The organism is Prevotella sp. P2-180 (assembly GCF_002251435.1).
Classification (GTDB): Bacteria; Bacteroidota; Bacteroidia; order Bacteroidales; family Bacteroidaceae; genus Prevotella.
Genome location: NZ_NPJI01000067.1, coordinates 57,672 through 115,342 on the forward strand (window position 1 = coordinate 57,672; position 57,671 = coordinate 115,342).

49 protein-coding genes, 2 tRNA genes, 1 other RNA gene, 1 pseudogene and 1 riboswitch (2 of these 54 cut by a window edge) are annotated in these 57,671 nt (G+C 46.4%); of the genes and pseudogenes, 21 read left to right on the plus strand and 32 right to left on the minus strand.

Translation table 11 applies throughout. The features are described from left to right. Together CIK98_RS09395 and CIK98_RS09400 are read right to left on the minus strand one after the other, a co-directional pair. Positions 1-503, minus strand: partial view of a BT4734/BF3469 family protein gene (locus CIK98_RS09395; RefSeq protein WP_172409891.1) — the 5' portion only. 157 nt of this gene lie to the left of the window's left edge; the window shows 503 of its 660 coding nt (coding positions 1-503); the start codon lies at positions 501-503; its stop codon lies off the left edge, out of view. A 435-nt stretch (positions 504-938) separates the two neighbouring features. Continuing rightward, positions 939-2,114, minus strand: coding sequence for a hypothetical protein (locus CIK98_RS09400; protein WP_094383981.1), 1,176 nt, complete (start codon positions 2,112-2,114; stop codon positions 939-941). 324 nt (positions 2,115-2,438) lie between these two features. Next, a riboswitch (SAM-I-IV-variant riboswitch) is annotated at positions 2,439-2,556 on the plus strand. Between CIK98_RS09400 and CIK98_RS09405 the strand changes: the two genes are divergently transcribed. After that, complete coding sequence (locus CIK98_RS09405) at positions 2,555-2,809, plus strand: hypothetical protein (protein WP_141210493.1); 255 nt, start codon at positions 2,555-2,557, stop codon at positions 2,807-2,809. It overlaps the preceding riboswitch by 2 nt. A gap of 344 nt (positions 2,810-3,153) precedes the next feature. Here the strand turns inward: CIK98_RS09405 and CIK98_RS18710 are convergent, their stop codons facing one another. From CIK98_RS18710 to CIK98_RS09430, 7 genes are all read right to left on the minus strand, one after another. Beyond that, positions 3,154-3,609 (minus strand): hypothetical protein, encoded by a 456-nt coding sequence (locus CIK98_RS18710; protein ID WP_253249685.1) that lies wholly within the window; start codon positions 3,607-3,609, stop codon positions 3,154-3,156. Continuing rightward, the gene (locus CIK98_RS18715) at positions 3,596-3,931 is read right to left on the minus strand and encodes a hypothetical protein (protein ID WP_253249686.1); all 336 of its coding nucleotides are present in this window, start codon (positions 3,929-3,931) and stop codon (positions 3,596-3,598) included. Before CIK98_RS18715 ends, CIK98_RS18710 begins: the two co-directional genes overlap by 14 nt. Continuing rightward, a complete protein-coding gene (locus CIK98_RS18720; protein WP_253249687.1) occupies positions 3,928-4,137 on the minus strand; it encodes a helix-turn-helix domain-containing protein in 210 nt (69 codons plus the stop codon). The genes CIK98_RS18715 and CIK98_RS18720 overlap by 4 nt, the downstream gene beginning before the upstream one ends. Positions 4,138-4,149: 12 nt before the next feature. Then, positions 4,150-7,782, minus strand: a complete 3,633-nt coding sequence (locus CIK98_RS09415) for an Eco57I restriction-modification methylase domain-containing protein (RefSeq protein ID WP_094383983.1) — start codon at positions 7,780-7,782, stop codon at positions 4,150-4,152. Positions 7,783-7,859: 77 nt separating this feature from the next. Further along, positions 7,860-8,126: a DUF2442 domain-containing protein gene (locus CIK98_RS09420; protein ID WP_094383984.1), complete on the minus strand. Its 267-nt coding sequence runs from the start codon at positions 8,124-8,126 to the stop codon at positions 7,860-7,862. A gap of 16 nt (positions 8,127-8,142) precedes the next feature. Further along, on the minus strand, positions 8,143-8,430 hold the full coding sequence (locus tag CIK98_RS09425) for a DUF4160 domain-containing protein (RefSeq protein WP_253249688.1): 288 nt from the start codon (positions 8,428-8,430) through the stop codon (positions 8,143-8,145). A gap of 447 nt (positions 8,431-8,877) precedes the next feature. Further along, positions 8,878-11,253, minus strand: a complete 2,376-nt coding sequence (locus CIK98_RS09430) for a TonB-dependent receptor (protein WP_094383985.1) — start codon at positions 11,251-11,253, stop codon at positions 8,878-8,880. A 197-nt stretch (positions 11,254-11,450) separates the two neighbouring features. On the opposite strand from CIK98_RS09430, the gene CIK98_RS09435 reads away from it, so the two are divergent. After that, on the plus strand, positions 11,451-12,041 hold the full coding sequence (locus CIK98_RS09435; RefSeq protein ID WP_094383986.1) for a DapH/DapD/GlmU-related protein: 591 nt from the start codon (positions 11,451-11,453) through the stop codon (positions 12,039-12,041). Positions 12,042-12,078: 37 nt separating this feature from the next. Continuing rightward, on the plus strand, positions 12,079-13,191 hold the full coding sequence (locus tag CIK98_RS09440; RefSeq protein WP_094383987.1) for a glycosyltransferase family 1 protein: 1,113 nt from the start codon (positions 12,079-12,081) through the stop codon (positions 13,189-13,191). Positions 13,192-13,216: 25 nt separating this feature from the next. On the opposite strand, the gene CIK98_RS09445 is transcribed toward CIK98_RS09440, so the two are convergent. The 7 genes from CIK98_RS09445 to CIK98_RS09475 all read right to left on the minus strand — a co-directional run bounded on the left by CIK98_RS09445 (position 13,217) and on the right by CIK98_RS09475 (position 21,150). Continuing rightward, positions 13,217-13,507, minus strand: coding sequence for a hypothetical protein (locus tag CIK98_RS09445; protein WP_094383988.1), 291 nt, complete (start codon positions 13,505-13,507; stop codon positions 13,217-13,219). A gap of 65 nt (positions 13,508-13,572) precedes the next feature. Beyond that, on the minus strand, positions 13,573-13,872 hold the full coding sequence (locus CIK98_RS09450; protein ID WP_094383989.1) for a winged helix-turn-helix domain-containing protein: 300 nt from the start codon (positions 13,870-13,872) through the stop codon (positions 13,573-13,575). A gap of 167 nt (positions 13,873-14,039) precedes the next feature. Then, positions 14,040-15,800 carry an aspartate--tRNA ligase gene (aspS, locus tag CIK98_RS09455; protein ID WP_094383990.1) on the minus strand — a complete coding sequence of 587 codons (1,761 nt, stop codon included), beginning with the start codon at positions 15,798-15,800 and terminating at the stop codon, positions 14,040-14,042. 56 nt (positions 15,801-15,856) lie between these two features. After that, positions 15,857-17,098 carry a YihY/virulence factor BrkB family protein gene (locus CIK98_RS09460; protein WP_172409892.1) on the minus strand — a complete coding sequence of 414 codons (1,242 nt, stop codon included), beginning with the start codon at positions 17,096-17,098 and terminating at the stop codon, positions 15,857-15,859. A gap of 41 nt (positions 17,099-17,139) precedes the next feature. Continuing rightward, an RNA gene (gene rnpB / locus CIK98_RS09465) (RNase P RNA component class A) lies at positions 17,140-17,535 on the minus strand. Positions 17,536-17,702: 167 nt separating this feature from the next. Next, positions 17,703-20,159, minus strand: coding sequence for a prolyl oligopeptidase family serine peptidase (locus CIK98_RS09470; RefSeq protein WP_094383992.1), 2,457 nt, complete (start codon positions 20,157-20,159; stop codon positions 17,703-17,705). Position 20,160: 1 nt separating this feature from the next. After that, entirely contained in the window at positions 20,161-21,150 is a 990-nt protein-coding gene (locus CIK98_RS09475) for a glycosyltransferase family 2 protein (protein WP_094383993.1), read from the minus strand. A gap of 125 nt (positions 21,151-21,275) precedes the next feature. Between CIK98_RS09475 and CIK98_RS09480 the strand changes: the two genes are divergently transcribed. The 3 genes from CIK98_RS09480 (at position 21,276) to CIK98_RS18165 (ending at position 24,596) form a co-directional block, all read left to right on the plus strand. Next, positions 21,276-22,730, plus strand: coding sequence for an oligosaccharide flippase family protein (locus CIK98_RS09480; RefSeq protein ID WP_094383994.1), 1,455 nt, complete (start codon positions 21,276-21,278; stop codon positions 22,728-22,730). Positions 22,731-22,827: 97 nt separating this feature from the next. Beyond that, the gene (locus tag CIK98_RS09485) at positions 22,828-24,267 is read left to right on the plus strand and encodes a tagaturonate reductase (RefSeq protein ID WP_094384126.1); all 1,440 of its coding nucleotides are present in this window, start codon (positions 22,828-22,830) and stop codon (positions 24,265-24,267) included. A 191-nt stretch (positions 24,268-24,458) separates the two neighbouring features. After that, entirely contained in the window at positions 24,459-24,596 is a 138-nt protein-coding gene (locus tag CIK98_RS18165; protein WP_172409893.1) for a hypothetical protein, read from the plus strand. A gap of 205 nt (positions 24,597-24,801) precedes the next feature. Here CIK98_RS18165 and CIK98_RS09490 read toward each other — a convergent pair whose 3' ends face one another. The 7 genes from CIK98_RS09490 to CIK98_RS09520 all read right to left on the minus strand — a co-directional run bounded on the left by CIK98_RS09490 (position 24,802) and on the right by CIK98_RS09520 (position 34,826). Next, positions 24,802-26,967, minus strand: coding sequence for a fimbrillin family protein (locus tag CIK98_RS09490; protein WP_094383995.1), 2,166 nt, complete (start codon positions 26,965-26,967; stop codon positions 24,802-24,804). Next, the gene (locus CIK98_RS09495) at positions 26,967-28,847 is read right to left on the minus strand and encodes a fimbrillin family protein (protein WP_141210494.1); all 1,881 of its coding nucleotides are present in this window, start codon (positions 28,845-28,847) and stop codon (positions 26,967-26,969) included. The genes CIK98_RS09490 and CIK98_RS09495 overlap by 1 nt, the downstream gene beginning before the upstream one ends. Before the next feature lie 24 nt (positions 28,848-28,871). Continuing rightward, positions 28,872-30,680: a fimbrillin family protein gene (locus CIK98_RS09500; protein ID WP_141210495.1), complete on the minus strand. Its 1,809-nt coding sequence runs from the start codon at positions 30,678-30,680 to the stop codon at positions 28,872-28,874. A 20-nt stretch (positions 30,681-30,700) separates the two neighbouring features. Continuing rightward, positions 30,701-31,714, minus strand: a complete 1,014-nt coding sequence (locus CIK98_RS09505; protein WP_141210496.1) for a fimbrillin family protein — start codon at positions 31,712-31,714, stop codon at positions 30,701-30,703. A 185-nt stretch (positions 31,715-31,899) separates the two neighbouring features. Continuing rightward, a complete protein-coding gene (locus CIK98_RS09510; protein ID WP_094383999.1) occupies positions 31,900-33,051 on the minus strand; it encodes a fimbrillin family protein in 1,152 nt (383 codons plus the stop codon). Between the two features lie 49 nt (positions 33,052-33,100). Next, on the minus strand, positions 33,101-34,144 hold the full coding sequence (locus tag CIK98_RS09515; protein ID WP_094384000.1) for a DUF5119 domain-containing protein: 1,044 nt from the start codon (positions 34,142-34,144) through the stop codon (positions 33,101-33,103). Then, the gene (locus CIK98_RS09520; protein WP_094384001.1) at positions 34,137-34,826 is read right to left on the minus strand and encodes a DUF3575 domain-containing protein; all 690 of its coding nucleotides are present in this window, start codon (positions 34,824-34,826) and stop codon (positions 34,137-34,139) included. Before CIK98_RS09520 ends, CIK98_RS09515 begins: the two co-directional genes overlap by 8 nt. A gap of 306 nt (positions 34,827-35,132) precedes the next feature. On the opposite strand from CIK98_RS09520, the gene CIK98_RS09525 reads away from it, so the two are divergent. The 4 genes from CIK98_RS09525 (at position 35,133) to CIK98_RS09540 (ending at position 38,958) form a co-directional block, all read left to right on the plus strand. After that, the gene (locus tag CIK98_RS09525) at positions 35,133-36,455 is read left to right on the plus strand and encodes a UDP binding domain-containing protein (RefSeq protein ID WP_094384002.1); all 1,323 of its coding nucleotides are present in this window, start codon (positions 35,133-35,135) and stop codon (positions 36,453-36,455) included. 136 nt (positions 36,456-36,591) lie between these two features. Next, a complete protein-coding gene (htpG, locus tag CIK98_RS09530; protein ID WP_094384003.1) occupies positions 36,592-38,646 on the plus strand; it encodes a molecular chaperone HtpG in 2,055 nt (684 codons plus the stop codon). Positions 38,647-38,777: 131 nt separating this feature from the next. Then, positions 38,778-38,851, plus strand: a tRNA-Arg gene (locus CIK98_RS09535). A 33-nt stretch (positions 38,852-38,884) separates the two neighbouring features. After that, a tRNA-Arg gene (locus CIK98_RS09540) sits at positions 38,885-38,958 on the plus strand. 66 nt (positions 38,959-39,024) lie between these two features. Here the strand turns inward: CIK98_RS09540 and queF are convergent. From queF to CIK98_RS09575, 7 genes are read right to left on the minus strand one after another with little or no spacing between them, the layout of a single operon-like run. Beyond that, positions 39,025-39,483 carry a preQ(1) synthase gene (queF, locus tag CIK98_RS09545; protein WP_094384004.1) on the minus strand — a complete coding sequence of 153 codons (459 nt, stop codon included), beginning with the start codon at positions 39,481-39,483 and terminating at the stop codon, positions 39,025-39,027. Between the two features lie 7 nt (positions 39,484-39,490). Continuing rightward, positions 39,491-40,186 carry a queuosine precursor transporter gene (locus CIK98_RS09550; RefSeq protein ID WP_094384005.1) on the minus strand — a complete coding sequence of 232 codons (696 nt, stop codon included), beginning with the start codon at positions 40,184-40,186 and terminating at the stop codon, positions 39,491-39,493. Between the two features lie 49 nt (positions 40,187-40,235). Then, positions 40,236-41,207: a calcium/sodium antiporter gene (locus CIK98_RS09555; protein ID WP_094384006.1), complete on the minus strand. Its 972-nt coding sequence runs from the start codon at positions 41,205-41,207 to the stop codon at positions 40,236-40,238. A 9-nt stretch (positions 41,208-41,216) separates the two neighbouring features. Next, entirely contained in the window at positions 41,217-41,789 is a 573-nt protein-coding gene (gene purN, locus CIK98_RS09560) for a phosphoribosylglycinamide formyltransferase (RefSeq protein ID WP_094384007.1), read from the minus strand. A 5-nt stretch (positions 41,790-41,794) separates the two neighbouring features. Beyond that, positions 41,795-42,211 (minus strand): RNA-binding S4 domain-containing protein, encoded by a 417-nt coding sequence (locus CIK98_RS09565; RefSeq protein WP_172409894.1) that lies wholly within the window; start codon positions 42,209-42,211, stop codon positions 41,795-41,797. A 15-nt stretch (positions 42,212-42,226) separates the two neighbouring features. Further along, on the minus strand, positions 42,227-42,796 hold the full coding sequence (pth, locus tag CIK98_RS09570; RefSeq protein WP_094384009.1) for an aminoacyl-tRNA hydrolase: 570 nt from the start codon (positions 42,794-42,796) through the stop codon (positions 42,227-42,229). Continuing rightward, positions 42,796-43,392, minus strand: coding sequence for a 50S ribosomal protein L25/general stress protein Ctc (locus tag CIK98_RS09575; RefSeq protein ID WP_094384010.1), 597 nt, complete (start codon positions 43,390-43,392; stop codon positions 42,796-42,798). Before CIK98_RS09575 ends, pth begins: the two co-directional genes overlap by 1 nt. Positions 43,393-43,615: 223 nt before the next feature. Here CIK98_RS09575 and nusB point away from each other — a divergent pair, with 223 nt between their 5' ends. From nusB to CIK98_RS09610, 6 genes are all read left to right on the plus strand, one after another. After that, positions 43,616-44,587: a transcription antitermination factor NusB gene (gene nusB / locus CIK98_RS09585; protein ID WP_094384012.1), complete on the plus strand. Its 972-nt coding sequence runs from the start codon at positions 43,616-43,618 to the stop codon at positions 44,585-44,587. Between the two features lie 37 nt (positions 44,588-44,624). Next, positions 44,625-44,945, plus strand: coding sequence for a preprotein translocase subunit YajC (yajC, locus tag CIK98_RS09590; RefSeq protein WP_094384013.1), 321 nt, complete (start codon positions 44,625-44,627; stop codon positions 44,943-44,945). Between the two features lie 127 nt (positions 44,946-45,072). Further along, positions 45,073-45,939 carry a CdaR family protein gene (locus tag CIK98_RS09595; RefSeq protein ID WP_253249689.1) on the plus strand — a complete coding sequence of 289 codons (867 nt, stop codon included), beginning with the start codon at positions 45,073-45,075 and terminating at the stop codon, positions 45,937-45,939. After that, positions 45,936-46,499 carry a dephospho-CoA kinase gene (coaE, locus tag CIK98_RS09600; protein WP_094384015.1) on the plus strand — a complete coding sequence of 188 codons (564 nt, stop codon included), beginning with the start codon at positions 45,936-45,938 and terminating at the stop codon, positions 46,497-46,499. Before CIK98_RS09595 ends, coaE begins: the two co-directional genes overlap by 4 nt. A gap of 3 nt (positions 46,500-46,502) precedes the next feature. After that, positions 46,503-46,943, plus strand: a complete 441-nt coding sequence (locus tag CIK98_RS09605; protein ID WP_094384016.1) for a DUF5606 domain-containing protein — start codon at positions 46,503-46,505, stop codon at positions 46,941-46,943. After that, entirely contained in the window at positions 46,940-50,329 is a 3,390-nt protein-coding gene (locus CIK98_RS09610) for an ATP-dependent helicase (RefSeq protein WP_141210497.1), read from the plus strand. The genes CIK98_RS09605 and CIK98_RS09610 overlap by 4 nt, the downstream gene beginning before the upstream one ends. Before the next feature lie 67 nt (positions 50,330-50,396). Here the strand turns inward: CIK98_RS09610 and mscL are convergent, their stop codons facing one another. Continuing rightward, complete coding sequence (gene mscL, locus CIK98_RS09615) at positions 50,397-50,825, minus strand: large-conductance mechanosensitive channel protein MscL (protein ID WP_094384018.1); 429 nt, start codon at positions 50,823-50,825, stop codon at positions 50,397-50,399. Between the two features lie 198 nt (positions 50,826-51,023). On the opposite strand from mscL, the gene gap reads away from it, so the two are divergent. The 3 genes from gap (at position 51,024) to CIK98_RS09630 (ending at position 53,969) form a co-directional block, all read left to right on the plus strand. Further along, positions 51,024-52,034, plus strand: coding sequence for a type I glyceraldehyde-3-phosphate dehydrogenase (gene gap, locus CIK98_RS09620; RefSeq protein WP_094384019.1), 1,011 nt, complete (start codon positions 51,024-51,026; stop codon positions 52,032-52,034). Positions 52,035-52,119: 85 nt separating this feature from the next. Continuing rightward, positions 52,120-53,043, plus strand: a complete 924-nt coding sequence (gene miaA / locus CIK98_RS09625) for a tRNA (adenosine(37)-N6)-dimethylallyltransferase MiaA (RefSeq protein ID WP_094384020.1) — start codon at positions 52,120-52,122, stop codon at positions 53,041-53,043. Next, positions 53,034-53,969, plus strand: coding sequence for a diacylglycerol kinase family protein (locus tag CIK98_RS09630; RefSeq protein ID WP_094384021.1), 936 nt, complete (start codon positions 53,034-53,036; stop codon positions 53,967-53,969). Before miaA ends, CIK98_RS09630 begins: the two co-directional genes overlap by 10 nt. Before the next feature lie 37 nt (positions 53,970-54,006). Here CIK98_RS09630 and CIK98_RS09635 read toward each other — a convergent pair. Further along, positions 54,007-54,712, minus strand: a pseudogene (locus tag CIK98_RS09635) (Crp/Fnr family transcriptional regulator). Between the two features lie 251 nt (positions 54,713-54,963). Between CIK98_RS09635 and CIK98_RS09640 the strand changes: the two are divergent. Both CIK98_RS09640 and CIK98_RS09645 read left to right on the plus strand, forming a co-directional pair. Then, positions 54,964-56,916 (plus strand): glycogen debranching enzyme N-terminal domain-containing protein, encoded by a 1,953-nt coding sequence (locus tag CIK98_RS09640; RefSeq protein ID WP_094384022.1) that lies wholly within the window; start codon positions 54,964-54,966, stop codon positions 56,914-56,916. 18 nt (positions 56,917-56,934) lie between these two features. Next, positions 56,935-57,671 carry the 5' portion of a glycosyltransferase family 4 protein gene (locus CIK98_RS09645; RefSeq protein ID WP_094384023.1) on the plus strand. The gene runs 532 nt beyond the window's last position, so the window shows 737 of its 1,269 coding nt (coding positions 1-737); its start codon is at positions 56,935-56,937; the stop codon falls past the right edge of the window.

Here is a 57,671-nt window from a genome sequence, read left to right on the forward strand (position 1 = left end):
CAGATGTCTATTCTCACATAGTCTTTAAGGCCGTTGCCTCGGGGAGAGACATGAATCAAATCATGTATAAGATCTTGGTCGTCAAGCAGATGCTGCTTCAGACCTTCCAAATCGCGTGTGGCATCAGGATTTTCCTTTGCATCGATGTCGATGCACAAGAGGCCTGAATGTCGCACCAATTTCTCTTCACGGCGGTATTTGAACACACCGCTAGGAGTCACGAAGTCAAGTTTTTCGAGTTTAAACTCCTTTTGTTTTTCAACGTCCTCAATCGCCCTAAGCTGCTCGGTCAATTTCCCATAATGCTGATGCATCATGACTTGGCAATAGACCTCTCCCAAATTCACACGATTAAGCAAGGGCACGCAGTTTGTAACAGGAGCTCTAAATTCGGACATCCAAACATTGTTGGCGTCGCGTTCGTCACCTGGAAGCAACGCATTCAGCTGAATGCGCTCCTCCGATAGTATTGTATCAGCCAGAGCATGATTTGTTCTATCCATACTCGTTAACCTTTCCGGAGTGCCCTCCGTTTGCATGAGAGGGGTCCTACCGCACAACATCGGTGCAAACTGGCCTACGGTCCAACGCCTGACCCAATTCCGATGTCGTTTTGGTAGTGCAAAGATACTGATTTTTAGCGACTTATCAAAATTTACGCTTGATTTGACCTCTTCGCTGTTTTTTATCGGATTCACCTTTTTTTGATTGTTGTTCATTGTTTTTCTTTATTGTTTATCACACCAAAATCAAATTTGGTAGTCTAAACTTGATTACATATTGGATAATAATCAAGTAAAGAATCAAAAATATGTCAAGCAATCAAAATCGGAATAAGAATATGATTATGACGAATCAATGAATAAAAAAAGTGTATCAACCATGATAGTTTGATACACTTTTGAAATCAAGTTAAAAAAATATAAATCAAGAGTGTTTTAGAAGTTGCTCGCCTTTTCTAAAAGTTGAATAGTGCAACAACGTGTTTTGAGTTTTTCTACAAACGCTTTGAACTCTCCTTTTCTATCGTTCTTAACTTCTTTATTGTAACTGATTACCGCCTCATATGACACGCTTTCGTACTTCGCTGAAGGATTCTCCATATACTTTTCAAAGAAGTATTTTACGGCTTCCTTTAACAAGCCCTTTCCAAAACCAAAGTAATGTAGAAACATTAGAACAGTTTTTGCAGGCAGTTTCTTTTTGTTATATCCATCAGGCAGTAGGTCGTCAAATATGCTTATTAAATGTTTTACCCTTTCAACCTTCTCTTTATCATTTCCAAACAAGAGTATCTCTGTTTTGCTTAATCCTGTTGCAGATTCTACATCAATCACTTGTTTTATCACAAGCAACTTAACATCATTTTTGTCAAAATTATGAAAGCCGAATGGCGACCATGCCTCGTCGTTGTCATATTTATTTCTGCTTGCGATAGCCGAATTAGCTTTTTCACTTAAATCTTCACTGTCTTTATTAAACAAGGAAATCATTCCAGCAATCTCTTTTATGACTTTGTCTTTGAAATTTTTAAATAGAAAATAACAGTATCTCTTATCCTTCCTTATTTTTTCTTCTTCAGCCAACACACTCTTGCATAGATTTACACATTGTGCAAAAAGAATAAAGAATTTCTCTATCTCATTGTACAGTCCTGAAACACAAGGTGGATAGGTTTCAAATTTGAACAAAGGAAGAGGATATATGTTTGCAGAAATATAGGAATAATCGTATGCCGAAACGGGCATATTGCCAATAACATGCCTTACGTCTTCCCTGCGTGCTCTGGGACAGAATTTCATGAATAATTTTTTCGTCTCGCTAAATCCTGACCTCATTTTGCAAAACAATGTCAACGCGGTGTTAAAGCATTTGTTGTTTACTGTGACAAATTCCTTGTTGAACTCTCTTGAAAAATTTAAAAGCTTCGTGTATTCTGCTTCAAGTTTTACCCTACAATCTGCTACACTGCAAGCCATCAATTCCAACTCCACCTCGTCACATTTTTTGTATTCTATCGCATACAAAAATCTTTCTGGATTAAACTTTGCAACCGCCAAGGCTATTATGTTTAACCCTTCCTCTGGGTCATATATCTCTGTTGTATAATACATAATTATAATTTTAAAAATTAATATTATATTAATACTTGTTATGCTACAAGTTATTCAACTACAAATTTAACATAAATATCTGAAACCAACAAAAGATTTCCGAAAAATTTGATATAATGACTAAAGAACTTATGTAAACCTTCTCATAAGTCGCTTAGCTATATATTTTTTTTGTCGAAATATTGATCAATCCAAGTCGATAGAAATCAGAAATGGTCTGAAGTTATAAAGAGTTCAATATGCCTGAAATAATTTCTACAAGAATAGTTTCTTAAATAATCTGAATTTATTTGCATATCACGATTATTGTTTGTAATTTTGCGGGCGAAACATCAAGAGCAGTCGCCCTTGGGCGGACTCGCCAACCGAGTATGGACTACCACGGTGGCAAAGGTACGATGTGGAAGAATAATATTGTTAAACTTCAAAAAAGTCCAATTATGAACAAGAACATTTCAGCAGATTTTGCTGCAAGATTTGCAGCCATGTCAATTTCATCATTAGTTGAATCATTCAATGCACAAGTGGGGAACACTGGTTTCAATTCCGCCCGTGCAGCACACGACGTTGCCCTCATCGACGAGCTTATTGCCCGTGGCATAGATGTCAGCTCAGTATATTCAAATGGCAATATCTCCTTTGCCAAAAAAGTCGTTCTTGATGAAGCGTCAGGCAAACTGCGCTTACAAGAATAAATCATTCATAAATTAGATTCTTATCATTATCCCACATTCACGTCTGCTCTTGTGAATGTGGGATAATACATTTTCACGAGGGATTGCGACCAAAGCAATGTTTGCATATCTCTATCAGTCAATCAAATTTCTCTGTCTATGGTTGCCAAAACTCCACCACGAACAACGTCGAAGGTTGGCACTCTTAATCCTGCCGCCCTGCGCATTGGCAAAGCTAAATAACATAAAGTTTTTTTTAGAAATAAAGAATAGAAAAAAGAAAAGAATAAATGTAACGACTTGATTATCAAATATGTAATCACGCTGCATTAATAAATTCTTTTTCGCTTCTTTTTTTTATGCCATTATTTTATTGAATACGTACAATCGGAGCGAGAACCTTCTTTTATGATTTCCTTGTCCACCATAGAATACACCATCTTTATGATTTCTTTTAATTCTACATCAGGAATGCGTTCTGCCATTTGTGAAATCTTACTCTTAGGATGTTTCTTTAAATCCTCAAGAACAAGTGCCTTTAAAGCATACGGCTCAATGGTTTTGAGAGTTGTCACAATATTGGATTTGGCATTTCTAAGAAGGGTATCATTTATCTGGAAATATGTACCTTTCTTTACACCTCCCCTCGCTATCAGATGCATCTTGTCAAGATTATCTGTATAACTTCGGAGTCGTTCCTCACCTGTCAACTGCAATATCTTCGATAAATCAGTTGCAGAAATACGCTTTTCTCTCGCAATAATACCAAAAGCTATTTTATTTTTCTGCGACAACTGATAGTTGTGGTCAACGTAATCCATCAGCCTTACCACTGTCATTAGAGATTGTGTTCGACTTATGGGCTATACTATTGACCAACAATTCTCTAACCAGGTTCTCGTTATAATAACGTATGCTTTTGCGGAATAACCCATTGGGCATTTCGTAGCTATAAGTCAACTCGACAGCTTTGCCCATGATGTCCTCCAAAAGTTCTTTGGGGTTGAGGCTATTGTCACGCCACTCCAACTTGTTTGTCTTGTTCTCCAAGTCGTCATAGACAATATACTCAACAGTGATAGGATAACATGTACGGCTACGCTGCTTTGCAGTACCCAACCATAGGACACCAAGATTAGTCAATTTGCTTCCATCAAGTAGATGGTAGTCTGAATCGGTGCGTGCTTCCCCGTTTTGTCTTCTACACCTATCACAATCTGTCCCCCCTGTGCATTTGCTAATGCCACACAAGTAACCGAGAGTTCTCTAAACCCTTTGTCACCAGTGCGAATTTTCTGAAGACTCTTGAATTCTATGTTTTGACTTTCGTCGGTATTTTTTGTCGTCATAATATCTCTTAATTAAGATTGTAATAAAGCAACGTATTCATCTGCTATCAGTTTATCCAAAGCTGCCTTTTTTACCTTAAAAGTTTCCAAGTCATTGTCTGCTATAGCATCCATCAAAGCATCAGCACTCTCTTCCCATTCAGATGGTAGTTGAGATGGGATTGGTATCTGAGAGAAATTATCCCAAATGAGTTGGTAGCCACTTTGTATTCGTGGGCAAAATTCAGAAATCAGCCACCAACCTGTTGAGGAGTTTAAGAAAGCTAAAAGCGCCTTGTTTGATGTCGGCAGGAAATACATGGAATTATTACAAAATGTAGAAGCCTCATCATAAACGAAACAAGGCTTTGTCTGAAATACCTGATAGAAAATCTTTGGACTTTCAAACTTATCATAGTAAGCGCACGCTCTCAATTCCCACCAATAATCGCCTTTGTCAGTCCGCCCTCTTGCCTCGTTTGCAAATTGACTCAACCATCCCGAAACAGCGGGATAGTTCTGTGAAAACCATTCCCAAGCCTCAGCCTCATCTGGTTTCTCTTGTTTTTCTAAATCTATTCCCATACTATTCAGCGTAAAACCTTTTGGTATATATAATAGATGGCTACCTGCTATTGCTTTGCCGAAGGCTGTTAGTCCACGCCCTTGAAGGAATGGACGTATTATATCTGCAGAGGTTTGGTCTAATAATAATTTATTATAAACATCATCTGAAATATTAAAAGCTTTTGAAAGACCAGTTAGAAGCCCTCTACAACTTTCTTGTGATAATATATCCCCCAACCCTTTCATTCCTTCTTTTAATTTCTTTATCTTTTTGAAATTATCAAGCGACGAAGTGATCCATATCCCGTTATCCATTTCCTTGGTAGGAAAGATTTCCTTGCTATTTTCAATGTCCTCAGCAAGCGTTGATGGTTTAACATCTGATAAAGATGATATATTAATTGTGCCATTACTTTCTCGCTTGCACATTTCTATTATACAAGTATATGTTGTGGCATCGCTGAAAATCTGATAGTCACAGAAATCAACCATAGAAGTTAGCTCGTACTCAAGGAATAATTGGCGCAATTCTTTACCGTACATCACCTTAGTCCATTTATTAGGCATAATATAACTTAATAAACCTCCTTTTTTCAACAATTGGAGTCCGCGCTCAACGAATAGCAGATAAATATCGCCACGAGACATCAGGGTTCTGTAGTTTTTTACCTCATGATTATTTTCGTCTAGACGTTTCATTTTTTTATAAGTTATAACGTCTTTCGTCAGCTTTTCAAGACTGATATATGGAGGATTTCCTATAATAACATCAAATCCAATTAGTGTGCCATCATCACCAAGTATTTCAGGAAATTCCATCATCCATTCAAGTGATTTAGACATTGTCCGATAAACTGCGATGTCCTCCGTATGGTCGATAAACAAATCAAGTGAGTCGCCACGATGATTAAGCTTCCTTTTTATTACATCAATTTTCTTGAATATATCCTTTTTGTAGTTTTTTGATTTACTTGCCTTGTAATCTGCCACCAGTTTCTTATAATCAGATATATCTTTAGTAATATTAGTTCCAGGCTGTACTTTCTTACCAATAGTAACAGGCTTATGTGAAGCAAGGGAATTTCCGCATTTTATGTTAATATCAATGTTTGGCAGAGTCTGTAGCTGACGTGTGCCGTCTTCCGAATGATAGTAGTATGAGTTTTTCAGAAGTTCTATCCAAAGGCGCAACTGACAAATATCAACGCTCTTGGGGTTGAGGTCAACTCCAAAAAGACAATTTTCAATTATTGTTCGCTTTTCTTCAAACAGAGTTTCCTGAATTCTTTGACTTCCGGGATCACTCGGATTATACCGGAACATTTCGCCATCTTCATCACTTACAACGAGTTCATCATTTTCAACAGAGATGTCATATTCTTGAATCCGTTTAGGTTTTTCAGAATGGTCTTGCAGCACTCCCAATTCACTTTTTATGGCAATAAGCGTATTAAGTGCAGATACGAGGAAATGCCCACTTCCTACAGCAGGATCGCATATCTTAATACTGTTAATGATATCATTGGCTTCTTTGCGCATATCCCTTTTCCCATATTCGACTTTTTCTTTCAGTTCTTCCAAGTCTTTGCATTCCCATCCTTTGACTTCGTTAAACTTTTGTACTACAGCCCTTTTTAATGTTTTGGAGCACATATATTCAGTAATATAACCTGGAGTAAAGAAAGCACCATCTTTATACCCGTTAATTTTCTCGAATATCAGTCCGAGAACAGACGCATTAATGATCGTCTTACTGTCTTCGCGAACAATTTCATTATTGTGGTCAGCTCCAAAATCATAAGCATCTAGGAAACGGAACAGATAATCAAGCGTATTAAGCCTACCACCCAACCGATTGCCATTGGCATTTTTCAATACCGTTCTTTCATATACATCAATCTCCCCAAGACGCAGTTCACCTATAGCGAAATAATCTTTTTCCATTGGATTGAGTTCAAATAACGAACTGTTGAGATAAGGCACGTTCTTAAACTTGGTCTTTACATCATCAATTCTCTCTGCGATAGGCTTAGCAAGCACTTCACTGAAGAGGTCACGCAATTCATCATATCCAGAAATATGGTCTATATCAAGAAACTTTAAGGCTGAATCATTAGTAAAACTTACAAGTTGAGATTCAAGAAGCTTCAAAAACAGTATTCTGTTTATCCATATAAGCACTAAACCGAGAGCCGCATCGAAACGCGACTCATCATCTTCAAAGCTATAATCTTCAAGTTTTGAATATGCTTGCTCTACGAGGGAATAGGCTTGAGCTCCCTTCCCTAAACGCTTGATTTTCTTTATTTTGTCGTCTGTAACTTCTTTCACTCCCATAATATAAAGCAGCTCTCGATAAAAGTTGTTATTAAGCGTATTGTGGTCTGACGAGAAAGGCTGGTTAAGAAGATTTACAGGAGAAAACAGCTTGTATGCAGCAATAAACTTATGTGACATTATTATGCTATCTTTTTCAATGTCTTTCTTAAAGGAATTGAGGTCTATATACGTGTATTGCAACATGGACTGCTTACGCTCCACCTCTGGAGCAATTATCTGAGAGTATATATAAGAAGTGTCATTACCTTGGTTGTAGGCATCAAGAACTTTTTTTGAAAAGCTCTTGTTCTTCGCAAACAATCTAAAGAATTCTTTTTTCTCGAATATGAAAAATTGGCGACAGTCTGTTATGATGAGATGTTTTATATCGTTGTTCTTCTTCTCGACCTCTTCAATCAAATAATAAAGCACCAATTCATGCATTGCCTTCTTATTCATATTGTCATGGGAAACCATATCAGGACGACCTGGTCCTTTAACTTCAAACAATACTACAGGATGCTCCTCTTGAGTTGCTGCATCAACGTAAATAGCAAGATCTGTTCGCCTGTAAGTATTAACTAAGAAGCGACGATCGCGGTATAGTGAATTACGAAGAAAATGAATCACTAAGTTTTTATTAAACTCCTCTGTTTCATCTTCATTAATTTCGTTCAATAGTCTTTTTAGAGAATCTCTGAACAAATTGATGTCATCGATTCTCACGGGTTCTTTAAGATAATTCTTTAATATCGATTGTGAAGGATTGAGTTTATTCATAAAGTATTGTTTAATGTGATTATTGCAAAAAATATATTACTACACTCTAGAAAATATATGTTGAATGGAAGAGAATTCTATGGATCACAAACCGCACTACATTCCTCAGGAGTTGCCTCGCACAATCCGGCATCTACAAAGAGTCCTTCATATCCAAGGTCTTCATCTATACTTGGCCAGTGTATGCCTGTATAACCAAGAACGAAATCATTGCGTTGGTCTTTTGTGGCGTTTTCCAAACGTTTCCATTTCGAAAATGGTGTGCACACTCTTTGCCCATCTTTTGTTTCAATCCAGAGAGAGGTGTCGTCTGTCCATGCTCTAACAATATAAAACCTTTTCATTGCTCAGTCCTCCTGTTTATTTATTGAAGTAATTATGCCATCTTTCAATGATGACTTCTTTGTTTTCCAATACTAATGACTCTATTAAAGACAAATCATTTTTCTTAAACCTATGGTTAAATACAAGTTCCATGGGTTCAACGTTATATTTTGCCTCATTCCCATCTTTTATAATATGTATATGGATGGGAGTGTGGTCATTGACGGGACAAAGATAAGGATTTATTTGCAATCTGCCAAAAAAATCACGGCTTTTTTGAAAGAAAGGACATGCCATTTTTGTGAAGATACCTTCATAGGCCATCGAAGATATATTCGTTGGAAGACGCGTAGTTCTGTTTCACAAACATTTCTCTGACTATGGTTGCCCAAAGTCCACCGCGAACAACGTCGAGGGTTGGCACTCTTAATGCTGCCGCCCTGCGTATTGGCAAAGCTTAATAACATAACGGCTTTTTTTAGAAAAAAAGAATAGGAAAAGAAAACAATAAAGGTAACGGCTTGATTATCGATTTATATTGTATCTTCTCATGATGTGTATTATAATGCTTTTGCCCTTACAGGGCGTTGATATGATTTGTGACATTACCTACCCAGGGTGTTGCCCTAGGCTTGGCGCTTGCTGCCCTTTGCTTTTCCCTTCGGCCGGTTTTTTCAGTTGTTTTCCAAAAGAAAACGACCGTAGTAAAAGACAGGTGACAGACGAAATCGTCTGTCACCTGTCTTTTACTACATTAACATGTTGTATATATTACAGTTTCACCCTTATGTCCATTCCCACCTGAAGCGGGGTGCCGCGCTGGGCGAAGGAGCGGCGGACTCCGTCGACACTGCTGTTTACCAAGAATGTGTTATAGCCCGTGTCGGTGAGATTGCGGCCCCAAAGGTCGAGGTCGAAACAACCGAAGTCGAAGGTGAGGTGGGCGCCTAACACGGCATAAAGGTCCTGTTTGAATTCGTTGGCTGCATCCCAGTATGTAGGACCGTTGCACACGAGGTTTGCGCCGGGGATGATGTTCTTCAGAAGGCCGTTGGCACTTACGGGGATGCGGTAGTCGGCAGTGAGGCTCATAGTGTGGGCCGGTACGAAAGGTACTTTCTTGCCTCTGTAGTCAACGGCTGTGGTCTGCTTCTTGCCGTCCTCGCCGGTGATGCTGACGCTGTCGGTGTAGTTGCGGAAGGTGGAGCGGGTGAAGCCGTAGGTAGCGGTCCATGAAAGGCGGTCGTCGAGAAGGCTTCCCCTAAGCGATATTTCAGCACCGCAGCTTGCGCTTCTTCCCGCATTTACCATCATTCGTCCGTATCCATAGTTTCCCGCCATCACTGAAAGTTGCTGGTTTTGTATGCGCATGTAGAATACTGCAAGATCGGCGTGAAGCCTGTTGTCGAAGAGGTTGAGGTGGGTTCCTGCTTCGTAGTTCCAACTTTCTTCAGGTTTGTATGATATGGTCTGGTTCACGTTCTCGTAGTCTGCATCGGTATGTGTGACGTTCATGTCGCCCTTCATCAGTTGCGCCATTCCGGCTCCCAACGAGCGTTGTTCGGTTTGGAAGATGTCGCTGAACATCTGCAGGTTGTAGCCTCCAGCCCTGAATCCCTTGCTCACCACAGCGTAGAACTGGTTGCCGTTGTCATTTTGGTATGTGAGCGCAAACTTTGGCAGCAGTTGGTTGTAGCCTTCTGACGTTGACGATTTCAGTGCGCTGGTGTACTGGCTGTCAAACTTCACCGGACGTCCCATCATCTGTGCGTCGCATGCCAGTCTGAACTGTGCCTTCGTGTCGTAGTCGATCTCCACGTGCTGGTAGTCGTATCTCAGTCCGAGGGTGAGTCTGAGCCGGTTTGTGAGGAATATGTTTGACTCGTGGTATACGCCGATGTTTAGCAGCGGGGTGTGAAAGAGTCCGGGCACACTGTTTTCGCTGAGTGTCATGAGTTTAGCCACCTGCGAAGGCATTCCGAGGTAGGAGAGGATGTTCTTGTTCATGTCGTCGCCAAAGAACACGGGACCTAAGGTGCGCAGCCATTTATGGCTGAAGAACAGTCCGGAGGTGTGGTGCCATCGTGTATTGCCAGTTGAGCGTAGTGTGAGTTCCTGACTGATGGAATTCATTTTCTGTTTTTGTATGAGACGCATGAAGTCTTCGGGCAGGTAGTCCTGGTCCATGGTCATCTTGTCGTCCACGTACTGGTAGCTGGTCATGGAGCTGAGCATCAGCCTCTCAGTATTGTATGTGATGTTCAGTCCGGTGGTGACCATCTGTCGGCGGTAGCTGTTGTTGAACGTGGTATTTGGGTCGTTGAAAATTTTGTTGTCTGTATCATACTCGCCGTAAGGGAATGCGTCTTGCAAAACCCACTGGTAGTCGGCGTTGAGGTCGAAGGTGAGTTTTTCGGAGGGCTTGAACAATAGTCTCACTTTGCCGCCCGCCTCATCGCTTTTGTCTGCCTTGCGGTCGAGTAGCCTGTTGTTGAAAAATCCCTGCTGTCCGTTGTAGAATACAGCTGTGGAGAAGGCGAAATTCTCAGAAGGCCTGTGGTAGTGTGCCACTTCCACATGTCCGGTCATCCCGGTGGAAAGGCCTGCTCGCAGGTCGGTACCCTGATAGTTCATAGGGTTTTTGGTGTACATTCCGATAATGCCTCCCTCAGCGTTTATACCGTAGAGAGTGCCTTGTGGTCCGCGCAGTACGTCAATTCTGTCGGTCTGATAAAAATATCTGTTGAAGGCGCTTTTGTCTACAAGCGGAATGTTGTCGTAGTATACTCCAACGGCCGACGAACCAGTTCTTGATCCTATACCTCTTATATATGTTGAGGAGGTGAGCCTTGAACCATATTGCGGTATGACCATAGTGGGCACGAGCGACGAGAGCTGGCTCATGTTGTTAATGTTAAGCGTAGTGAGTTCGTGTTCGGTAAACACGGTGCTACTTATTGGCTGTCGTCTGAGTGTCAATACTTCTTTTAGTTGAGACACGACGATTATTTCGTCAAGGTCAACAACCTTTGAAGTGTCAATGCGGCTTTCGTATCTTGGTGTAGTATTTACCGCAACGTTTTCTGTTGCAAGAGCCTCCATTGGTGCTGCGAGCAAAAGTGAGAGAAACAGTTTTGTTGTTTTCATTCCAATTATATGTATTTTTACTTTTTTTGTTTTCGGGTGCAAAGGTACAGGTTTGTCATGTACTGTACAATCCTAATTTGTTATGATTTTGGCATTTTTGTATTGAAAAAAGTGAAAAAGAGAGCCGAAAATTTGGAAATGACAATAAATAGTGTTACATTTGCCAAAGATATTAAACAATATTTCTTGAAACAATAATGGACAGAAACTCTTTCCGTCGTTATTTCGGCGACCAGCGTAAGCTGAAGCGTATTGTCGACTTCCTGATAATGAATCAGAAACTTACACGTCCGAGATGGTATGTGAGGATGCTGATGCCTTTATATCAGCGGCGTGCATGGTCGGCCACCATCTATAGAAGTGTGAGGATGGATACACCTCCATACAGGCAGTTTGCCATCGGCAAGAGAAGTGTGGTGGAATCGTTTGCTTGCATAAACAATGCTGTGGGAGATGTGCTGATAGGTGACTACTCGCGTGTAGGCCTTCACTCTACGGTGATAGGGCCAGTGACCATTGGCTCTCATGTGAATCTTGCCCAAGGTGTGGTGATTACCGCCCTTAACCATAATTTTTCCGACTCTTCGACGCCCATCGACGCCCAGGGTGTGGCAACAAGCAAGGTGACAGTGGGCGATGATGTGTGGATAGGCGCAAATGCCGTTGTTTTGCCTGGAGTGACCATTGGATCCCATTCGGTGGTGGCTGCAGGGGCTGTTGTGACACACGACGTGCCGGAACACAGTCTGGTGGCAGGTGTACCGGCTGTAGTGAAACGGAAAATATGAGGGAAGAGGAGTAACTCCTTATAATTATTATTTGCTTATGAAAATTGGAATAGAAGCACAGAGAATATTCCGCCACAAAAAGCATGGAATGGATTTTGTGGTGCTTGAAGAGATAAAACAGTTGCAGAAGATTGACAAACGCAACGAGTATTTCATTTTTGTGAAACCGGGCCCCGACCATTGTATAAAAAGCTCCGTGAACTGCCATGTTATTGAGGTGAAGTGCCCTTCTTATCCACTCTGGGAACAGGTAGCCCTGCCGCGTGCCGCTAAGCGGTGCGGGGTTGAACTGCTGCACTGTACGAGCAACACAGCTCCTGTGTTCTGTAACATACCGCTTGTGCTTACTCTCCACGATATCATTTTCCTTGAGCCCCGCGGCAGCCACAACAAGTCGCTATACCAGAATCTTGGAAGACTATACCGACGTATGGTGGTGCCGCAAATCATCGAAAAGTGCAGGCGCATCATTACGGTGTCGCATTTTGAGGAAGAAAACATCAACAACAAACTATGTCTTCCCCCTGGAAAGGTGACAATGATATACAACGGATATAACGAGTGGTTCAGCAAACGCAATTATGATGCCAAGGTAATAGGCCGTTACATTGATGCCCCAGATTATTTCTTCTTCCTAGGCAACACCGATCCGAAGAAGAATACCGAACGCACTTTACTTGCCTATTCACAGTATCTGCTGAAGTCGAAGGTGAAACGCAGGTTGCTTGTGGCTGACATCAAGGCGGCAGAGGTGGATGCCATATTGAAACGTTACGGTATGAGTTATATACGCGAAAAGATAGTTGTGGCGGGGTATATAAAGAATAGCGACCTGCCGCATATATATAGCAGTTCCTTTGCCTTTCTCTACACCTCATTACGCGAGAGCTTTGGAATACCGTTGCTTGAGGCCATGGCTTGTGGTACGGCGGTGGTGACGAGTAACACGTCGTCGATGCCTGAGATTGCAGGCAGTAATGCCGCCTTGGTGAATCCGGAGGATGCCGACAGCATTGCTATGATGATGTTGAAACTTGAAACCGACGATGACTTTCGCAGCCGTATGATAGAGCAAGGCCTGCAGCGCACACGCTTGTTCTCGTGGCGCAATACGGCAGAGCAGTTGCTTGGGGTATATGCGTCGGTATGAGAGAAAACGTTATCGCTCCTTTCAGTTAACTCTTTTCTTCACACTCTCCAAACTCGAGCATAAGTTGTTTGGCAGCGGTGGAATTTTTGTTTATGCGGTAATAGCCTTTGGTTGGCATTCTCTCTACAATAGAGGAAGGCGATTTGGAGTTGCGCGAAAGAAAAATCTGTATCTGACGGTAAACCAAGTCGTATTCGGGCGTGAAAAAGAAGGTGCGGCTGAGGTTATAGACGCTTCTGACCAAATGGCGAAGCGATATTCCCTTGTCGCCCATTTTCACGAGTATTTGAATGGTGTATCGTTCGTAGGTAGTCATGCAAGTGAAAAAAAGAGGCTGGCAACACAGAATATGCTACCAGCCTCTTTATGTAAAGAAAAAAATTAAGCCAATGTAACTTTGTCTTCTGCTGATACAATCTTGCCTTCCTTGAAGAGCCATCCAGCACCCAGAAGAGCCTCGCCCTCAGAGATATTTGCCAGCTTGGCTATTTCGCTGATGGTCATTGCAGTGCCTGTAGATGCAAGAGCCTGGTAAACATCTCCAGCCTTAAATCCTGCGTTTTCTGCTGTTACAGCAACTGTGACCTTCTTTGTAGCACAAGTCTTCTTTGCTGTTGTGGTCTTCTTCGCAGCTGTGGTCTTTGCTGCGGTCTCTTTCTTTGTAGTTTTCTTTTCTGCCATAATTCTAATGATATAAAACTTGTTTAGTTCGGATCTCTCTCTTAATCCGTTGCAAAATTAGGTTAATATTTTCAAATTGCAAAATATTTCGGCAACTAAAATGATGATTTTTCATCTTAGTTGCCGATTGTGTAATTTTTATTGACTTATGTCAATGTAAATAATACTTATTCTTGACGTAAGTCAATCTTAAGTTGCAGTTCTTCAAGCTGTTTCGGGTCAAGTTCACCTGGAGCGTCGAGCATCACGTCGCGTCCGCTATTGTTCTTCGGGAAGGCGATGCAGTCGCGTATGGAGTCGAGTCCTGCCATGATGCTCACGAAGCGGTCGAGACCGAAGGCGAGTCCTGCGTGTGGAGGAGCGCCATACTTGAAGGCATTGATAAGGAAACCGAACTGTGCCATGGCGCGTTCTGGGGTGAATCCGAGAATGTCGAACATCTTCGCCTGTAGTTTGCTGTCGTGGATACGCAAGCTGCCGCCTCCCACTTCTATGCCGTTGCACACAAAGTCGTAGGCCTTGGCCCTAACCTGTTCGGGATGAGAGTCGAGCAGAGGGATGTCGTCGGGGTTAGGCATTGTGAAGGGATGGTGTGTTGCCATGAGGCGTTGTTCTTCGTCGCTCCATTCAAACAGCGGGAAGTCTACAATCCACAGACACTCAAACTTCTTCTTGTCGCGGAGGCCAAGGCGGTCGGCCATTTCCAGGCGCAGTGTGCAGAGCTGTGTGCGTGTCTTGTTGGTCTTGTCGCCGCTGAGAATGAGCACGAGGTCGCCGTCGTTGGCTCCCATTTTCTCTTTCACCTTCTGCAGGGTCTCGGCATCGTAGAATTTGTCGATACTTGACTTCACTGTTCCGTCGGCGTTGTATTTGATATATACAAGACCCTTGGCTCCTACCTGCGGTCGCTTTACGAAGTCTGTGAGCTGGTCGAGTTGTTTTCTTGTATAGTCGGCACATCCCGGTACGCAGATGCCGCCTATGTATTCAGCTTGGTCGAACACGGCGAAAGTTCCAGTCTTCAACACGTCCATGAGTTCTACAAATTCCATTCCGAATCTCAGGTCAGGCTTGTCGCTGCCGAATCGTCTCATTGCCTCGTGCCAAGTCATCTGTTGTAGCTTCTCAGGCAGTTCTACGTTGAGCACTTCCTTGAACAGGCATCTTGCCATGTCTTCAAACAGGCAGATCACGTCTTCCTGATCCACGAAGCTCATCTCGCAGTCAATCTGAGTGAACTCTGGCTGTCGGTCGGCTCTGAGGTCCTCGTCGCGGAAGCACTTTGCTATTTGGAAGTATCTGTCAAATCCGCTCACCATTAGCAACTGTTTCAGTGTCTGCGGGCTTTGTGGCAGAGCGTAGAACTGTCCAGGGTTCATTCTTGAAGGCACCACGAAGTCTCTTGCCCCTTCCGGTGTTGAGCCTATGAGTATAGGCGTCTCCACCTCGATGAAGTTTTTCGAGTCGAGGAAGTTTCTTATGATGATGGTCATGCGGTGGCGCAGTTCGAGGTTTTTCCTCACTGTCGGTCGTCGCAGGTCGAGGTATCTGTACTTCATTCGGATGTCGTCGCCACCGTCGGTATTATCTTCGATGGTGAATGGCGGTGTAGCGCTTTCGCTTAGGATGTTCATTTCCTTAGCGATGATTTCAATTTCCCCGGTAGGGATGTTTTTGTTTTTGCTTTCACGTTCGCTCACTGTGCCAATCACTTGTATGCAGTATTCACGTCCGAGCTTGTTAGCCCTTTCACACAGTTGTGCATCTATAGCCTCGTTAAACACGAGTTGTGTGATGCCATATCTGTCGCGGAGGTCGACGAAAGTCATTCCTCCCATTTTTCGTGTGCGCTGCACCCATCCGGCCAGTGTCACTTCTTTTCCGGCATCGGAGAGTCTAAGCTCTCCGCAAGTATTTGATCTATACATATTTATATAATATTTTGTTTATATTTACGTTGTTGCTCTTTTCAGGAGTTTATTCTTTACAAGTCCCTAAGTTTTATATCCCTTGCCGAGTATAGGAAACAGGTTCTGAGTTTGATAGCTTTTCTCCATGTCTCCGACTTTATCGTGTTTTCGGGCAGTTTTATTTTCCATTTGCCTTGTGATTCCAGGCGGTCGATCATTATTCCAAAGGTCATTTTGTCACCGCTTATGGCAGGCACGAACCTTGTTTGTTCTCCCTTTTCGTCGCCCGATATTTCGCATACCAGTCTTGCCTGCTGCATATTGTATAGAAGTTCGTTGACGATGCGTATGGGTATTTGGGTCTTGTCTCGCAGTTCCTCGTTAGTGTAAGGTCGTCCGCCTTTGTCGTGCTGTTTGCACAGACATGAAAGAATCATGGCCGACAGCATGAGTTTGTATCTGTGGCTGATGTCATCCACAGAGGTGTTAAAGTCGAAAAAGTCCACATTCTGACTCGTGTAGCACAATTCGGCTCCGAAGAGGCAGATGATCCAGCTTATCTGAATCCAGAGCATGAACATTGGCAGTGCGGCAAATGAACCATATATGGCATTATAGCTTGACACCCAAATCTGCGAATTGATATATGCAAACTGCAATATTTGCATGGCCACACCAGCGAGTATACCTGGAGCTATGCAGTGAGACAATCTCACGTGAGTGTTTGGCATAAACACGTATAGTCCTATGAACATCAGCGACATGATGACAAAGGGCGAAAGATTTATCAATAGTTTCACTGTAGGTGTGAGCACCGATACGTATGGTATCAGGGCTGTGATGTTGGCGAAGAAGAAGCTGAGACCCGACATGAGCACAATGGCAATGGGGCAGAGGAAGAGCATGGCCACGTAGTCTGTGACCGTGCGAAAGAGGCTTCTTTGTCGTTTCACGTTCCAGATGGTGTTGAACACGCTTTCTATGTTCATGACAAGCATCAGCACAGTGTAGAGCATCACCACGAGTCCCACACCGAGGAAGATGCTGCTTTGAGTGTGTATGAGATAACTGTTGACAAATCCGATGAGAGTGTCTGCCACTGCAGGTTGTGAGCTGAATGCGTCGCGAAACCATGTCTCGATGTATTTGCTGTAGCCGAAACCCCTTGCCACGGCAAATACCACCGCCATCACTGGTACTATGGCGAGCAAGGTGGAGTAGGTGAGTGCAGAGGCATCGCTCATTACTCTTTTTGCGGTGAAGAATTTTATGGCGAGCATGAGTCTTCTCCATGTCTTCGCCATTATTATTTTCATCGTGTCTTTATACATCGCAGGTTGTTTCTGTATTAAAAAAAAGGAACACTGCCGCTATAAGCCGGGTTCTGTGCGCTGTTGTTGCCTTCAGCGTGCCTGTCATTTATCTAATCCGTATGTCACCACACGGCTTTAGCGTTCTACCCTCCATCGCAGCAATATGCTTTGGGCGGACAACCCTTTTTACGATGGTATACATGAACTTGCAGCCCCCAGAAGGCACAGCCCGCCGATCGCCCGGCGGCTGGTGGTCTCTTACACCACCTTCTCACCCTTACCCTTTCGCACTTGTGTGAGTGTGTCGGGGCGGTAGTTTTCTTCTGCCTTATCCTACTGTTGCCAATAGCTTCCACTTTCAGAAGTGGGGTGTCCTGTGCTGCCCGGACTTTCCTCTCGCCCTGCCTTTCAGCAGCGCCAGCGACAAGCCGCGCCAGTGTTTCCGTGTGCAAAGGTAGTGCAAGTTTTAGACAATACAAAATAAAAAGGCAATTTTTTTATTTTGTATTGTTAAAACGCCGCCTATCTTATTCAAAGGTAGTGCAAGTTTTAGACAATACAAAATAAAAAGGCATTTTTTTTATTTTGTATTGTTAAAACGCCGCCCTCACAACTTCTTCGGCGAATAAATAGCATTCCACCAAGAGTCGTCGCCTTTGAGATAAAGGTCAAACCATGCCACGATGGTGTTTATCCAACTGGTACGTTTCACGGGATCCATGATGCCGTGGTTTTCACCTTCAACCTGAACAAAGGCCGTTGGGATGCCGAGAAGACGGAGGGCGGTGTACATCTGTATGCTCTCACCTATGGGCACGTTGGTGTCGGCAGTGCCATGGGTGAAGAGAATGGGCTTGTGTATCTTGTCGGCAAGGAACAGTGGAGAACGGTCGACGAAGAGATCCTTGCGAGTCCATGGATAGCTGTTGGCAGCCGATGTCTCGCTGTATGAATAGCCCCAGTAGCCTTCACCCCAATAGCTTGTGTGGTCGCTGATGCCGGCATGCGACACTCCGCATGCAAAGGGATTGTCCTTGGTCATCATATACTGGGTCATAAATCCGCCGTAGGATGCCGACACGCAGCCGATGTGGTCGGCGTCGCATTGTGGCACGTCTTTCACAAACTGGCGAGTGGCGTCGATGATGTCCTGTGCCACGCCCTCTCCCATGGTGTTAACATGGCGCGATGCCCATTCCTGTCCGAATCCCGATGCACCAGAAGGATTCACCGTAAACACGATATAGCCCAGTGCATTCCAGTATTGTGTCGGATAGTGAGAACCATTGCCGAAGCGTCGTGAGGTGGGTGAACATCCACCATAGTAATGAACGATTACGGGATATTTCTTCTCGCTATCAAAGTCGGCAGGCAGGTTATAGAATCCAGTCACCTCATATCCCCTTGAAGTCATGAACTTCCATGGCTTTGTGGTTCCCACCTTTAGGTCTTTGAACATCTCTTTGTTAGGAGCAGCGGCGAGTGTGGCTTTCGGATTTTTTGCCGGTGAGGTGATGTTGTAAACCTCGTAAGGCTGGCTTGCTGAACTTCCGTGTACCATGATGTTGCCGCCCTTCTGTGCTATGCTCAGTCCGTTGAGCACCTCCATGGGTTGTCTCACCATGATGGAGCGCAGTGTCTTGGGGTCAACGCGGTATAGGCTCACGCTGTCGCCGTTCTGTGCTGTATAGTATATGCAGTGGTCGACATACGAGTAGTCGATGTCGTTGATGCTGGTGGCATCGTCGGCAGTCAGTGGTGTCACGTTGCGTGTGGCGGTGTCCATGAGGTAGAGGTGATAGTCAAACGTGTTTGGTGTGCGTCCCTCGGGCACTCTGTTGCCTATTCCATTGAAGGCCTCGGTGCTGGCCTTGAACACAATCTTGTCGGGTCCGCCGGCATAGATGCCACGGCCTATGAATCCGTCTTTCTCCACCAGCATGCGCTTTTCCATGGTCACGAGGTCGAGGTCGTAGTATGTGAGTCGTGTGGTGGGACGCTGGATGAGCGAGTCGCTGGCCACCGAGAAAAGCAGGTGTCGTCCGTCGATGCTGATGTCGTCGACGTTGACGTTATGGTAAGTGTAAGTGAGCGGTTGCACCAGTCCAGATGCAATGTCCATTTTTGCCAGTGAGTATCGTGTGCGCCATCCTGGCTGTCTGTCGTCGGGATGAACAATCTCAAATACGCCGTTTTCCTTCCTTGGTCCTTTCTGTGTGGGCTGCAGTATTAAGAAGTCTTCAGTGGGCGAGAAGAAGAAGTAGTCGGCGGTTATGTTGTCCACTATCACTTTTTCCTCGCCAGTGGCAGGGTTGTATGTTATCACGTGTATCTTTCCGTCTTCGGTCTTGGTATAGTAGTATCTGTCAGTAGAAGGCATCCACGATGCATTTTCGCTGATGAAGCGTTTCGCTCCGGTCTTCAGGTCGACGAGCAGTTGTTCACCCTCTCTTTTGTTTGTCTTGTCATACCAGCTGTAGTTGATGAGAGCCCATCTTCCTGATGGCGACAGTGAAGCTCTTGAAGTCACCCTTGTGCCAAGTACGTCAGTCATGGTAAACCTTCTCATTCCGTCGTTGAGAGTCTCGAAATCTTCTGTTGGCAACGAGATTTCCAATCCGGTGCTGTCGGCAATGAACTTCAGGCAGAGGCTATGGTAGCCGGGCTGCAGTGTGAGCGAAGATGAAGCTTCCTTTCCGTCTACAAACACCTTATATTTCTTCGAGCCCTTGATGTTCATCTGTACGTTTTTGAGATACTTCTTTGCGTTGATGTCAAATCCCACTATATTGAGTGTGGCAGAATCGAGTTTCAGCGACTCCACATCAGCAAGAGGCTTCTGCTTGATGATGTCGAGCGACAGTGGAGTGTTGATGGCGTTGTCGGCCATCGTATTTTCTGCGAAACGCTTTTGCGTATTGTCAATGCTGTCGAGCACTATAGGCTGTGAGATTCTGAACGGTCCTGCGTGGCGCACTTTGTTTACCACGTTGTCGGCTTTGAGTGTTGCCGATGCCATGACGATAGGCAACACAAGAATTGATAGTTTTTTGTTTACTTTCATATTAGTAATTATTAGTTCGTTTTGAAAACATCGGCAGGGTGAGGAGAAGGATTCCGCGACCTGTAGACGATTTCATCATACGTGAAAACAATATATACTTCTTCGTATACGATTTATCTGGTAGTGGGAAGAGACCTTCGCTTTCGAGTTCCTCTAATCTTTCGTTGAGGAAGTGTCGGGAGCGGGTGGAGACGATTATGTCGCTGAGATAGTCCATCGTGAGCTGTGCCACCTTCCGGTTCATGGCTTGTCGCTCCTCGTAGGGCAAGGTGTCGGCCCGTCTGTTTAGCCTTCTTATTACGGTGAGCGTGTCGTCGAGACGTTTCAGACTCTGCCGCTTGTCCTCTTTATGTTTAGGCACACCGCCTTGCCCTCGGTGGAAGTAGGCCGGAATGTCGAGATTATAGAGCCGCTCGCTTCTCAGCACGAGTTGCGGTGTGAATTCCTCATCTTCATTCACAATATCGTTTGGAAATCTCAGGTTGTGGAGTATGTCGCGCTTGAACACGTAAGCACACGCCTTTCCCCTTAGACTATTGTTGCGCATATATTCAGTACCGGTTATCGGCTGAGGGTTGAAAGCGTCAATGTCTTTTGCTTTCGACTCGTTGTGAGAAAAATTGAACATCACGATGTCAGGGTCTTTAAATCTCACAATATCGAGACATTTCTCGTAAGCCTTGGCGAGCAGATAATCGTCGGAGTTCACAAACTGCAGGAAGATTCCGGTGGCTATAGATATGCCCATGTTTCTTGCCATGCCGAGACCACGATTAGGCTGCCTGACATATATCAGTTCATCGGCATAGTCGTCGAGTTCGTTTACAGGACTGATGTCTGCCCCGTCGTCAACCACTATTATTTCCCTTTCCTCCTTACTCAGCGACAGTGACGCGATGCTGTCCAAGCATTTCCTCAGTAAGGAAATCTCCTCGTTGTGGTATGTCACTACGAAGGAAACCAGTGGAAGATGTTTGTTTCTTGTATCCATATTTGCGGTCGATATCTTGTAATTGATTTGCAAAATTACGACTTTTTTTGTTATTGGCAAGCAAAAAAGCCATTATTTCAACAAATATTATAATAAAAAGGTGAGAAAAACGTTATAATAATAGTATGTCAGAAGAGAATAACAAATCAAATAGCTATCGTCATGTGCTTAAATACACCAGTGTGTTCGGTGGCGCCCAAGGCCTGAATATTCTGATAGGTCTTGTACGAAACAAGTGTGTGGCTCTGATACTCGGTCCCTCCGGAATGGGCCTTATGTCGCTATTGAACACCGCTGCCACTTTTCTCTCCCAAGCCACCAACTTGGGCATCTCCTTCAGTGCCATACGGCGCACGTCGGAGATTTTCGACAGTGGTGATAGGCATACACTCCTCGACTACATCTCAGTTATAAGGACATGGTCGGCAGTGGCAGCCGCCTTAGGAGCCTTGGCGTGTCTTGTCCTGGGTCCGCTGCTCGACACCCTTTCGTTTTCATGGGGAAACCATACTCACCATTTTGTGTTGCTCACCCCCGCCGTTGTCATGACCGCCCTTGCCGGCGGAGAGTTGGCTATACTGAAAGGCACAAGGCGGCTGAAGGAGCTGGTGGGCCTGCAGATTGTCTCAGCCGTGCTCTCGTTGCTTTTGGCTGTGCCGCTCTTTTGGTTGTTCAACTACAAGGCCATTGTTCCGGTCATTTCGCTTATGGCTCTTGTCAACTTCTTGCCCGCATTGTATGTAAGCATGCTTCATTATCCCTATCATGTGAAATTCACCCGCGACAGTCTCGCCAAGGGAATTCCGATAGTTAAGATGGGTGTGGCGTTCACAGTGGCTGCGGCAGTGGCAAGCGGTGCCGACATGCTTGTAAGGTCGCTTCTCAACCAGTATGTCGACCTCGACGCAGTAGGACTGTTCAATGCGGCTTACATGATTACCATCACCTATTCCGGACTGGTGTTTTCTTCTATGGAAAACGACTATTTCCCGCGACTTTCGGCAGTGAACAGCGACAACAGACTCGTGGCAGAGGTGGTGAATCGTCAGGTGGAAGTCACACTGCTGCTGATGTCGCCATTGCTTTGCCTTCTCATCACCACACTGCCCATAGCCATCCCCCTGCTCTTCAGCAGTGAGTTTTTGCCCGTGGTGCCTATGGCCCAGACGCTGTCGTTGGCGTTGTGTTTCAAGGCAGTTACACTTCCTATGGCCTATGTCAATCTCGCCAAGGGAAAGTCACGTGCCTATATGATATTGGAGTGCGGATATAGTGTGCTGTTTATGCTCGGGTCATACTTCTCGGTAGTGTGGTACGGACTCGATGGCATAGGGTGGGCCATAGTCATTGTCCATGCCATTGAGACGCTTGCCATCTATATCTATCTGCGTCGCCGTTTCGGAGTTGCACTGTCAGTACAGTCGCTGTCGGGTATGGCCGCGATAATGCTCTTTGCCGTAGTGACTTTCCTGTCGTGCCGTTGTATGGAAGGATGGATGTCGTGGGCAGTAGGTCTCACCATGTCGGCAGTCTCATTTGGGCTCTCTTTCAGAAGTCTGAGAAACAAGCGTAAAGCGTAAACCTTTACGTGCGTTTTTACCAAAAAAAGTTGGTGTTATTACAATATAATGTGTACTTTTGCATCGGAAAAAGAAAACTATAAAACAAATAATGTATATGAAACCATTAAACAAAGTCTTCGCTCCTAAGAGCGTCATGCCTGAAAAGGTCATCCAGTTTGGTGAGGGTAACTTCCTCCGCGCATTCGTAGATTGGATTATTTGGAACATGAACCAGAAAACCGACTTCAACGGCTCGGTGGTTGTCGTACAACCTATTGAAAAAGGTATGGTAGACTGGCTCAACGCACAAGACTGTCTGTATCACGTCAACCTTCAGGGACGCGAGAACGGAAAGCCAGTGAACACACTTGAGCGCATAGACTGTATCAGCCGCGCACTCAACCCATATTCGCAGAACGCTGCATTCATGGCTCTTGCCGACCAGCCCGAGATACGCTTTGTCATCTCAAACACTACAGAGGCCGGTATAGCCTTCGACCCTTCTTGCAAGCTTGACGACGCTCCTGCTTCATCATATCCCGGAAAGCTCGTGCAGCTGCTCTATCGTCGTTGGCAGACCTTCAACGGCGATCCTACAAAGGGACTCATCATCTTCCCTTGCGAGCTGATATTCCTCAACGGACATGTATTGAAAGACTGCATCAACAAATATATAGAGCTCTGGAAACTGCCACAGGAGTTTAAGGCTTGGTTTGACAACAGCTGCGGTGTATACGCAACACTCGTTGACCGCATCGTGCCTGGATTCCCACGCAAGGAGATTGCACAGATTCAGGAGAAGATAAGCTATCGCGACAACCTCGTGGTACAGGCTGAGACCTTCCACCTCTGGGTGATTGAGGCTCCGAAGGAAGTGGCAAAGGAATTCCCTGCCGACAAGGCTGGACTCCACGTTCTCTTCGTGCCTTCAGAGGAGCCATACCACAAGCGTAAGGTGACTCTGCTCAACGGCCCGCACACCGTGCTCTCTCCAGTGGCTTTCCTCAGCGGCGTGAACATCGTGCGCGACGCTTGCAACCACGAGGTCATCTCAAAATACATTCACAAGGTGCAGTTCGACGAGCTCATGCAGACTCTCGACCTGCCTATGGAGGAACTGGAGAAGTTTGCAAGCGACGTGCTGGAGCGCTTCGACAATCCATACGTAGACCATCAGGTGACAAGCATCATGCTCAACTCATTCCCCAAGTTCTGTGCCCGCGACCTTCCAGGAGTGAAGACATATCTCGAGCGCAAAGGCGAGCTGCCTAAGGGTCTTGTATTCGGTCTCGCTGCCATCATCACCTACTATAAGGGTGGAAAGCGTGAAGACGGTGTGGAAATCGTTCCAAACGACTCACAGGAAATCATGGACCTCTTGAAGGATCTCTGGGCTACTGGCGACACTCAGAAGGTGGCCGACGGCGTGCTTGGTGCCACAAGCATCTGGAGCGAGGATCTCAACAAGGTTGAGGGTCTCAACGCCATGGTTAAGCAGTATCTCGACCTCATCCAGTCGAAGGGTATGCTCGAGGCTGTAAAGACCATCATCTAACCCCGTTCATCTTGATTGTTTTACATAACCTAATTAAAGCCGCAGACGCTCAGGCAAAGGAGCAGTCTGCGGCTGTTTTTATGTGAAGTGGGGAGTTTTATATTACATGCGGCTGTCACACCTATGACATGCGGCTGTCATAACTTGACAGTCAGCAATACATAAAAGTTATGAGGAGAACACCAATTGGTATGATTAACACAGTACTCCGTACTGAGTACTATAGTACTCTGCCTTGGATTACACCAGTACTCTGCCTTGGATTACACCAGTACTCTGCTTGGATTACACCAGTACTCTGCCCAGAGTACTGCGGTACTCCCGCCTAAGTACTGGAGTACTCTCGCGGGAGTACTGCCACAAGGATAGAGTATTAGTAAGTCACAAGGATAGGCATCTCTGGATTGCAAGTCACAGGGGCTGGTATCTTTGATTCGTGTACGCCTTGGGCTATGCGTTCGCCGGGCTTTCAGCCCGTTATTCCAGATTACCCCAGGTACCTGATTTTGCACATTAAACTTGACACCTTAGCAATTAATTCACCCGGACGTATTTCACGGGGCGAATCATGATGCCGGTGGGGCGACCAGCGGTATTTGCGACTTTTGCTGTTTTTCCACTAATATTAAGCGCATAGATGGTGCGTTTTCTGTTTGTCGTACCACTCACACTGTTACTGCTTGTTCCAATGGTGCTACTCTGTAGGTATGTATCTGATGTCCATTTCTCTGTATTTGCATTGTCATCAATATATCCAGTTCCAGGAATTAGAATGCTGTTTCCATTACTTTTACTTGTCAAACGGAACCATGTACGGCCATCTATTGATTCATTTGTGACGGTGATATTTTGGCAAAGTAACTCAAAATCCTTAGCAGTAGGAATACACCAACCGGCAGGCCAGTTAACCCGAACGATATCATCTTCCGCCTTTAAGTCTCTGGTATCTTTGTCAGTAGCGGATGTGTTATCGTAGTTGTATTTCGCAGTCAATGAACCATCAGCATAACCCTTGGTGCTGAACCTATCTGGCTCCTTAAGATATCCCCATGGAAGGCGCATACCGAGATTCTTCGTACACAATGAAATATAATAATCCTCATCAATAGGCGCACCATTATATGTCTTCAAGTCAACCTTCGACTCCACTCCATAGTTGAAAGGGCTCCACAGAAGTTTATAGGTCACTTCCTGCTCCACTCCGTTGATAGTCTCTGTCACTGTCTTGGTGATGCCAAGGTCAACGGCAAGGGCGTCGATATGGCTTACGATGATGTCTTTCTTTTTGTCATCGGGATAGATGTAGAGTTCCTTCAGCACGGGGCGGATGCAGCAGCCATACGGGCGGTAGATGCTTTTAGTTTCCGTAGGCGAATAGAGTGAGGTGTAATTTCCTGCATACGACGTCCTGCTGGCCGACATATAATACAAATACGCGGGGTTTACGATACTTGAGCCATTCATGAATCCATTGGTCAAGAATGTTATCTCCTTGCCGTTTATCTTGCTGCGGAGTGTTATTTTGTTGATATCTCTGTCTATCTCATCGCTGTGGATAGTCACCCGACTCGCCTCCTCTGTGTTGGCAATCAGCTCGTTGATGTCTGCCGCGCTGGGCATCGACCAATGACCTCCCCACAACTGCTTGGCTGCGTCATATACCGTCTCGGTAATATCCTCAGGCATGATGTTCCATGAGCCATCTATATACGTGCTTAAGGTGTAGGAGTCCTTCTCGAAGAGCTCTCCCCATGCCAATCGCTTGCCGAGTTTGTTGATGGCTGCGGCAATCTCGGAGGCGTCCATATAGGTGTCGGCCATACAATTACTGCTCTCCACACCGAGGTTGATAGGACTCCATTTCACTCCCGACGGAAGACCGAGATCTATGGCACAACGCTCATCCATACGATAGGTATAGACGATGGCATGACAACCGTTTTTCACCTTAATATCAGGGCAGTTGTAGGAAAACTCCTTGATGCCGGTATATTTGTCGCCAATGGTGTATTTGCCGTTTATTGACAATGTCTGAAGAGATGGAGAGTTGAGGATATATCGATAGTGCTCCACCTTGTTTTCATCCAGTGTTTTGGTGAACTTGTACATCGACGCCCAATTGCAGGTATGATCTTGGGTAAACGAGTGATAGATGTCTATCTTGGCATAACGATGCATGAATGTAAGCACGGTCACGGCATTTGTTTGTGGCGGTGTGACTTCGGTGTACATCCAGTCGGTGGCTGCCTGCATGCTCTGGTCATCGGCGGGAGCAGTCAGGCGTTTTTGTATGTCGGCAGGGTTTGCGCAGTTGTCGAAGTCTGCGGAATAAGGATAATAAGCCACATAGCGATAACCAAGTTTGTGAACTACCTTGGTGATGTCCGATTCGAGGTTCCATGCCTTTCCGTCGGGAGTGGTGAGTTTGATATTCTTGGCATTCTTGCCGTCTATCTGTGTCACAAACTTGTTGTTGCCATCAATGATGAAGAGACCGAAGGAGTCGCCCTTCTTGAAGTCGCGGGTTATCTCATTGTCCGTTACGTCTATCACCTCTCCCCTTGTCTGCGGTTGGTCGATGACAGTCACCTCAAACCTCATGGTATGACCTTCTGCCAACGACTCCGACGACGTGTATATGTCGTCACTGCAAGCCGTGAGGATAATTCCTATTATAATATATATCAGTTTCTTCATCATTACTCTACTGTTATGCGTATGGAGCCACGTGTCTCCGTATTGGTGTTCCAGTTCTTTCCGCCATACACAGGTCGGATCAGCATGCCCGTATATCGGTGACCGTTTTGGGTCAGTCCCATCAGGGTGACAGTATTGCCATTTTTGTCTTTATACGTCGAGGACTTGATTCGTGGAGTGGTAGGTACCATATACCCATTCTTATCGGTCTCCCTGTTAGCCTCCATTTCCATATAGCTTGCACAGGATATATCGCTGTGGGAGGCTGAGGAGGCGAAGTAATACATGCCGCCGTAGTCCTCGCTCCAGGATGTCGTGGTGTGGTAGTTGCCAATGGCGTTTCTTGAACGGCATGACAGCTCGTCGATGCTCCAGTCCGACCATGTGCCTCCGGGGATATAAAGCACCTCACCGTTTATCTTGCTCACAAACTTATAGATGACCACAAGATAGCGGAAGGGCCTTATAGAGTCAGTACCATAAAACTCTGAGTTATCGACGTGCAGGTTTTTGTATGTTCCATCGTCGTTCTTCTCTGCTATCCATGACGCATATCTCACGTTGTCCTCGTAATACCAGTCATATACCGATATATCGCTGTTGCTCATCAGTTCGTCAATCTCATTTTCGTTGGGTATTCGCCATTCGCCCTTCCACAGTTTGTTTCTCACCACGTCATATTCCGAACCGGCGATATTGCCGTCGATAGGTGAATAGGAATAGGTTCTGTCGATATATGTTCCCGGGTAATAACCCTTTTCCGAACCGGCTATAAACGAGGTCACTCCCGAAGCGTTTGTGGTCAGCGCATCGCCCACGGCAGTCACCTTTCCTTCGTCATTGATGATGACAGCCGGTTGCTCGTATTTTGTCTCCAGTTCGCCCCAGGAGTAATAGTCGCCACGGTCGAAACTCTTATGCAGTTCACTCGACATCAGGTTGGTCTTCTCTTTTCCGTAGGCATCATACCATTTTCCGCCTCGCTTCGTCTGGTCAGCTGCACTCTCCGACCCCAAGTTATATGCCGCCCATATACATCCCGAGGGAAATCCCATATCCACACCTGCTGTCTTATAGGATTCGGTGGGTTGTGAGGAGATGGAGATGAGGATGGCACTATTTTCCTTCATGTCCACCTTTGTCTGCCAGAAGGAATAGGAGGGAGCTTCGCTCTCGTCGGTATGCCTGGATAGGGCCATACCATATATCTGCAGTTCATTTCGCGGCAGGGTGACATAGCGATAGGTGCTTTTGCCTTCGGGCAGGAACATCTTGTCAAGGGCCACGGGCGCCTCTATCGTCAGGTCTTTATAGTCGCCATTATAGAACACCTGCAGCAGACTCATGGCATGGGTGAAGGAAAATCTCATTCTTGGTGCTGTCCATTCGGGATTATCGCATATCAGCAAGTCGGCAGCGCAATACTTCGACGCTGTTGACTGGTCGGCATATTTGTCATTGAACACTGACGTGTATTTCTTTTTTATATCATCCACCGACTTGCATCCCGTGTATTGCGCATCGTAGGGTGCATAGGCAAAATACTTGCATTCAGCATCGTAATATATCTTAGAAGCGACAACATTGCCGGAGACATCCACAGGATAGGCATTGCCGGTCTTTGCAACCTTAAATTTGAGGTTGTTAGCCACAAGGTTTCCGTCTTTATCCACCACGAACACACCGAGGTCATCACCCTCGGCGAATGTGGTGTAGATGCCGTTGTTGACCGATGCTCTTGTAGATACCTCCTGCGTCTTTCCGGCAAACGAAGCCACATCAACACTTATCTCCATCGGCATCTTCTCCGTTTCGAGGAGAGTGTCGGTGGAGCATGCCGCAAATGCGATAGCTACCAATAATATATATAATATGTGCTTCATAATCATTATTTATGTTTTGGGGAGTTATTTAATCTCCCTCATCAACACTGGCCTTATGGCAAAACCGTTATACCGCTCATGCTCCTGAATGGCACTGTCCTTGGGCGACATGTGTCCCGTGCTCGGGTCATTGGGGTCAATCTCGTATTTTGTATAAAAGGCGTAGGACTTCTCTTCGCCTCCTGCAGTTGCGGAAGCAGGCGTGGATGTCCAGTAGCAGCACCTCGCCTTTTCCACCTTCTTGTATGTATTTGTGCTCTCGTCAAGACCGGCATATCCCGTGATGGGCAGATAGATGATACCTGTCACTCTGCCTTCTGAATCCTTCTTCTGCACCTTCCATACCGATGCGTCGAAGTCGAGGTTCTCCTCAGACCCCTCACCAGTGTCCACCTTCTTGACAGTTGACCATGTCCAGTCACATTCATCTATCATTTTTTCCCACATCGCCTTTGTCGGCATCATCCAAAACCAGTGGCCTTCGCCAAGCATGTGTTTCACTGCATCATGCTCGGTATAGGCTATATCTGTAGTGGCGGTGCCGGTGTATCCGTTGGGAGAGTAGAGCGTTTCTTCTTTTCTTGCCACCTCTCCCCAGGAGAAGAGGTGTCCTGTCTCGAGTGCCTCCTTAGCCCCAAGGTTGCACGTTGCCCAGAGCACGTCGTATGTCTTGCCTTCGTAAGGCATAGTCATGCCTAAGCTCACGAACACCATCTGTGCCGTAATGTCGCCTGTCTGATGCCAGGTAAGCTGGGGAGTGACTACTATCTCGATGGATTCGGTGTTGTCAATATTATATGTGGTGCAATGAGATATCTCTATGGTGTTGAGTTTCACCTCCTTCTCTTCAAGCGAGAAGTTGAAGGTGTATATCTTTCCTGCCTCAAACTTATTGTTGGTGATGGCAGTTGAGTTGAGATTCAGTTGATATGTCAGATAGTTGGTGTCGATGGTGAACTTCAGCGGCACGCCGTTGAAATTGCCGTCGAGGGGGAAGCAGAGGTTATAGAATCTGCCTTTGTCGTTCATCGGTATCGTCACTTGGTCGATGCTGGTGGTGAGTTTGTTGTAATATCCCGTCTTGTCGTCTTGCTCTGCTATTGCGCCATCGGCAAATCTTAACTTATTGGGATATATCTTCGAACCGTCATCAGACTCCATCTTTATACCTGTGATGATGATGTCGGATGTTGTGCTGTTGGTAATGTTGAAGCGGATGATGGCACAGGCGGAGTTGAAATGCGAGGCTTTGGCAACAACGGCATTGTCATCCACCGACTTCAATGTTGTGGAGGTATATACGTAGGAATAGTCTTTTAATGTGCTGAGGTCGTTGGATAGTTTGTCGAAGGTGAATGTCGAGGGTAGGGGCATATCGACAGTCACGGCTGCTGAACTGCTTGTGACTGTGGTTTTGTCGTTTATCGGGTGGCAGCAGTACATGTTGTTGTTTGCAGCCACGGGATATACGTATGTTCCCTCATTCACGTCATATTTCACTCCGCTGACGGTTTCCAGTTTGATTTTCGACTTAGCCTCATCTACGGTCTCAAACTTTGTTTTCGAATAATAAGCGGCAGAAGAAGACATCGACTCATAAAACGGCACATACTGACCGTCATGCTTTATGGCAGTCAGCATATTGTCGCTATTTTCCCAAATGTAGCTCACCTTCTTTTGCTCGGTATCCGACTGGTCGTGCCACGAGCTCCTTGTCTGACTGTCTTCCGCAAAGGAGATGTTCAATCGCCTAAGTGAGTCTGACAATGTCTGCTCTTCATTGCACGAAGAAAGTAAGATGAGCAATAATAGGATATGCGTTATGAGTTTCATTCTTTTGCTGATTTCTTGTTTCACTCGGTCATGTCTGTGTTTGAAAACTCTCCTCCTGAGACAATATCATTGCAGTCGAAGAAGTTGTCTTGCGAAATGACCTTGATGAGCTTTGGCCCTTTCTCTGAGATGGAGAACACGTAGATGTAGTTCTTGCCACTCTGCCATGTTTCACTGTTCACAAACGATGCCTGCTTTGTTTCTCCGTTACATTTGAGCGATACTTGCCATCCTTTTGGGTTGGAGGCATCGGGCACACAATAATAATGTGTTGCAGAGGTTACGGCATCGGAGGTGTTGTTGGCAGGGATGGTTACTTCGGCAAAACTAAATGCCGCAGCACTTGTTTCCGTGGTGCTCAACTGCTGTGTGGCTGTTGGTGTGTCTGAGTTCCAGTCGTAGGAATATGTAAGGCTTGCTTCCGATGCTATTTCTTCATCGGGAGTGAGTGTGATGTCTGTGACAGTCACCTCCTCTGTGCTTTCCTTTATGAAAGCCACAGATACCATGCAATGCGCATAAGAAAAATGGAGGTTTACCGTCTTGCCGAAGTCAACAGAGCTATTCTCTATCTTCAGCGGTTCTGCTGCCATCACGCTGCCCGTCGTGTTGTTCTTCAGACTTAATGTCATCGAATTGGCATTGATAGATGTAACTGCATCGATAGGCGCTCCTGCCGTAAACAGATAACTGTCGGCATTCGGATTCCAATATACCAGATGTTGGGTGTCGTTGACATACGACCAGTCGTCAGTCACGAATTTCACCTCATATCCATCCATCGCCACTGTCTGCACTCCATCCTTTTCCGAAGCCGCAAACACCTTGAAGTTGTCATACATACCATTAGCTACAAACCCTCTCGTGAATGTGGAGGCGGGCGAAGCTGACACCAAGACGGGTGAATACCCGGGGACATCATCCCCGGATAACTCATCCGCCTCCTTACAGCTGTCGAGCAGCAGTAGGGAAAGCGATAACATTGTTATCGTATGGTGCAGGTTCACGTAGCGTGATAGAATATGTTTATTCACGTTATTATGTTTGCATCCGTTGTTTGAATCCGTTGTTTGCACCCGTGTTATCACCCGCTGTAGGGTCTTACTTTATGTAAGACCGCAACCCGTTATGAGTATCCTTGCGGCGGGCGGTCTTACATAAAGTAAGACCCTACAGCGGCGGATTCTCGGCAGTTTTCTTATTTAGAAAAATGACAATATTAGAGATCGATAGTGACGTTAACGTCATTCCAACTATCCACGCTGTTCACATTGAAAAGGATTGGCTTAAGAATGGGGGTGCCATCATCATGGAAGCCTACGTTATTCTTCATAATGATGGTATAGTTATATCTCTTTCCTGCTAAGAAATAATCAAGATCAGTTTGCAAGCCCGTACTAACTGATGTGTGGTCAGGTCCTTTCAAAGGAATATAAAAATAACCGTCATCAGTTGTGTTACCTACATAAAAGGCTCCATTGTACTTCACCTTACCAGTTATCTTGAGGCAAACTAATTCCTTAGATGAAAGATTTCCACCATTGAGTGAGGCCTTTTCCCCATCCCACATATCTTTGCTCGTACCTACAACATTGTTTGTTACCGTTCCATTAGTAGCAAGCAGATATTTATTGGCATCTTTGTCCCATACTGTATAGCCTTCAGTATTAGAACTCGTACTAATAGTTTCTGCAGAAGTAAGTTCTGAGCTACAGCTTGAACCCGTTAAGTTTTCATAGGAAGCATTACCGTTATTATCCACAAAAATTTTGCTATTTGCCGAAGATGTAGTGTTAATAAATTCAACATTCTTCACCTCAACTTCTACATTAGCAAGTTCCACCTTAATTTTTACTGAATTGATCTTAGAGAATGCATGATGGAAAGTCAGAGGAACGCGCTCTTCATAGCTCTGATTTATGGCACTTGCAAAAAGAACATCCTGATTGCCAGTGGCATTGTTTATGGTCATAACTGGGCCATTAGAAGAATTAGTTGAAGCAAATACATCGCCACTCTCAGCGTATGGGAAATAGGCATAGAAATCCATTGCTCCATTCGGCCAGAACTTTAAGTCACTCGGATTACTGTACTCCCAATGACTTGTTTCACTACTGAAATACTGTGCTACAGCCTTTCCTGTAGTACCAAGATAGAGATTGTTGTCAGAGGTATAACCTACAACACCAAAGCTACCTTCTTTCATCTTTGTAATATCAACATCACCATTTTCATAAACACGCGTCTTATTAGAATACGCATTAAACGAGATTGTGTTTGCCTTGTCTACGAAACCCTCTTCGTTGATTTCATTTGTGCAGCTGCCAAGTGCGAGCAGGGCTGCAAATGTAAGATAACCTATTTTTTTCATAATGTTAATGTATTAATTTGTAAAATGGTTTGTATTATTATCTGTTTTGTTATAAAATAATTTCTTGTATTATATCATTCCACGGAACCGTTTCGGGAGCCATGCCTTGGTTCTGGTCTTCGGGTGGTGTGGGACTCGCGGGCGGAAGTTCTACTTCAAATGCCACGTCGATGTCGAGGTCAAGGTTGAGGTCAAGGTCTATCTGATGTTCCTTATACCACTCTTCAAACTGTGGTGTCACGTCTGTCTTCACCGTGTGGATGGTGTTGTCCACCAGCACGAAATTGAGTGTAAGCTCAAATGTTTCCCCCTCTTTCAGTCTCTCGCCGTTGAAGCCGAAACTGTTGAACGACTGGGTGAGCATTGCCTCTGTGTAGTCGCTGTTGCGAAACTCGCGGTTTATGAGATTAAATGCGTATACCGTTGTCTCCTTGCTTGCTTTCCTCGTAGAGAGGTTTACCGACTTCGACAGTCCCGTCATAAACGAAGGCTGCATGCCTTTGCAGTAGTTCATTCCCTTCACGTACACTTTTACGTTTATCTTCTTCGTCACCGCCTTCTGCACTGTGTTTATCTCCCTTGACACATAGTCCCTGAAATATTCGTCGGGCATGTCGTGGAAATATTCCTTTCCTTCCGGCCGGAAGCTGACGTTTCTCACTGCCGAGACGGCGAGGTAGTTGGGATAGTCGGTGTAGACAGTGTCTGCGTCGATATACGCCTTGAAGTCGCCTAATGCCGAGCCTGTGTTGAACCTGATGCCGGGCAACTCCTCGCGGCTGTCGTTTATCAGTATCAAGTCGTAGGTGCCAGGGGCGAGCCTTATCACAGGGGTACTGTAATTGGCGTTTGGCGGCAGTTCTTCCACCAGACGACCGTTGATGGAGTCGAAGGCGAAGATGGTGACACCGTTCAGCCTGTTGTCGTCGTCGTAGCCCTTGCTTTCGGGCGAGAATGCTGTTTTGCTCCAGTCTATGTTTAGTTGCACCTTTTCCCTGCCCACTGTCTCGTAGTACAGATGGTCGCGGGAACACGCTACAGAAGTCATCATGGCGAGACCCGACAGGATATGTATGATGGTCTTATTATTCATGATGCTGTGTCTGTTTAGTTTTGGTGAATGTATATACAATCGACACGTTGAGCGACGTGGGAAGCACTGTGTTGAGCACCTTCGACACCCATGGATAGTCCTTCACCTTGATCACTCCGTATGGAGTGTCGTCAGTCTGGGTGTATTTTTGATATTTCGTATGCACGAAACCTACCGACGCTGAATATTCCATTTTCCATCTATTGGAGATATGGTGGGAATAACCTATCACCGGCGACACATGCCACATCGAACCCTGAACTCCACGGCGCGTCCACTGCAAGTCGTATTTGCCGCCACCTATTGTAAGTCCGGTGAAGAAAGAGGAGTATGGCTTGTCGGCATTCCCGAAATAGTATCTTGGCGTTATTGCCACATATCTCATCTGAATGGTCTTGTGCCTTTCGGTGTTTCTCCACCAAGGATATACGAGGGTCGCTTCTGCCGTCAGATTCTTTGCCAATGGCACTTCCACTGACGCGTTGACGAATGTCATCATGTCATACAGGAGGTTTGTCTTCACGAAGACGACTGGCTTGCATGTCGTGTCATGGCCGTAGCCCGTTTCGTTAAGAGCATTTGATTGCGCCAAAGCATTGCCATCAGACACTGTGAATATTACGACAACGACTGATAGTATCCTTTGAAACACAATCCTTATTATTTCCTGTTTTCTTTTCATGGCGCAAAATTAACAAAATCTCGCAATATTCAAATGTAATTCCCCAAAAATCGTAGTTATTTTAACAAGGATTAACTTATAAATGGGAGAAATGTATTGTTCGTTAGTCTTTGGGAAGGTGTGTATTTAATATATATATAAAGGTAACGTTAACAAAACGAATGTAAATGGCAAAATCACGTTAACAAAGTAACATTTTCACTCCCTTTATAAAAAAGGTGAAAAAGTTTGGAGGATTAGGGGAAAAGATGTATATTTGCATCCCAAAAGGATGAACCCAATATTTTCATTAAACATAATTTTCTTATGAAAGACTTTAAAGACTTGAAAGTTGCAGTGGCAGGCACTGGCTATGTAGGACTGAGTATCGCAACTCTGCTGTCGCAAAACCATCAGGTGACAGCAGTGGATGTAATACCCGAAAAAGTAGAGAAACTGAACAATAAGATCTCTCCTATACAAGACGATTATATAGAGAAATATCTCGCCGAGAAAAACCTTAACCTCAGGGCCACACTCGACGGAAGGGAGGCGTACAAAGACGCTGACTTCATCGTGATAGCTGCTCCAACCAACTACGACCCGGTGAAAAACTTCTTCGACACACATCATATAGAAGACGTGATAGACCTCGTGCTCGAAGTGAACCCCGACGCCGTGATGGTGATAAAGTCTACCATTCCCGTGGGATATTGCAGGTCGCTGTATGTGAAATATGCCGCAAAGGGAGTGAAGCAGTTCAACCTGCTGTTTTCGCCGGAGTTCCTGCGCGAGAGCAAGGCACTCTACGACAATCTCTACCCGAGCCGCATCATCGTGGGATACCCGAAAATCATCGACCGTGAAGACTTCAAGGAGGAGAACGACGCTATAATGAAGGTGACAGACGTGGAGAGAATGGAACAGGCAGCCAAGACCTTCGCCGCACTGCTTCAGGAAGGGGCAATAAAGGAAGACATAGACACACTGTTTATGGGAGTGAAGGAGGCAGAAGCCGTGAAACTCTTCGCCAACACATATCTCGCCCTGAGAGTGAGCTACTTCAACGAGCTCGACACCTACGCCGAGGTGAAGGGACTCGACACGAAGAGCATAATAGACGGTGTGGGACTCGACCCGCGCGTGGGCAACTACTATAACAACCCCTCGTTCGGCTATGGCGGCTACTGCTTGCCAAAGGACACGAAGCAGCTGCTGGCAAACTACCAAAACGTACCGCAAAACATGATGACCGCCATCGTGGAGTCGAACAGAACAAGAAAAGACTACATTGCGGATGCGGTGCTGAGAAAGGCTGGATGGTATGACTACAGCACTTGTAACCAGTACGAGGGACAGAAAGATCCGGTGACCATAGGTGTGTATAGGCTTACCATGAAGTCTAACTCCGACAACTTCCGTCAGTCGGCCATACAGGGCATCATGAAGAGAATAAAGGCGAAGGGCGCAGAGATAATCGTCTACGAGCCCACACTGGAAGACGGCACCTCGTTCTTTGGCAGCAAGGTGGTGAACGACATCAACGTGTTCAAGGCCAAGAGCCACGCCATCATCGCCAACCGCTACGACCCCTGCTTGGACGACGTGGAGGAAAAGGTGTATACAAGAGACATCTTCAGAAGAGACTAAGAGGAAGTTAAAGAAGTTGTCAGCGTCTGACATTTTGTCAGTATATGGGTGCATGGTTATGAAAGGATATACCTTTGGCATAGTTTTTGTGAAGGCGAAAGCAGAAAAAGAATGTATAAGTAAAACATAAACAGCTATGCAAAAAGGAAATATCGGGGTTACGACAGAGAATATCTTCCCCGTAATCAAAAAGTTCTTGTATTCTGACCATGAGATCTTCCTGCGTGAAATGGTTTCAAATGCTGTGGACGCAACACAGAAAATGAAAACACTCGCCGAAAGAGGTGACTTCAAAGGCGAACTGGGCGACCTGACAGTAAGGGTGAACCTGAACGAAAAGGAAGGCACGCTGACCATCAGCGACCGTGGTATCGGTATGACCGAGGAGGAAATAGACAAGTATATCAATCAGATAGCCTTCTCGGGCGTGAACGACTTCCTTGAGAAATATAAGGACAACGCCAACAACATCATCGGACATTTCGGACTTGGATTCTACTCCTCGTTTATGGTGAGCAAGAAGGTGGAAATCATCACCAAGAGCTATAAGGACGGAGCAAAGGCTGTGAAATGGAGCTGCGACGGTTCGCCGGCTTACGAGATTGACGATGCCGAGCGCGAAAGCCGAGGAACAGACATCATCCTACACATTGACGACGACTGCAAGGAATTTCTTGAGAAAGCCACCATCCAGGGACTGCTCAACAAGTACTGCAAGTTTATGCCAGTGCCTGTGGCATTCGGAAAGAAGACAGAGTGGAAGGATGGTAAGGACCAGGAAACCGACGAGGATAATATTATTAATAATGTTGAGCCGCTTTGGACAAAGACTCCAAGCTCGCTGAAAGACGAGGACTACAAGTCGTTCTATCGCACGCTCTACCCAATGCAGGACGAACCGCTGTTCTGGATTCACCTCAACGTGGACTATCCGTTCAACCTCACCGGTATCCTCTACTTCCCACGCATCAAGTCAAACATCGAACTGCAGCGCAACAAGATACAGCTCTACTGCAACCAGGTGTTCGTGACCGACCAGGTGGAAGGCATTGTACCTGAGTTCCTCACACTGCTCCATGGCGTGATTGACTCTCCTGACATCCCGCTGAACGTAAGCCGCTCATATCTGCAGAGCGACCGCGACGTGAAGAAAATCTCAACATATATCACCAAGAAGGTGGGCGACCGCCTGAACAGCATCTTCAAGGAAGACCGCAAGGCCTACGAGGAGAAATGGGACGACTTGAAGATATTCATCAACTATGGCATGCTCAGCGACCCTTCGTTCTACGACCGCGCCAAGGACTTCGCCATGATGAAGGACACAGAGGGCAAGCACTTCACCTTTGACGAATACCGCACACTCATAAAGGACAACCAGACCGACAAAGACGGTAATCTCATCTATCTGTATGCCACCAACAAGGAAGAGCAGTACAGCTACATAGAGACTGCCAAGGCAAAGGGCTACAGCGTGCTGATGATGGACGGCGAACTCGACGTGCCAACGGCTTCGATGCTTGAGCAGAAACTGGAGAAGAGCCACTTCACACGTGTGGATAGCGACATCATAGAGCGCATCATCGTGAAGGAGGACGCAAAGAAGGAGACTCTCGAGGCTGGACGCAAGGACAACCTCTCGCAGGTGTTCACATCGCAGCTGCCGAAGATGGAGAAGGCTGAGATTTATGTAGACGTGGAGCCGATGGGCGAACAGGCTCAGCCGGTAATCATCACACAGAGCGAGTATATGCGCCGTATGAAGGACATGAGCCGCCTGCAGGCTGGAATGAGCTTCTATGCCCAGATGCCCGACTCATACTCAATGGTGCTCAACTCCGACCATCCGCTGGTTAAGAAGGTGCTCGACGACTGCGAGGCTAACACCGCTGAGGCTCTCAAGCCCATAGAAAGCGAAATAAAGGGACAAGAAGCACGACTCGCCGCCCTGAGACAGATTCAAGACAAAAAGAAGCCTGAGGAAGTGACACAGGAGGAGAAGGACGACGTGAAGAACACTCAGAAGGCCATCGACGACGAGAAAGCTAAGAAGCGCGACGTGATTGCCGGATATGCCAAAGGCAACAGCATCGTCCACCAACTCATCGACCTCGCACTGCTGCAAAACGGCATGCTGAAGGGAGAGGCTCTCGACAAGTTCCTTAAGCGGTCGATAGAGTTGATAAAGTAATATTTCCCTTGAAATACATCAAGAACTATGCCTTTTCTGATGTTTTTTAGCAAAAAGTAGGGAAAAAATTTGGTGGTTACAAAAAAAGTCAGTACCTTTGCACACGCAATTCAGAAATGAGGTGCCTGAAAGGTTCCGTAGCTCAACTGAATAGAGCATCTGACTACGGATCAGAAGGTTGTGGGTTTGAATCCCGCCGGAATCACAAAGGACTCATGATGATAGCATAATACGGATTGGTTCCGTAGCTCAACTGAATAGAGCATCTGACTACGGATCAGAAGGTTGTGGGTTTGAATCCCGCCGGAATCACAGACAAAAAGAGCGATTATCATCAGATAATCGCTCTTTTTGTTTTTCTATTGCCATACACGGGAGTTACTCGTGTATGGCAAAGCGATGAGAGGCTAGTTCCTCGTATTTCGTGCCTGGACGACCGTAGTTGGCATAGGGATGGATGCTGATGCCGCCACGGGGAGTGAAAAGTCCCACAACCTCAATGTATTTCGGGTCCATGAGGCGGATGAGGTCTTTCATGATGATGTTTACACAGTCTTCGTGGAAGTCGCCGTGGTTGCGGAAACTGAAGAGGTAGAGTTTGAGGCTCTTGCTTTCCACCATCTTCACGTCGGGAATGTAGCGGATGACAATCTCGGCGAAATCTGGCTGTCCGGTGATGGGACAGAGCGATGTGAACTCAGGGCAGTTGAATTTCACCCAGTAGTCGTTCTCTGGATGCTTGTTAGTGAATGTCTCAAGCACTTCTGGAGCATAGTCCATTGCATATTCCGTTTTCTTGCCTAATGCCTTCAGGCCTTCGTCTGTTCTTGTTGTCATAATTTTATCAGTTGTCGAATTCCTTTATCTTGAAAATGTTATAATCGATGTCGTTATCGAAAGTGTCAGTTTCTTCATATCGCTTTGTGGCTCTCACCACTCGTATGGTGATAGGGAGAATGAGAACCTCGTAGAGCGTCTTCAGGAAAATCTGTGAAATGATGAGCACAGGGATTTCCCCGTTGGGCACGACTCCCCAAAGAGCTATGGGGAAGAAGATGACAGAGTCGGCAGTTTCGCCGAACACAGTGCTGAGAATGGCACGCAGCGAGAAATGCCTGCCGCCTGACGACACCTTCATGCGGCTCATGACGTAGGCGTTGATGAACGAGCCTACGATGAAGGCAAGGAAAGAGGCGAAGGCTATGCGTGGAGCTAAGCCGAAGATGGCGTGGAAGCCTGCGTCGTTGGTCCAGTAGGGTGCTCCAGGCAGTGCGTCGCAGAGTGCGCCGAAGCTGACGAAGATGAAGTTCATGGCGAAGCCGTACCAAATAAGGAGGCGGGTCTTGGAGTAGCCCCACACCTCGCATACGCAGTCGTTGATGATGTAAGACACAGGGAAGACGATGAGACCTCCGGTGAGGCTTAACGGTCCGAGTGTCATCTGCTTTGTTTCCAATACGTTTGCCGTGATGAGGCAAACGCAGAAGAGCATGCCGAAAAGCATGAACAGCACGCTCACTTGGCGTTTGTTTTCTTTCATGTTGTTGTTTTTTAGAGGAGGTTAGACAATGACTCCTGTGTGTGGTGGATTAATGTTGGATGGCGCTATATAGAAGGAAGGATAAATAGGCTGCGAAGCCTGCCGTGAGCACGGCACCTTCCCATCTCTCCACCCTAAGTTTAGTGAAGGAGAACAGCCAGAGAACGAGCATCGACAGTCCCATGGTGGAGATGTCGACTACGGAGATGCCGTTGATCTGCATGGGGCAGATGACTGCCGTGGTGCCGAGAATGGCGAGCGTGTTGAACACGTTGCTTCCTATGACGTTGCCAATGGCCATGGCAGAGTTGCCTTTCTTTGCAGCCACCACGCTTGTGGCGAGTTCTGGCAGTGAGGTGCCGCCAGCCACTATGGTGAGTCCTATGATGCCTTCACTTACGCCGAGTGCCGTGGCCACGTTGGATGCCGACTCCACGAAGACGTTGCTGCCATAGATGAGCATTGCCAGTCCAAGAAGGAAGAACATGGTGTTTTTGGCTATGCTTTCTTTCTTGGCTGAGGTCTGTGGTGATGGTTGCTGCGGTGTGGCTTTATGTGCCGTCTTTAGTGTCACTCCCATGAATGTGGAAAAGATGACAAGCAGTATGATGCCGTCGAGGCGGCTTATCACATTGCCGTTGATGGAAGGTGAAAGGCTGTCGAAACAAAGACAAAGGAACACTACCGCCGAGGCGATGGCCCATAGCATGTCTTTGCTCACTGTAGCTCGTGTGACGCTAATAGGAGTCACCATGGCGGTGACGCCCACTATGAGCAGCACGTTGAAGATATTACTTCCCACCACGTTTCCCACTGCCATGTCGGGAGTGCCCTTGATGGCCGACATGAAGCTTACGAAAAACTCCGGTGCCGATGTGCCTGCGGCAACGATGGTTAGTCCGATGACCATCTCCGGTATGTTCATCCTTCTTGCCAAGGCAGACACTCCTGCAGTGAGGCGGTCGGCGCCGTATAGCACAGCAGCTATGCCCAGCACTATCAGTATTATGTCGAGAATCATATTTTCAAGTTATTTTTTTGGGGTAAGTATTTCAAGCACTGTCTTGGGGAAATATTCCTTTTCCAGTTGGTGTACTTTTTCTGCAATGTCATCCACACTGTCGAGCGGAGAGAGTGGGGTAGAGACCTGAAGAATGGTCTCGCCACCATCGCATACCTCGCTGACGTAGTGTATGGTGATTCCCGTTTCCTTCTCGCCGTTTTCTTTCACCGCCTCATGCACGTGGTTGCCGTACATGCCCTTTCCGCCGTACTTTGGCAGCAACGAGGGATGTATGTTGATAATGCAGTTGGGGAAGTGGCGTATGAGGTAGGTAGGCACCATGAGCAGGAAGCCAGCCAATACGATGAAGTGTATGTTGTGGTCGGTCAGCATCTGTATGGTGCGCTGTTCGTCGGCAAAGTCAGTCTTTGTCCACACCACCGACTCCACGCCGAGTCGTGAGGCCCGCTGCAGTGCATAGGCGTCGGGGCGGTTGCTAACAAGCAGTGTTACCTGTGCGTTGTCGTTTCCGTGCAGGAAACGGGTGATATTCTCAAAGTTGCTTCCGTTGCCGGAAACGAAAACGGCTATTCTCTTCATAGTATTTATTCTTCGTCTTCCCAATCGTCGTCAAAATCGAAACTGTCGAATGTAGGTTCGATAAATGCGTCGAGTGAGCGTCGTTCTTTCTTTGTAGGACGTCCAGTGCCTCGCGCCCTGTCAACGAATCCGCTGATGCGGTTCATCTCGAGCAGTTCGTACTGGTCTGGTGTAGTGACATTCTCGTATATTTCAGGAAGCAATTTTGCTCCTACTCTCATTTCTATAGCTTTAAGCACTTTGAAGGAATAAGTGACGGGAGGCTTTCTCACAGCCACCACTTCTCCCACCTTCACCGGTCGTGAAGGTTTCACGTTTACATTGTTAATGGTGACGCGTCCGTTTTTGCATGCGTCAGCAGCAATCGATCTTGTCTTGAAGATGCGTGCCGCCCAAAGCCATTTGTCTATTCTTGCTTCCATGATAATTGTATCTCCCTACCTCTTCTTGTTAAATGTGTTCATTGTGAAGTCTACCCCAGACAAGACGAAGCTCTTGATTATCTCGCATGCTGTTTCAATCTTTGGGGTTAGCACCTTCATTTCCTCGTCGTTATACTTTCCGAGCACCCACTGAATCTGCATTCCACGTTGGAACTCGTTGCCAATGCCCACTCTGAGCCGGCAGTATTGTTGGGTTCCGAGCACCGACTGGATATTGCCTAACCCGTTGTGTCCAGCATTGCTTCCCGATGCTTTCAGACGCAGCGTGCCGAGAGGCAGTGCGAGGTCGTCGACGATGACGAGCAGTCGCGTGATGTCGATATTCTCCTTGTTCATCCAGTATCTTACGGCGTTGCCGCTAAGATTCATATACGTGCTTGGCTTCAGCAGTATGACCTTTCTTCCCTTGATGGACGTTTCGGCCACGAATCCGTATCTGCGGTCGTCGTAAACAATATTGGACGCCTTCGCAAAGGCGTCCAATACCATAAATCCTGTATTGTGTCTGGTCATGTCGTATTCGTCGCCGACATTTCCCAGTCCCACTATCAAGTATTTGTCCATTACTGAGCGGCAGCGGCAGCAGCTGAACGAGATGCACGTGTAGCCTTCACAGAGCATACTACCACCTCAGCAGGAGTAGAGAGTGTAAGACCTTCGAAGTTCAGTTCGCCAACCTTGATGCTCTTGCCGAGCTGGAGGTTAGTAACGTCGATGTCGAGGTGCTCAGGAATAATCTGGTAAGGAGCTGTAACGTTGATCTTGCGGATTGAGAGGTTGATACGACCACCGTCGCGAACACCCTGGGCAAGACCGTTGAGCTTAACAGGAATACCGATAGTGATAGGCTTCTGGTCGTTCACCTCATAGAAGTCTGCATGCAGCAGAGCGTCTGTAACTGGGTGGAACTGAAGTTCCTTCATCACTGCAGTGTGGCTTTCGCCGTCGATGATGAGATTGATGACATAGATGTGAGGAGTGTAAACCACCTTGCGGAGCTCGCTCATAGGACAAGCGAAAGATACAGCCACTGGCTTACCGTTCTCGTCTTTCTTCTCACCGTAGATGTTGCATGGGATGAGACCCTCTTTGCGCAGCAGTTTAGAGGCCTTTTTGCCGAGGTCGTTGCGCTTCTGACCTGTTACGTTAATTTCTTTCATTGTAATAAAAAATGTGTTACTCTAAATTAAGTGTTATAAAGCTGCTTAATTCACCATCACACGAAAAATATCGCGATATGCCTGAAAAAGCGGTGCAAAGGTACTATTTTTTACTGAAACACACAAGTAAAATGAAAAAAAATGCAATATTTCTCTTAATTATTTGCATTATAGAGGAAAAATGTCTAATTTTGCAGCACGAAAAAGACAGAGACAAAAAAATATGATTAATCGAGAATTAATAAGAGTAAAGGTAGTGCAGCTTACATACGCTTACTATCAGAACGGTAATAACAATATTGATGCGGCCGAAAAAGAGCTCGTGTTCAGCCTTTCAAAAGCCTATGACCTCTATAATTATTTACTGTCGCTTATGGTTGCAGTGACAAAGGAGGCCAGGGAGTATTATAATGTAATGGACAGGAAGGCAAGAAGAGAGCAGACTGAACGCCCGTCGATGAGATTCGCCGACAATCGCTTCGTGCTTCAGTTGGAGAATAACCGCATGCTCAATGAATTCCTTGAAAACAAAAAAATGACTTGGGAAAAGCATGTGGAATATGTGAAGAGATTATTCCAGAGAATTCTTGATGCACAGTTCTATAAAGACTACCTGAAAAGCGACAACGACTCTTATGAACACGACAAGGAAGTATGGAGAAAAATATACAAGGCTTTTATCATGGACAATGATGACCTGGAGGAATTGCTCGAGGATGATAGCCTGTATTGGAATGATGACAAGGAAATAGTAGATACTTTCGTGGTGAAAACCATAAAACGATTTGAGGAGAAAAACGGCGTGAAGCAACCGCTGCTGCCGGAATATGACAGCGAGGAGGACAGGGAGTTTGCAAGAAAGCTCTTCAGAGCCTCAATACTAAAGGCCGACGAGTTCCAAAGATATATGAACGAGGCTTCGAGAAACTGGGACTTCAGCCGACTGGCTTACATGGATGTGGTAATAATGCAGATTGCCATTGCAGAGATGATGACATTCCCGAATATTCCCATTAATGTGACCATAAACGAATTTGTTGATCTCGCAAAGCTATACAGCACACCAAGAAGCGGTAGCTACATCAATGGTATGCTCGACGCAATAGCACGAAACCTCATTGCAAACGGAAAATTGCTTAAGTCGATGCCTGGCATTGTAGACACGGTCGACAACAATGAAGACGTACAACAATAGATTTTTAATTCACACCTTATTAATATAAAGAAAGACAATGACAACAGTAATCTTGGCCGCACAGGCTGGCGGCGCTAATGGAGGCGGAATGAGTATGCTGATAATGATGGTGGCACTGTTTGCCGTCATGTGGTTCTTCATGATCAGACCACAGCAGAAGAAGCAAAAAGAAATACAGAAATTCCAAAACGCACTGACTGAGGGTATGTCGGTGGTCACTGGTGGCGGCATTTACGGCACTGTAAAAAAGGTCGACATAGCTGCCGGTATCGTAGAAGTGGAAATCGCAAAGGGCGTGACCATTAGGGTGGACAAGGGCTACGTGTTCAAAGATGCGACTGCCCAGTTGGCTAAATAACACACTGTAGATGACCATAAGGCGCATCATATCACATAAGGTCAGGAATTTCCTGTTCAGCACTGTGAATGGGGAATTTCTGATTTTTTTGTTCTTCTTGTGTCTCTCGGGGATTTTTTGGCTGCTAATGACACTAAATATCACTTACGAGAGAGAGTTCAAGGTGCCGGTGAGAATAGTCAATGTGCCGGAAAACGTCGTGTTGACTTCTGATGAAACCGACACCATAAGGGTCGTGCTGCGCGATAAGGGATTGGTGCTCGTGAGGTATTACTACGGAAAGGGTCTAAAGCCATTGGACCTCAACTTCAAAAACTATGCCCGAGACTCGAAGGGAACTACCAGCGTCGGAATGGCTGAGTTGGCAAGACTGCTGTCAATGCAACTGTCGGCATCAACAAGAATCGTTACTACGAAAAACGAAAAGGTAGACATTTTCTACAACTACGGAAAGAAAAAAAACGTACCCGTGAAATGGCATGGGAATGTGGTTCCGGAACAGATGTACTTCATATCAAACGTGGAATATCTGCCTGACAGTGTGCTCGTTTATGCATCAGACGAACAACTCGACATAATACAAGCAGCTGTCACTGAGCCCATTGATGTGAGCAATTTCCGTGACACTCTTACGGTAGAGTGTAAGATAAAGAAAATAAAGGGCGTGAAATTCGTACCTGAAATGGTGAAAGTGAAATTCATGACCGACGTGCTTACAGAAGAAAGCATCGGAGATATTCCCGTGACAGGAATAAATGTGCCCGAAGGAAAAGTGCTGCGTACATTCCCGTCGAAAGTAACAGTGAAATTTGTGACAGGAGTGAACCAGTTTAGAAAAATTGAAAAAAAGGACTTTGTAGTGGTGGCTGACTATAATGATGTAGCAAAGGGTAATTCCGAAAAATGCAAGATACAACTGAGGTCTGTGCCGCATGGTGTGTCAAGGGCATCGCTCAGCGTGAAAGAGGTAGATTATCTTATAGAAGAAGAATGAACGGAAGAATAGCGATAACAGGAGGAATAGGCTGCGGAAAGAGCTTCGTGGCGGAAAAGTTGAGGGAAAGGGGAATTGACGTGTATGACTGCGATGGGGCTGCCAAAAGGCTCATAGCAAAGTCGCAAGACATTCATAGACGGCTCACTACATTGATAGGCAGTAACGCATATCTGCCAAATGGAGAACTGAATAAGGCTGTCGTGGCTGAGTTCTTGCTCGCATCGGACGACAACAACAAGGCAATAAACGATATCGTGCATCCTGCCGTGGCAGACGACTTCATAAGGTCGGGCGTGGAATGGATGGAGTGTGCTATACTTTACGAATCGGGATTCGACAGACTCGTGGACAAGGTGGTGGCGGTTACGGCACCAGAGGAGGTTAGGGTAGAAAGAATTATGAAGCGTGACTGTATTTCAAGGCAGAGGGCCTTGGAGTGGATAAAAAGGCAAATGCCACAGGACGAAGTGCGCAGACGCGCTGATTTTGAGATAATTAACGACGGAAGACAGAATGTCGACTGTCAATTAGATAAAATATTAACTATATTATTTTAGAAAATGTTACAGACAATATTAGCAATTTCCGGTAAACCCGGACTTTACAAACTGGTTTCAAGGGCTAAAAACAGCTTGATTGTGGAGATTCTCGACGAAACACACAGAAGAATTCCGGCTTTTGCCTCCGACCGGATAACATCACTTGCCGACATCGCAATGTATACCGAGGGAGACGATGTACCATTGGCAAAGGTGCTTGAGAACCTGAAGAAGCTGGAGGAAGGAAAGCCCGCCTCAATAGATTTCAAAAAAGCCAAGGGAGACGAACTGCGTGATTATTTCGCTAAAGTGCTTCCTGACTTCGACCGTGAACGTGTACATAACAGCGACATAAAGAAACTTATACAGTGGTACAACATTCTTGTCGCCAACGGCATTACAGACTTCGAAAACGAAATGCAGCCTACTCAGGGTGATAATATAGACGACCGAATGGAGTGAAAGAAAAAATAGGATATACTACCGATGAGTTTTTCGGTATGATAGTTGATGCCGTCGATGGGCTTGATGTATCATCGACGGCATCATTATTGTCTTTTTACCATTCCCTCGACAAGGTGTTGCGCATTGCCGTGACACAAAGGGTGGGGGACTTCGACATTGCCTTCGCTGCCGGACTGTTTGCCAAAACCGATTTCCTGTCAAAGCAAATGGAATTGGACAAAAACATCAGAAGGCGCATCAACGAGACAAGAAGCAGAATGAGACATCTGCTGGAGGAAGGGGAAAACCTGAAAACGGCTTGGCCACACGACATGAGGGCTGTGGCGGAGTTCATAAGCGCAGTGTATGACAATGCCGACATTCCGGCAAAACTGACAGGCCTATTTCCTGCAACCCAATTGCCACAGAACAAGCAACGGTTGCTGGCCACCAAAATCAGGGTAGTGGCTACAAGGGTGGAAGGAAACAGGATAATAGCAACACTGGAATCTACCGGCGAGGAGATCGTGGTGGTCTGCAGGCAAAGCCAGACTTATCTCGCTGCCATTGTGGCCAAGGGTGACCAAATGAATCTCGTGTTGCCAAGGAAGGCGGAAAACGGCATAGAGGCTGAACATATTATACTACATCCCGACTTGCTTGTGAACATCACGACAGTGGCATCATGCTTCGAAGACTATGCCACCGACGCACGCCTATACATGCTTAACAAGATAAGACCACAGGAAAACACCATACACACCATACTTGGTAATTTCGCTGGCATGATGCTTGACGACGCTGTGCACAAACGTGACACGGAATATAACAAGGCCATATTGCGATACTGCCGCGACAACGCTATCGAAATGGCGTCATGTGCCGACACGCTCGGGGCAGATTTCCATCATCTTGCACAAAAACAGATGAGTCATATAAAAAATGTGGTGGACAAAGTGATGCCGCAGCAAGTAAATGGCTTTGACCCAAAGGAGATATTGCTCGAACCGTCGTTCATCTGTGAGATGCTTGGACTGCAAGGACGAATGGACCTCCTGCAGCTCGACTTCAGGGTGCTTGTGGAGCAGAAGGCGGGAAAGGGCGTATTTGGATATGGGGAAAGGCCGGGGGAACAACCGAAACAAAAGACTAAACACTACGTGCAGCTATTGCTGTATATGGCTGTTCTGCACTATAGCTATAACATCCCTTCGGCGGAAATATACTCGTTCTTGCTCTATTCACGCTACGAAAAAAGCCTGCTTCAGCTTGGGGCGGCACCGGAACTGCTGAACGAAGCGATAAAGATAAGAAACCTCATCGCCTGGACCGAGTATTATCTTGCCGACAAAGGATTTGGGGTGTATGAGAATATGAGTGCTGATGCCATTGCTGTGAACCAAGCGCAGAGAAAGTTCTTCGAGCGGTTCATCTGTCCGAATATCGACTCACTGCTCAAACCGCTCAGAAACGCATCGGAACTGGAAAAGGCGTATTTCAGGTGTTTCATGAGGTTTGTACAAAGAGAAAGCATTCTCTCCCGAACAGGCACAAAGGAACGGGATGACGAGGGATTCGCACAGGTGTGGCTGCTCAATGCCGAAGAAAAGGCAGAGGCAGGCAACATCTATTACAGGCTCACAGTTGACAAAGAGGCGTTTGAAACCGACCACGCAGGCGCTGTGCTTACTGTGACGTTGAGGTTTCAGCAGGATAACACGAAAGGGGAGAGTGCGTATGACAGCGACACATCCAACTTCCGGACGGGGGATATGGTATTGCTATACCCATATCCGGCAAAGGCCTCACCCGACGCAAGAAGGACGATGGTGTTCAGGGCTACTATCATCGACATTATGACATACGGACTGAGATTGGGTCTCAGTTCGCCACAGACTGACATTAACGTGTTTCTCAAAAACCACAAGTGGCTTTGGGCAGTGGAACATGCCCAAGGCGACTCCGGTTCAAGTGCCGTCTTTGCCAGCATCTACTCGTTGCTGTCTGCCACCGACGACCGCCGCTCGCTCGTGTTGTCGCAACGCAATCCCTTGGTAGACAAATCGGTAGGGCTTATAGGTGATTATGGACAGTTTAACTCACTGGTGGAGAGGGCAATGCAAGCCCGTGACATCTTCCTCGTAATCGGACCTCCAGGCACCGGCAAGACTTCTTTTGCCATGCTCAACATCCTCAGGGAGGAACTGAGACACGAAGACTCGTCGGTGTTGTTGCTTTCCTATACCAACAGGGCCGTCGACGAGATGTGCAGCAAACTCATGGAGTCGGGCATAGACTTTCTCAGGGTGGGTAACCGTCATGCCTGCGAGAAGGCCTATCTGCCGTATATGGTGGAGGAGAAAATATCAGGATGCAAAAAGCTGTCTGACATTGTCGGCATCTTAAAGGGAACGCGAGTAGTGTGTGCCACGGTGTCAACTCTCAACTCCCATGCGGAACTGTTGAGGATGCGCCATTTCTCATTGGCCATAGTTGATGAGGCTTCACAGATTCTCGAACCGTATATTGTGGGTATCCTTTCGGCAAGAAACGGCGACGGTGAGTCGTCGATAGGGCGTTTCGTGCTTATAGGCGACCATAAGCAGTTGCCGGCGGTAGTGTTGCAAGGTGAGGCAGACACGCGGGTTGCCGACCCCTTGTTGGCTGACGCTGACGTGACAGACTGTCGTCACTCCTTTTTCCAACGGTTGCTACGTCGTTATGCAGCAAATGAAGACATCACATATATGCTTACGCGCCAAGGCAGGATGCATCGTGACATAGCCTCTTTTCCAAGTGCCGCTTTCTATTCCGGAAAGTTACAGCCTGTTCCGTTGCCACACCAGGAGTGCGAGTTGCCGGGAACGACGGAAGGCGACAACTCTCCATACGAGACCCTGTTGCTCACAAGGCGAGTGGCGTTCATCGACGTACCAAGTCCTCCACAGTCGTCCTCCGACAAGGTAAACACCCTCGAGGCCGAAATCATTGCGCGCATAGCTGTCGCAGCCTACCGACTGCGTGAAGGCCGTTTCTCCGTCCGGCAGTCGTTGGGAATAATATTACCTTACCGCAATCAGATAGCCACAGTAAGGAAGGCCATCGACCGTTATGGCATAAAAGAACTCCACGACATCACTATCGACACCGTGGAGCGTTATCAAGGCAGTCAGCGCGATGTGGTGATATATGGATTCACCATCCGGCATCGCTATCAGCTTAACTTTCTTACGTCAAATGACTTTGAGGAGGATGGGGTTGTCATCGATCCGAAATTGAATGTGGCTATGACTCGTGCCCGAGAAAATCTAGTGCTTGTAGGAAACAAAAAGCTGTTGAGCTTCGACCCCGTGTTCAGAAGGATGATAAACTCCTTGAACTCCATAATAGGTATGAATGCATAGATTCTTTTGCGGCGAAGGGCGGGTGAAACACCCGCCCTGCTATATATAATTAAATAATGTGTGCCCCTTATTTCTTTTCCTTCAGCAAGTCACGGATTTCAGTAAGCAAGAGCTCTTCCTTGGAAGGAGCAGGCGGAGCGGCAGGAGCTTTCTCCTCCTCCTTCTTCTTTTTCTTTGCTAACTTATTGATACCCTTCACCAGCAAGAACACACAGAAGGCAATGATGGTGAAATCGATGATGGTCTGTATGAAAGCACCATAGTTGATGGTGGCAGCAGCAAGTTCCTCTTCACCGATTTTCACTGTAGGCAGCTCACATTTCAGGTCAGAGAAGTTTACGCCACCGATAAGCCATCCAATAGGAGGCATGATGATATCGTTGACGATAGAAGTGACGATCTTTCCGAATGCACCACCGATGATAACACCGACAGCCATGTCTACAGCGTTGCCTTTCACGGCAAATTCCTTGAACTCGTTGATAAATTTACCCATACTTTAATTTTTTTATAATAATTAATAATGATTTTGCTGCAAAATTAAAAAAAAAATTGTAACTTTGCGCCCGAAAAGGAGAAAATAGTGCATCCGGAGCGCAAAATACAAGGTCTAAGGGCTTAAACAAGCGTATTTTCGGGTATTTCAGATAACATAGACATATTTTAACCCTTTAAATAATAATAAAGAAGTAAAATGATTAAGATTGGTATTAACGGATTTGGTCGTATCGGCCGTTTCGTATTCCGCGCAGCTCAGACTCGCGATGACATTCAGGTTGTAGGTATCAATGACCTTTGCCCAGTAGACTACCTCGCATACATGCTGAAGTATGACACAATGCACGGCGCTTTCGACGGTACTATCGAGGCTGATGTTGAGAACAGCAAGCTTATTGTTAACGGCAAGGAGATCCGCGTAACTGCAGAGCGCAACCCAGCTGACCTGAAGTGGAACGAGGTTGAGGCTGAGTACGTAGTTGAGTCTACTGGTCTCTTCCTGACCCAGGAGAAGGCACAGGCTCATATCGATGCCGGCGCAAAGTACGTTGTAATGTCAGCTCCTTCAAAGGACGCTACTCCAATGTTCGTATGCGGTGTAAACTTCGACAAGTACGAGAAGGGAACACAGTTTGTTTCTAACGCTTCTTGCACCACAAACTGCTTGGCTCCTATCGCTAAGGTTCTGAACGACAAGTTCGGCATCACCGATGGCTTGATGACAACCGTTCACTCTACAACAGCTACTCAGAAGACCGTTGACGGACCTTCTATGAAGGACTGGCGTGGTGGTCGTGCCGCTTCTGGCAACATCATTCCTTCTTCTACAGGTGCTGCTAAGGCTGTAGGTAAGGTTATTCCTGAACTCAACGGCAAGCTCACTGGTATGTCTATGCGTGTTCCTACTCTCGACGTATCTGTTGTTGACCTGACTGTTAACCTCGCTAAGCCTGCTACATACGCTGAGATCTGCGCAGCTATGAAGGAAGCTTCTGAGGGCGAACTGAAGGGTGTTCTGGGTTACACTGAGGATGCAGTGGTTTCTTCTGACTTCCTTGGTGACACTCGCACTTCTATCTTCGACGCTAAGGCTGGTATCGCTCTTACCGATACATTCGTAAAGGTTGTATCTTGGTATGACAACGAGATCGGTTACTCTAACAAGGTGCTCGAGCTCATCGCACACATGAAGAAGGTTAACGGCTAATTTGCTCAACCGCTATCACAAAGAAATTAAGCCGCCCGGGCCTTCCGGACGGCTTATTTTTTGGCTTGACATACAATAATGGATTATGAAAAAGATGATAACCATTCTCGGACCGACGGCAAGTGGAAAGACAACACTAGCAGCGAGACTTGCCTCTGATATCGGGGCTGAGATTATCAGTGCTGACTCAAGACAGGTGTACCGCGGCATGGACATCGGTACCGGAAAAGACCTTGCCGACTATATGGTCGATGGGGTAATGGTGCCGTATCATCTCATCGACATTGCCGAGCCTGGCACAAAATACAACCTCTTTCAATATCAGCACGATTTCCTCAGAGCATACAACGATATCAGGGATAGAGGAAAAAACGTGGTGCTGTGTGGAGGCACCGGACTATACCTCGAATCGGTGATAAGGGAGTATCGCCTTGCCAGTGTGCCCGAAAACAAGCAGTTGCGACAGAGTCTTGAGGGAAAATCACTCGGCGAACTGACTGAAATGCTCATGGAACTGAAGAAGAAAAACTCTTCCGCGATGCACAACACCACCGATGTGGACACTGCACAAAGGGCGATAAGGGCTATCGAAATAGAGACGTTCAATGGCGAACACCCTGCAAGAAGTGCCGACATACCTCATATCGAGTCGCTGGTAGTTGGAGTGGATATAGATCGTGAAGAAAGAAGGAGAAAAATCACCTGCCGACTGAAGTCAAGGCTCCAGGATGGCATGGTGGAAGAAGTGAAAGGGCTGATAGACAGGGGAATACCTGCTGAAGACCTTATATATTATGGCCTTGAATACAAATATGTCACCGAATATGTCATTGGACGTATCAGCTACGACGAGATGTTCCGGCAACTTGAAATTGCCATTCACCAGTTTGCAAAGAGGCAGATGACATGGTTTCGTGGAATGGAAAGGCGGGGCATCAACATACATTGGATAGACTCAACATTGACAACAGAACAAAAAATCGAAAACATAAAAAAGCTATGGCTGTAGACGAAAAGAGATGGGGCATACTGTTTTGCCCGAAACAATCCGCACGACGTTCAAGGAAGTATCTTGAGCGATTGGAAAAAATACTGGCTGAGAAGGGGGTGGCTTACGACCTGGTGCAAAGCGAATCGACTAAGGGTGTGGCCCGGTTGGTCAGAATGCTTGTCAATAACGGCTATAAGACAATAGTCGTGGTGGGAGGCGACTCTGCACTCAACGAAGCCGTCAACTGCCTTATGGAAAGGCCTGTAGAAGAGCGGGCCGGCATTTCTCTTGGAGTCATACCTTACGGAGTGCTCAACGACTTTGCCAAGTTCTGGGGATACAAAGAAGGCGACGTGCCATCCACCATCGACAGCATCATCAGCCATCGCGTGAGGACTGTAGACCTCGGGTTGATGACATACGTCGACAAGGAGGGAATAAGCCATAACAGATATTTCATCGACTGCATAAATATCGGTCTCATAGCTGACATGATGAATCTGCGGCGTCAGACACGAAGTCTTCTGGGCTCTAGAAGCCTGTCGTTTGTCGTGTCGGCACTGTTGTTGGTGTTCCACCGCATGGAATACCGGATGAAACTGAAGATAAACAACGACATGGTGGACCGCAAGGTGATGAATGTGTGTATAGGAAGCGGACCTGGTTACGGACAGACGCCAAACGCGGTGCCGTATAATGGTATGGTAGACGTATCGGTGGTAAGGTCCACCGGGTTGTTACAACTTCTGGAAGGCTTCTGGCTGTTGTTTACCGGAAGGTTTCTCAACCATCGTGGTGTTACTCCATACAGGGCCCGTAAGGTAGAGATAATGAAGGCCTCGCACGCATATGTCGGAGTTGACGGCCAGCTGGTAGGAAAGTTGTGCGATTCCTGTACCGTGACAGTTGAGCAGGAAGTGATCAACTTCATCATACCTTCATAAACAATAGTAAAGACTCAACATTTGGACCTGTGGTCGCTCATCCTCTTGAAGCGATCAGCTGTAGCAGTTTTTCGTTCAGTATCTTTATTTTCTTTCCGTCAAGTTCCACCACCTTCTCAGACGCAAACGCTGACAGGGTGCGTATGGCGTTGTTTGTAGTCATGCCCGAAGTGTTGGCAAGGTCTTCGCGGCTTGTATTAAGGCACAATGTCATACCGTCATCCTCAACACCATATTTCTCCTTCATGGCAAGCAGCGAGTCTGCCACCCCTTGCCCTAACATGCTTCTGCGTAAGGTTGACGGTGAGAAGGTCGGCGTCTCCCAGCATGGAGGCGAGAGTCTTGATAAAAAGCACGGCCACCTTGGTGTTTTGACATATTATGCGCTTAATCACTTCAACAGGAATGAGACATAGGGTGGACTCTTCGAAAGCGGAGGCACTGGTGGTATAGTCCTCGCCCGAAAAGGCGGCCCTAAATCCGAAAAGTCCTGTCGGCTTTATGAATCTTATGATTTGCGACCTTCCGCTCGCCCCGCTTTTATACACCTTCACCTTTCCCTTGATGAGAACGAAGATGTGGCTTGGTTGCTGGTTTTCCTTATAGATGAGTTCATGTTTGTCGTAAATCCTTATTTCCGCATTCTCTTTCAGATACAGTCTTTGTTCGTCGTTCAGCATACCCCATAACTCGGGTATGGAATCGGCAATGCCGTTCTCGTTATTCACTGTGATTACAATCATTTTACCAAGTTGATATTTGCGGGGCAAAGTTACAAATAAAAGACCAAATAAACGAATTTTAAGGTGAAAATGTTACCAAAACATGAAAAATACGACTTTTTCTGCAAAAAAATGATTTTTTATTTGGTGGAAAGAAACAAAATTATTACTTTTGGGGTGGATTGGAGAAAGATGCATAAAAACCTGTTCAAAAATCCACTTAAAACAATAGTTACAACTAACATCGTAAAAATTACCTTAAGATAGGAACTATGAGTTATCTACGATTTGAAAAAGCTGTAATGACCAATCTTGAAGAGTCACTACGACGCGAATTACTGAGAACAAATCGCTCAGGTGCCTACGCTTGTTCAACAGTCGTCGACTGCAACACGCGAAAGTATCATGGCTTGCTGGTTGTTCCAGTACCGGAACTTGACGATGAAAATCACGTCTTGCTCTCCTCTCTCGACGCCACCGTGATTCAGCATGGAGCAGAGTTCAACCTCGGTCTCCACAAGTATCAGGGTAATAATTACAGTCCAAAGGGTCACAAGTACATCAGGGAATTCGATTGTGACAAAGTACCAACAACCACCTATAGAGTAGGAGGTGTAGTGTTAAAAAAGGAAGTAGTGTTCCAGCACTATGAAGACCGTATCTTGTTGCGATATACGCTTGTCGACGCCCATTCGGCCACGACTTTGCGTTTCCGTCCGTTTATGGCTTTCCGAAGCGTGCGTCAGTTCACGCACGAGAACTCTACGGCAAGCCGTGCTTATGAGGAAGTGGACAATGGTATACGCACATGCATGTATGCAGGATATCCTTATCTCTATATGCAGTTCAGCAAGGAAAACCAGTTTGTTTTCCAGCCCGACTGGTATAGGGGCATTGAATATCCCAAGGAGCAGGAACGTGGATACGCTTCCAACGAGGACCTTTACGTTCCTGGTTATTTCGAGATGCCGATAAAGAAAGGCGAAAGCATCGTCTTCGCGGCGTCTACAAGCGAGATAAAGACAAAGGGACTGAAGAAACTGTTCCAGGAGGAGGTCGACAGCCGCTCGCCACGCGACAATTTCTTCCATTGTCTTGTTAATGCAGCACACCAGTTCCATATCCGTGAGAAAAACGACGACCGTTATCTCATTGCAGGATATCCTTGGTTCAAGTGCCGCGCAAGAGACACGTTTATCTCCCTCCCCGGACTCACACTCGCCATTGACGAGCAGGACTATTTCGAACTCGTGATGCAAACCGCATCGAGAGCCCTCCGCGAATTTATGGCAGGAAAGCCGCTCACAGGTAAGATATATGAGATAGAGCAGCCTGACGTGCCCCTGTGGGCTATTTGGTCTATACAGCAGTACGCAAAGTTTGCCGGACGCGAAAAGTGCTCTGAGATGTACGGCAATCTGCTTGAGGAGATTATTCACTACATCATCGACGGCAAGCATCCAAACCTGCGTCTCGACGACAACGGACTTCTCTATAGCAACGGACGCGACAAGGCTGTGACATGGATGAACTCCACTGCCTACGGACGTCCCGTAGTGCCGCGCTCTGGATATATCGTTGAGTTTAACGCACTTTGGTTTAATGCGCTAAAGTTCTGCGCAAGCATTGCCAAAGACAACGGACGCGAGGAGGAAGCTGCGGAACTCGAGGATATGGCAAAAATTACCGGCGAGTCGTTTGTCAACACCTTCCTCAACGAGTATGGATATCTCTTCGACTATGTCGACGGCAACATGATGGACTGGAGCGTCCGTCCAAACATGATCTTCGCCGTGGCTTTCGACTACTCTCCACTGTCGAAGGAGCAGAAACGCTCAGTGCTCGACGTCTGCACACGCGAACTGCTCACACCAAAGGGACTCCGCTCGCTGTCGCCAAAGAGCGGCGGCTACAATCCGATGTATGTGGGCCATCAGACGCAGCGCGACTATGCTTACCATCAGGGCACCGCATGGCCATGGCTCGGAGGCTTCTATATGGAGGCATGCCTGAAATTATACAAGAACACGCGTCTGAGCTTCATCGAGCGACAGATGGTGGGCTACGAGGACGAGATGAACTACCATGCACTGGGCTCCATATCCGAGCTGTTCGACGGCAACCCGCCATTCCATGGCAGGGGCGGCATGTCGTTCGCCATGAATGTGGCAGAGGTGCTGCGCTCCATTAAGCTCCTCGCGTTACAATATACATATCAGAAATAAAAACAGGAGGACTATAATATGAAAGTATTAATGTTTGGTTGGGAGTATCCTCCTCATGTGTTTGGTGGTCTTGCCACGGCAAACTATGGCATCAGCCAGGGTCTTCACGCCCAGGGCGACGTTGAGACGGTGCTGTGCCTTCCACGCCCGTTTGGTGACGAAGATACAAGCGCCTGTCGCATAGTGGCAATGAATTGTGTGCCCATCGCATGGCGCGACGTGGACTATGACTATGTGAAAAACCGTTGCGGCAACGTGATGTCGCCTGAATACTACTTCAAGCTGCGCGACCATATCTATGCCGACTTCAACTATATGAACGTCAACGATCTCGGAGCCATGGAGTTTGCCGGTGGTTATCCCGGAAACCTTCACGAGGAGATCAACAACTACTCTATCATAGCCGGACAGGTGGCAAGAACAGAGGAGTTTGACATCATCCATGCCCACGACTGGCTCACCTATCCAGCCGGCATTCATGCCAAGCAGGTGAGCGGCAAGCCTCTGTGCATCCACGTTCATGCCACCGACTTCGACCGCAGCCGCGGAAAGGTGAACCCTACCGTTTATTCTATAGAGAAAAACGGTATGGACTGGGCAGACTGTATCATGTGTGTGAGCGAGCTCACCCGACAGACCGTCATCAACCAGTATCATCAGGACCCGCGCAAGTGTTTCACCGTCCACAATGCCGTTTATCCTCTTAAGAAGGAGTACGACGAGATACCACGTCCAGACCATACAGGCAAGGAAAA

Excerpts from the sequence above, each read along its gene's own strand:
- CIK98_RS09430 (WP_094383985.1), bottom strand. The coding sequence starts at position 11,253 with ATGAAAACAACAAAACTGTTTCTCTCACTTTTGCTCGCAGCACCAATG.
- queF (WP_094384004.1), bottom strand. The coding sequence starts at position 39,483 with ATGACAACAAGAACAGACGAAGGCCTGAAGGCATTAGGCAAGAAAACG.
- yajC (WP_094384013.1), top strand. The coding sequence starts at position 44,625 with ATGACAACAGTAATCTTGGCCGCACAGGCTGGCGGCGCTAATGGAGGC.
- CIK98_RS18720 (WP_253249687.1), bottom strand. The coding sequence starts at position 4,137 with ATGACGACAAAAAATACCGACGAAAGTCAAAACATAGAATTCAAGAGT.
- CIK98_RS09500 (WP_141210495.1), bottom strand. The coding sequence starts at position 30,680 with ATGAAACTCATAACGCATATCCTATTATTGCTCATCTTACTTTCTTCG.
- CIK98_RS09485 (WP_094384126.1), top strand. The coding sequence starts at position 22,828 with ATGAAACCATTAAACAAAGTCTTCGCTCCTAAGAGCGTCATGCCTGAA.
- aspS (WP_094383990.1), bottom strand. The coding sequence starts at position 15,800 with ATGTATAGATCAAATACTTGCGGAGAGCTTAGACTCTCCGATGCCGGA.
- nusB (WP_094384012.1), top strand. The coding sequence starts at position 43,616 with ATGATTAATCGAGAATTAATAAGAGTAAAGGTAGTGCAGCTTACATAC.
- miaA (WP_094384020.1), top strand. The coding sequence starts at position 52,120 with ATGAAAAAGATGATAACCATTCTCGGACCGACGGCAAGTGGAAAGACA.
- CIK98_RS09575 (WP_094384010.1), bottom strand. The coding sequence starts at position 43,392 with ATGAAAGAAATTAACGTAACAGGTCAGAAGCGCAACGACCTCGGCAAA.
- CIK98_RS09605 (WP_094384016.1), top strand. The coding sequence starts at position 46,503 with ATGTTACAGACAATATTAGCAATTTCCGGTAAACCCGGACTTTACAAA.
- CIK98_RS09640 (WP_094384022.1), top strand. The coding sequence starts at position 54,964 with ATGAGTTATCTACGATTTGAAAAAGCTGTAATGACCAATCTTGAAGAG.
- CIK98_RS09470 (WP_094383992.1), bottom strand. The coding sequence starts at position 20,159 with ATGAAAGTAAACAAAAAACTATCAATTCTTGTGTTGCCTATCGTCATG.
- CIK98_RS09440 (WP_094383987.1), top strand. The coding sequence starts at position 12,079 with ATGAAAATTGGAATAGAAGCACAGAGAATATTCCGCCACAAAAAGCAT.
- CIK98_RS09460 (WP_172409892.1), bottom strand. The coding sequence starts at position 17,098 with ATGAAAATAATAATGGCGAAGACATGGAGAAGACTCATGCTCGCCATA.
- CIK98_RS09555 (WP_094384006.1), bottom strand. The coding sequence starts at position 41,207 with ATGATTCTCGACATAATACTGATAGTGCTGGGCATAGCTGCTGTGCTA.
- CIK98_RS09435 (WP_094383986.1), top strand. The coding sequence starts at position 11,451 with ATGGACAGAAACTCTTTCCGTCGTTATTTCGGCGACCAGCGTAAGCTG.
- CIK98_RS09490 (WP_094383995.1), bottom strand. The coding sequence starts at position 26,967 with ATGATGAAGAAACTGATATATATTATAATAGGAATTATCCTCACGGCT.
- CIK98_RS09525 (WP_094384002.1), top strand. The coding sequence starts at position 35,133 with ATGAAAGACTTTAAAGACTTGAAAGTTGCAGTGGCAGGCACTGGCTAT.
- CIK98_RS09630 (WP_094384021.1), top strand. The coding sequence starts at position 53,034 with ATGGCTGTAGACGAAAAGAGATGGGGCATACTGTTTTGCCCGAAACAA.
- CIK98_RS18165 (WP_172409893.1), top strand. The coding sequence starts at position 24,459 with ATGATTAACACAGTACTCCGTACTGAGTACTATAGTACTCTGCCTTGG.
- coaE (WP_094384015.1), top strand. The coding sequence starts at position 45,936 with ATGAACGGAAGAATAGCGATAACAGGAGGAATAGGCTGCGGAAAGAGC.
- CIK98_RS09415 (WP_094383983.1), bottom strand. The coding sequence starts at position 7,782 with ATGAATAAACTCAATCCTTCACAATCGATATTAAAGAATTATCTTAAA.
- CIK98_RS09400 (WP_094383981.1), bottom strand. The coding sequence starts at position 2,114 with ATGTATTATACAACAGAGATATATGACCCAGAGGAAGGGTTAAACATA.
- CIK98_RS18710 (WP_253249685.1), bottom strand. The coding sequence starts at position 3,609 with ATGGATTACGTTGACCACAACTATCAGTTGTCGCAGAAAAATAAAATA.
- CIK98_RS09450 (WP_094383989.1), bottom strand. The coding sequence starts at position 13,872 with ATGGCAGAAAAGAAAACTACAAAGAAAGAGACCGCAGCAAAGACCACA.
- CIK98_RS09520 (WP_094384001.1), bottom strand. The coding sequence starts at position 34,826 with ATGAAAAGAAAACAGGAAATAATAAGGATTGTGTTTCAAAGGATACTA.
- gap (WP_094384019.1), top strand. The coding sequence starts at position 51,024 with ATGATTAAGATTGGTATTAACGGATTTGGTCGTATCGGCCGTTTCGTA.
- CIK98_RS09480 (WP_094383994.1), top strand. The coding sequence starts at position 21,276 with ATGTCAGAAGAGAATAACAAATCAAATAGCTATCGTCATGTGCTTAAA.
- CIK98_RS09445 (WP_094383988.1), bottom strand. The coding sequence starts at position 13,507 with ATGACTACCTACGAACGATACACCATTCAAATACTCGTGAAAATGGGC.
- CIK98_RS09515 (WP_094384000.1), bottom strand. The coding sequence starts at position 34,144 with ATGAATAATAAGACCATCATACATATCCTGTCGGGTCTCGCCATGATG.
- CIK98_RS09565 (WP_172409894.1), bottom strand. The coding sequence starts at position 42,211 with ATGGAAGCAAGAATAGACAAATGGCTTTGGGCGGCACGCATCTTCAAG.
- CIK98_RS09550 (WP_094384005.1), bottom strand. The coding sequence starts at position 40,186 with ATGAAAGAAAACAAACGCCAAGTGAGCGTGCTGTTCATGCTTTTCGGC.
- CIK98_RS09475 (WP_094383993.1), bottom strand. The coding sequence starts at position 21,150 with ATGGATACAAGAAACAAACATCTTCCACTGGTTTCCTTCGTAGTGACA.
- CIK98_RS09420 (WP_094383984.1), bottom strand. The coding sequence starts at position 8,126 with ATGAAAAGGTTTTATATTGTTAGAGCATGGACAGACGACACCTCTCTC.
- htpG (WP_094384003.1), top strand. The coding sequence starts at position 36,592 with ATGCAAAAAGGAAATATCGGGGTTACGACAGAGAATATCTTCCCCGTA.
- CIK98_RS09510 (WP_094383999.1), bottom strand. The coding sequence starts at position 33,051 with ATGAAAAAAATAGGTTATCTTACATTTGCAGCCCTGCTCGCACTTGGC.
- purN (WP_094384007.1), bottom strand. The coding sequence starts at position 41,789 with ATGAAGAGAATAGCCGTTTTCGTTTCCGGCAACGGAAGCAACTTTGAG.
- CIK98_RS09405 (WP_141210493.1), top strand. The coding sequence starts at position 2,555 with ATGAACAAGAACATTTCAGCAGATTTTGCTGCAAGATTTGCAGCCATG.
- mscL (WP_094384018.1), bottom strand. The coding sequence starts at position 50,825 with ATGGGTAAATTTATCAACGAGTTCAAGGAATTTGCCGTGAAAGGCAAC.
- pth (WP_094384009.1), bottom strand. The coding sequence starts at position 42,796 with ATGGACAAATACTTGATAGTGGGACTGGGAAATGTCGGCGACGAATAC.
- CIK98_RS09425 (WP_253249688.1), bottom strand. The coding sequence starts at position 8,430 with ATGGCCTATGAAGGTATCTTCACAAAAATGGCATGTCCTTTCTTTCAA.
- CIK98_RS09495 (WP_141210494.1), bottom strand. The coding sequence starts at position 28,847 with ATGAAGCACATATTATATATATTATTGGTAGCTATCGCATTTGCGGCA.
- CIK98_RS09595 (WP_253249689.1), top strand. The coding sequence starts at position 45,073 with ATGACACTAAATATCACTTACGAGAGAGAGTTCAAGGTGCCGGTGAGA.